Raw genomic sequence first — 56,822 nt, forward strand, 5'->3', positions numbered from 1 at the left:
TGCGGGTCAGCTCGCCGTGGAGGTTCGCCACGGTCTCGCGCAGTTCCGCGACGGTGTCGAGGACTTCACCGGTCAGCGACATCAGGAGCGTCCTTTCGCGACTTCGCGGCGGCGGGCGGCGAGGCGGTGCATGACATCGTTGGCGCCGCGCCCGAAGTAGTCGTGGAGCGTCGTGTATTCGGCATAAAGCGCGTCGTAGGCGGTGACGTTCGCGGGCTCCGGCCGGTAGACCCCCCGCCGGACCGAGCCCATCACCGCGGCGGCCGCGCGGACGTCCGGGTAGGCCCCGGCGGCGACCGCGGCGTGGATGGCCGAGCCGAGCGCGGGGCCCTGCTCGGAGCCGATGACCGACAGCGGCAGGTTCGTGACGTCGGCGTAGATCTGCATGAGCAGCGCGTTCTTCACCAGGCCGCCGGCGATGATCAGCTCGGTGACCGGCACCCCGGCCTCGCCGAAGGTCTCGACGATCTTGCGGGTGCCGAACGCGGTGGCTTCGAGCAGGGCGCGGTAGACGTGTTCGGGGCGGGTCGCGAGGGTCTGCCCGACGATGACGCCGGACAGCTCGTGGTCCACGAGGACCGACCGGTTGCCGCTGTGCCAGTCCAACGCGACGAGCCCGTGTTCGCCGATCCCCTGCTGCGCGGCCAAGCGGGTGAGCTCGTCGTGCCCGTCCCGGGCGAAGTGCTCGGTGAACCAGCCGAAGATGTCGCCGACGCCGCTCTGCCCGGCCTCGTAGCCCCACAGCCCGGTCACGATCCCGCCGTCGACGACCCCGCACATGCCGGGGACTTCGTGCAGCTCGGCGCCGTTCATCACATGGCACGTCGAAGTGCCCATGATCGCGACCATCTGGCCCGGCTCGACGGCGTTCGCGGCGGGCGCGGTGACGTGGGCGTCAACGTTGCCAACGGCGACCGCGATGCCCTCCGGCAGCCCGGTCCACCCGGCGGCTTCGGCGCTGAGACCGCCCGCGCGGGCACCCAGCTGCCCCAGGGGGTGTTCGAGCTTGTCGGCCACGAAGGACTCGAAGCCCGGCGCCAGCTCGCGCAGGAAGTCGCGGCTCGGGTACTGGCCGTCCTGCAGGATGCCCTTGTACCCGGCCGTGCACGCGTTGCGGACGTACGCCCCGGTCAGCTGCCAGACGATCCAGTCCGCCGCCTCGACCCAGTGCCGCATGGCGCCGTACACCTCGGGCGCTTCTTCGAAGAGCTCGAGGCCTTTGGCGAACTCCCACTCCGAGGAGATCAGCCCGCCGTAGCGCGGCAGCCACTTCTCGCCGCGCGTGCGGGCCAGGTCGTTGATGCGGTCGGCCTGCGGCTGGGCCGAGTGGTGCTTCCACAGCTTGACGTAGGCGTGCGGTTCGGCCTCGAACTCGGGCAGCTCGCACAGCGGCGTGCCGTCGGCGGTCGTCGGCACCATGGTGCACGCGGTGAAGTCGGTGCCGATGCCGATGACGTCGGCGGGGTCCGCCCCCGCCGCGGCGAGCGCGGCCGGGACGGCGTTGCGCAGCACCCCGACGTAGTCCGACGGCACCTGCAGCGCCCAGTCCGGCGGCAGTGCGCGGCCGGTGGCGGGCAGCGTGTCGTCGAGCACGCCGTGCGGGTACTCGAAGACCGCGCTGCCCAGCTCGGCACCGTCGGCCACGCGCACGACCACCGCACGTCCGGAGAGCGTGCCGAAGTCGACGCCCACGACGAGAGGGTCTGCTGACACTTCTGGTTCCTTTCTGGGTCGGCTCATCGGCCGGTGATGACGAGCGTCGTCACGGAGTTGGCGGGGAGGGTGAGCTTCGACGTCGCGGCCAGGCCGGTGAGCTCCCTGGTCTGCGGCACGATGGCGGCCGGCGCGGCGAGGCTGTTGCGTCCCGCCGGGTCGCCGGTGAGGGTGGTGAGCGTCCCGGTGCCGTCGACCGCGGTGACGCCGGTGAGCGAGAGCCGGGTCGTCTGGACCTGGCCGGTGGGGTTGACGAGCTTGACCGTGAAGGTCTTCCTGCCGCCCTTGGTGGTCACGTTGACCACCTGCCGCAGCGGGCTGCCCTGGTTGAGGCGGCTGGTCACGATCTGCTTGCCGAGCGTGCTGGAGAACATCTGCTGCACCCAGTACGACGGCGAGCCGTAGCTGCTCCCGGCGTCGAAGCCGATCAGGTTGACCGGCCAGTTGGACTGGTTCTCCTGCACCAGCACCGGCGCGTACATCGAGCCGATGACGACGTCGCTGTTGCGTTCGAGCCCGGTGAGGAACGCGGCCTCGCCGATGGCGGCCGCCAGGGTTCCGGTGGGCCGGCCGTCCTGGGCGCCGTACTCGCCGACGAGGATGTCCGGGCCGGACCGGTCCGCGGTGTCGTAGCGGGTGGAGTTGTCGGTGAACCACTGCGGCGACTGGTAGTAGTGGTCGTCCGCGGCGTCCGGGCGCACGCCGGTGGACGTGCTCGACGCGGCCCCGCCCTGCAGGCCGCCGGTCGTGGCGATGACCGTCAGCTGCGGGTACTTCGCCTTGATCGCGTTGAACATGTCGGTGAAGCGCCAGGCGTAGCTGCCGGAGCCGTCGAACCAGTCCTCGTTGCCGACCTCGACGTAGTGCAGGTCGAACGGCGCCGGGTGCCCGTCGGCGATCCGCTTCGCACCCCACGTCGTCGAGGCGTCGCCGATGGCGTACTCGATCTCGTCGAGCGCTTCCTGGACGTACTGCGGGTAGTCGGCCTGGCTGACGTGCTGGCCGTTGAGGGTGTAGCCGGCGAACAGCGCCAGCAGCGGCTGGGCGCCGATGTCCTCGGACAGCTTGAGGTAGTCGAGGATGCCGAAGCCGTCGGTGGACCAGTAGCCCCATGCGCTGTTCTGGTGGCCCGGGCGCTCCTCCGGCTTGCCGATGGTGTCCTTCCACGCGAACCGCGTGTCGAGGGTGTTGCCCTCCAGGAAGTTGCCGCCGGGGACGCGGAAGAGGCCGAGCTTCATCGCCGCGAGCTTCTGCCCGAGGTCCAGGCGGACGCCGTGGTTCTTGAAGGTGGGCGGGAACAGCGACACCTGCTGGAACCAGGCGTCCCCGGCGAGGGCCTGCTTGCCCTTGTTCACCAGGGAGACGACGATCCGGTTGTCGGTGGACGTCGTGATCGTCGACGGCGTGGTGAAGCTGAACGTCTGCTGCGCCCAGTCCGCGCCGACGGGCTGGACGTCCTTGCTCGCCAGGACCGTGCCGTCCGGCTTCTCCAGGCTGACGCGGACCGCGCCGGTCCACGTGCCCTTCGCGAAGAAGCTGCCGGTGTACTTCGTGGCCGGTTTCGCGGCGACGCCGTAGTAGCCGACGTTGGCCGCGGCCACGCGCCCGCCGGCCGGGACCACGTCGGCGTGGACCTTCAGCGACCGGTCGAGTGCGGTGTTGAGCGGGGTGGCGGTGTCGATCGCGTACGTGCCGGTTGCGCCCGCCGAGGCGAGCAGCGACCAGTACGGGACCGGTGTGTCGCCCGCGCCGCTGCCGCCCTGGTAGGCCTCCTTGAAGGTGCGGTTGCGGACCAGCTCGGCGTAGAGCCCGCCTTCGACGGAGTGGCTGATGTCTTCGAGGATCGAGCCGTAAGTGGTCGGGCGGGTGTTGGCGCGGACGACGTTGGCGTCCACGGCCAGCTGGTTGGCTCCGGCGAGGGTGCCGATCTGGGCCGCGGTGAGCGGGAAGCGGCGCAGTTCCAGTTCGTCGATCGTGCCGGTGAACCCGGCGCCGACCGTCAGTGGAGCGGCAGCGGTGCCGGACGCCGGGCACGCCGAGACGTCCAGGGTCGTGCCGGTCGGCGTGCCGCAGGTGCTGGTGACCGTCGCCGCGTCACCGTCCGCGTAGACGGTGAGCCGCTGCGACGCGCGGTCGAGCACGACGGCGGCGTGGTGCCAGTTCCCGTCGGCCAGGCCGCCACCGGTGGTGGTCACCTGGATGGTGCCGACGCGGGCGGTGAGCTTGCCTGCTGCTATGCCCAGCGCGTAGCCGTCGCCGTGGTCGACGAGGGTGCCGTCCGCGGTGGTGCGGAACCAGGCGGCCAGCGACAGCGAGCCGGTGCCGGTGTCGAACGCGGGCGAGGCGCCCAGGTCCACAGTGGACTTGCCGTCGAGCTGGACGGCCTTGCCCGCCGCTCCCGCGGTCCAGGTCGCGCCCTTCAAAACCCCGTCGGCGCCGTTCGCGGACGCATCGCGCGTGACCGTGCCGGTGCCTTCGTCGAAGTGCCACGAGCCGCTCGCGGCCAGCGCGGCGACGGCGGACGCGGTCAGCGGCGTCGGGTACGCGCGGACGTCGTCCACTCCCCCGGCGAACCAGTCCACCGGCCCGCCCGCCCACTTGCCGCGCCCGATGACCAGGTGCCCGCCCGCGGTCCACGGCGTCGTGAACGGGACGCTCTGCTGCAGGGTTCCGTTGACGTACAGCGAAAGCGTCCCCGCGGCGCGGTTGTAGACGCCGACGACGTGCTGCCACTGGTCGGCCTGCGCGGGCAAGGTGGACACCGCCGAGGACGACGCCGAGTCGCCGTCGGCCGCCCGGCGCGTGAAGGCGAAGCGGCCGTCGGCGGCGCGCTGGAGGTAGAAGCCGCTGATGGTCGAGCCGTCGATGCTGACCGCGGTGCGGAAGCCGGTGGCCGCGGTGGGCTTGACCCACGCGGACACCGAGAAGCTCTGCGCGGTGTCGACGACCGGCGCGGGCGCCTCGATGGCGGCGTCGGTGCCGTTGAAGGCGGCGCCGTGAGGGCCGACGACGCCGTCGCCCCAGGTGGTGCCGCCGGTCAGGGTCGCGGTGCGGGCGTCGAGGGAGTCGTCGGCCGCGGTGGTGCCGGTGCCCTCGTCGAGGGTCCAGTGCCCTGCGATGGCCAGGCGTGCGGCATCGGCGCCGGTCAGGGCGCTGGAGTAGGCGCGGACGTCGTCGATCGTGCCGTCGACGTAGTCCACCGGGTTGCCGCCGTACTTACCGCGGCCGATCACCAGGTGGCCGGTGCCGGCCCAGCCCGCGGGCGCGGCCACCGTCGCCTGGTGGGTGCCGTCCACGTACAACGACAGCGTCGACGCGGCCGCGTCGAACACGCCGGTGAGCTGGTACCACTGGCCCACGACGGGGTCGAAGTTCGCCGAGGCGACAACACCGTCGGACGGCGCGTCCCCGGCGAGGCGGGTGAAGGCGAACCGGCGCGAGTCGTCGCGGAACTGGAGGAAGAAATTGCTGACCTGGTTTCCGTCGACGCTGACGAACGTCTGGAAGCCGGACGTCTTGTCGAGCTTGACCCAACTGCTGACGGAGAAGCTCTTGGTGGTGTCGAGCACGGGCGCGCCGGCGTCGGCGAAGCCACTGGCTCCGTCCGTCGTCAGGGCGCCACCCCGGATGCCGGGACCCCAGCCCGCGCCCGAGTTGAGGGTCGCGGGGTGATCCCCGGCGCTGTCGGCGGCGGTGGTGCCGCTGCCTTCGTCGAACGTCCAGTGCCCGGCCAGCGCCGAGGCCTGCTCCGCCACGCTGGCCGGAGCGGGCAGGGCGGAGAACAAGGTCACGGCCGCGAGCACGGCCAGGATGCGGGTCTTCATCGACCACTCCCCCGGGTCACAAGACGTTGCAGGACGATGAAGACGAACAGCAGGGCGCCGGTGATGATCGACGTCCACCAGGAGTTGAGGGTGCCGTCGAAGGTGATCAGCGTCTGGATGATGCCCAGCACCATGATCCCGAGCACGGTGCCCAGCACGTAGCCGGAGCCGCCGGTGAGGATGGTGCCGCCGATGACCACCGCGGCGATCGCGGTCAGCTCGAGGCCGACGCCGTTGAGCGGGTCGCCGGAAGACTTGTACAGCACGAGAAGCAGCCCGCCGAGGGCCGAGCAGAAGCCGCTGATCGTGTACACCGCGATCTTCGTGCGGCCGGTCTTGAGGCCCATCAGCATCGCGGACTGCGCGTTGCCGCCGATCGAGTAGACCGTGCGCCCGAACCGCGTGAAAGCCAGCACGTACACCGCGATCGCGACGACGACCAGTGCGGCGACCACGCTGATCGAGATGTGCAGTTCCCCGCCGAGCGGGATCTGCGTCTGGGCGAGCGTGGCGATCGTCGCGTTGTCGATCGAGTACGCCTCGGTGCTGATCGTGTAGCAGAGCCCGCGGGCGAAGAACATCCCGATCAGGGTCGCGATGAACGGCTGGATCTCGAAGAAGTGGATGAGCGCGCCCATCCCGGCGCCGAGCAGCGCCCCGACCACCAGCACCACGGCGATGGCCGCGTAGGCGGACCAGCCGTGCTTCTGCATCAGGTCGCCCGAGATCACTGTGGACAGTGCGACGACCGAGCCGACGGAGAGGTCGATGCCGCCGGTGAGTATCACGAACGTCATCCCGACCGCGACGACCAGGAGGAAGGCGTTGTTGATGAACAGGTCGAGGATGACCTGCCCGGAGCCGAACGCGTCGTAGCTGGCCGCGCCGAAGATGTACGCCCCGATGAGCAGTGCCATCGTGGCGAGGATCGGGAGGTGTCGTTGCCGGGGCCGGTAACCGCGAACGCGGTCCAGGGTGGTCATGCCGTGACCTCGACCTTCTCGGGAGCGGACGTGGGCGCCGGCTGCCCGGCCGCGGGTGTCCGGCGGCGGCGCAGCTTGCGGCGGAACGCGGGCGACTGCAGTAGGCACACCGCCAGCACGACCACGGCCTTGAACAGCATGATCGCCTCGGGCGGGATGCCGAGGGCGTAGACGGTGGTGGTCAGCGTCTGGATGAGCAACGCGCCGATCACGGCGCCGCCGATGGAGAACCGGCCGCCGGTGAGCTGGGTGCCGCCGACGACGACGGCGAGGATCGCGTCGAGTTCGATGAACAGCCCGGCGTGGTTGGCGTCGGCGCTGTGCACGTTCGCGCTGATCATCAGCCCGGCGATGCCGGCGCACAGCGCGCAGAAGACGTAGACGAGCCAGGTCAGCCGCGCCGAGCGGAGGCCGGCCAGCCGGCTGGCCTCGGGGTTGCCGCCGACGGCCTCGACGAGCAGGCCGAGGGCGGAGCGGCGGACCAGCAGCGACGCGAGCACGAACACCGCCAGCGCGATGAGGATCGCGCTGGGCAGGGTGAAGACGAACCCGCTGCCGATCCATTCGTAGGGTGCGGAGTTGATCGTGATGATCTGCCCGCCGGAGATGAGCTGCGCGATCCCGCGCCCGGCGACCATGAGGATGAGCGTGGCGATGATCGGCTGGATGCCCAGTGCGGCCACGAGCCAGCCGTTCCACACGCCGAGCACCAGCGACAACCCGAGCGCCAGCCCGACCGCGACGAGCGTCGCGCCGACGCCGTCCGGGTGGTCGGCGATCCACAGGCACGCGAGCGAGCCGCTGATCGCGACGACCGCGCCCACCGAGAGGTCGATGCCGCGGGTGGCGATGACGAGCGTCATGCCGATCGCGATGAGGATCAGCGGGGCGCCGTTCTTGAGGATGTCGACGAGGTTCCCGTAGAGGTGACCGTCGCGCAGTTCGATCTTGAAGAACGCCGGGCTCGCGATGAGGTCGCCCACCAGCAGCGCGAGCAGCGCCACCACGGGCCAGAACAACCGGTGCTTGGTCATGAGACGGCTCCCTCGGCCATCGTGGCCATGATCTCGTCGGCGGTGAGCGCCTGGTTCTCCCGCTGCGCCACCACCTTCCGGTCGCGCAGCACGACGACGCGGTGGCTCAGCCGCAGCACCTCGTCGAGCTCGGCGGAGATGAACAGCACGGCCATGCCCTCGGCGGACAGCTGCGTGACGAGCCGCTGGATCTCGGTCTTGGCACCGATGTCGATGCCACGGGTCGGCTCGTCGAGGATCAGCAGCCGGGGTTCGGTGATGAGCCAGCGGGCCAGCAGCACCTTCTGCTGGTTGCCGCCGGAGAGGTTGCCGACCAGCGCCTCGGGGTCGGCGGGGCGGATGTCGAGTGCCTTGATGTACTTCTCGGCGAGTTCGTCCTGGCGGCGGCGCGAGAGCGGCCGCGCCCAGCCACGGGAGGCCTGCAGCGCCAGGACGATGTTCTCCCGGACGGTCAGTTCTTCGACCAGGCCTTCGGTCTTGCGGTTCTCCGAGCAGAACGCGATCCGGTGGTCGAGGCCCGCTCGCGGGGTGCGCAGGTTCGTGGCGTCGCCGTCGATCCTGACCGACCCGCTGTCGGCGTGGTCGGCGCCGAAGAGCAGCCGGGCCAGCTCCGTGCGCCCCGAACCCAGCAGCCCGGCCAGGCCGACGACCTCGCCGGCGTGGATGTCGAGGCTGAACGGCTCGACGCCGCCCTTGCGGCCGAGGCCTTCGGCGGCCAGCAGCACCGGCGCGTCCGCGACCTCGGCCCGCGTCGGGCCGGACTCCTCGAGGGTTTCGAGGACCTGCAGTTCCTTGCCGATCATCTTGGTGACCAGGTCGACCGGCGTGATCTCCGCGGTGCGGTACTCGCCGATCAGCTTTCCGTTGCGCAGCACGGTCATCCGGTCGGCGACGGCGAAGACCTGGTCGATGAAGTGGGAGACGAACAGGATCGCCAGCCCCTGCTCGCGCAGGGACCGCACGACCTTCAGCAGCTGCTCGACCTCGCCGGTGTCCAAACTGGACGTCGGCTCGTCGAGCACCAGCACCCGCGCGTCGACGTCGAGCGCGCGGGCGATCGCGACCAGCTGCTGCACCGCGATCGAGCAGGTGCCCAGCTCGGCCGAGACGTCCACGTGGACGTCCAGCCGGGCCAGCAGTTCCTCCGCCCGCCGCCGCATCGGGCCCCACTGGATGCGGCCGAAGCGGCGGGGTTCCCGGCCGAGGCAGACGTTCTCCGCCACGGACAGGTTCGGGCAGAGGTTGACCTCCTGGTAGACCGTGCTGATGCCGGCCTGCTGGGCCTCGCCGGGGCCGCCGAACGCGACGGCGGTCCCGGCGAGCGTGATCGTGCCCGCGTCCACCCCGTAGACCCCGGTCAGCACCTTGATCAGGGTGGACTTGCCGGCGCCGTTCTCCCCCATCAGCGCGTGGACCTCGCCCGGGAACAGGCGGAAGTCGACGCCGTCGAGGGCGAGGACGCCGGGGAACTCCTTGCGGATCCCGGTCATGGTCAGGATTTCGGCGGGCATGGGTAACCCCTCAGTACTGCCGCTGCGGCAGGGCGGCCTTGGCCGATGCCTGGTCGAACTCGGTTTCCTGGGTCTCGATGCGGGCGGGCACCTGCTCGCCGGCGGAGACCTTCTTCACCAGGTCCATCAGCTGCGGGCCGAGCAGCGGGTTGCACTCGACGACGTGGTTGATCTTGCCGTCGGCCAGTGCCTGCAGCGCGTCCTTGACGCCGTCGACCGAGACGATCTTGATGTCCTTGCCCGGGACCTTGCCCGCGGCTTCGATCGCCTCGATGGCGCCGAGCGCCATGTCGTCGTTGTGCGCGTAGAGGACGTCGATCTTGGGCTGGGACTTCAGGAAGGCCTCCATGACCTCCTTGCCCTTGGCGCGGGTGAATTCACCGGTCTGCGACGCGACGATCTTGTACTTCGGGTCCGCCGCGATGACGTCCGCGAAGCCCTTCTTGCGGTCGTTGGCCGGGGCGGACCCCGTGGTGCCCTGCAGTTCGACGATGTTGACCTGGCCGGTGGCGCTGCCGAACTCCTTGGTCAGCCACTGCCCGGCCTTCTTGCCCTCGGCGATGAAGTCGGAGCCGAGGAAGGTCTTGTAGAGCGACTTGTCCGGCGAGTCGATCGCGCGGTCGGTCAGGATGACCGGGATGTTGGCGTTCTTCGCTTCCTTGAGCACGGTGTCCCAGCCGGACTCGACGACCGGCGAGAAGGCGATGACCTTGACCTTCTGCTGGATGTAGGAGCGGATCGCGGAGATCTGGTTCTCCTGCTTCTGCTGGGCGTCGGAGAACTTCAGCTCGATGCCCGCGGTCTTGGCCGACTCCTGGATCGACTTCGTGTTCGCCGTCCGCCAGCCGCTCTCGGCGCCCACCTGGGCGAAGCCGAGCGTGATCGCCCCGCCGGAGCCACCGGAAGAGCCACCACTCCCGCAGGCGGTGAGCAGCACGAGTCCGGCCGCCGCGGCCGCCGCGGCGGCCCATCGCTTCTTCAGCACGTTCACTCCTCGATCGACGGTGATCAAATCTGTTAGCGTTAACATTCGGAGCTGGTCTTCAGGTGCCGGGCGCGTTCGCCGTGCTAACGCGGCCCGGTGCTCTCGCGGACGATCAGCTCGGGCACGACGAGGGCGCGCGCGTGCCGGTCGCCCCCGTCCATCCGCTGGGTGAGCAGGCCGAACGTGCGCCGGCCGACTTCGATGAAGTCCTGGCGCACCGTGGTGAGCGGCGGCGTGAAGTACGCCGCCTCGGGCACGTCGTCGAAGCCCGCGACGCGCACGTCGCGCGGCACCGAGATGCCCGCCTCGGCGAACGCGCGCAGCAGGCCGAGTGCCATCTGGTCGTTGCCCGCGAAGACGGCGTCCAGCTTCGGTTCCGCGGCGAGGGATCGCCCCGCCTCGTAGCCCGACCGCGAACTCCAGTCGCCGCGGATCACCCGCGGGGCCGCGACCCCGTGGCGTTCCAGGGTTTCGCGCCAGCCGAGCTCGCGGTCGCGGGCCTCCAGCCAGTCCTCGGGCCCGGCGACGTGCCAGACCGTGCGGTGGCCGAGGGCGAGCAGGTGCTCGGTGGCGCGGCGGGCGCCGTCGCGCTGGTCGACGGAGATGACCGGCACGGGCGCGGTCTCCCCGCCGCCGACGGCGACGACCGGGAAGTCCGCGGGCGCGGCTTCCAGTGCACGGCCCGCACTGACGTGCGGGGCGATGACGATGATGCCTTCGACCGCCTGGCGGCGGAGGTTTTCCACCGCGTCCGCGATCGACGACCGGCCCGGCCGGCTGACGCTGGAGATCGTGATCGCGTACCCGGCTTCGCGGGCGGCGTTCTCGATGCCGTACAGCGTGCTGGCCGGACCGTACAGATTGGACTCGAGCGCGACGACGCCGAGCGTGCCGGTCCGCCCGGTGACCAGCGCGCGGGCCGCGGAGTTGGGCCGGTAGCCCAGTTCCTCGATCGCCGCGAGCACCCGGGCCCGCGTCTCGGGGCGCACCGGGCCGGTCCCGTTGATCACCCGCGACACGGTCATGTGCGAGACCCCGGCGACGCCCGCGACGTCGGTCAGGCTCGGCTGCCGCGTCCCGGCCGCGGTCACCCGCACGGCTCCGCCGGAGCGGGGTCGTTCGGCCACCGGCGTCCCCTTCCCGTCCGCGCCGACTGGATCTGCGTCACCCGTTCCGGTGACGGCGAGGAGTAGTGTTAGCGATAACACCCTCGCGGTCAACCCTGGGTCGCGTAACGGTGTGGTCACGTGCGCCGGACTGGGCGCCGCCGCCGCTTCCGGGCTCCAGCCTGCGAAAAGCTCCGTTCGTGATTCACCAGCAGTGCGGTGACCACGGTGTTCAGGCGCATGTTCGCGCTACCGTCAGAGCGCGATCGTGGCCGCCACGGGCAGGTGGTCGCTCCCGGTCGCGGGCAGCGTCCAGGCCGCGACCGGCCGCACCCCGCCGACGAAGATCTGGTCGATCCGCGCCAGCGGCAGCGACGCGGGCCAGCTGAACCCGAACCCGTCCCCGGCTTCGTCCTGCGCGGTTTCGAGGCGAGCGGTGATCGGGGCCAGCGCACGGTCGTCGGCGGTCCCGTTGAAGTCGCCGACGAGCACGGTCCGGTCCGCGGATTCCGCGGCGACGGCGGCGGCGAGCCGTTCGATCGCGACGTCGCGGCCGCCGGCGGTGAACCCCGCGTCGAGCCGCACCCGCACCGACGGCAGGTGCGCGACGAAGACCGCGACCGGCCCCTTGGGAGTGTCCACAGTGGTCCGGAGAGCGCGGGTCCACGGCATGATCTCGACCGGCTGGGTGTCCCGGAGCGGGAAGCTGCTCCAGACGCCGACGGTGCCCTGCACGCTGTGGTGCGGGTAGCGGGCGGCGAGGGCGGCTTCGTACTTGGGGATTTCGGACCGTTTCAGCTCCTCGAGCGCGATCACCTGAGCTCCTGAGGCGGCAAGTGCTCGAGCGGTGCCGGCGGGATCGGGGTTTTCGTCGTTGACGTTGTGCGAGACGACGGTGAGGTCGCCGCCGGTGCCGCGGTGGTCGAAGAGCTTGCCGCCGAAGGAGGTGCCCCAGACGAGGGCGGGGAGGAGGAGCGCGACGAGGGCGGTGGCCGAGCGCCGGAGGACGGCGGCGGCGAGCAGGAGGAGGACGAGGGCGCCGGTCCACGGGAGGAAGGTTTCCAGGAGGCTGCCGGCGTTGCCCAGCCAGTTGGGGACCAGGCGGTGCGCGAGGAGGAGCAGGGCGGTGAGTACGGCCAAGGCGGCGATGATGCGGCCGCGGCGCCAGCTCCCGGCCCAGCGACGCGGAGTGGGTGCGGAGCCCGGGCGCCCGCCACTCGCCCCTCGCGGCTGGGTGAGTTCGACCCCGGCATGCCCGCCGCCCTGCCCGATCGGCTGCGTGAATGCCCCCGGCTGCCCGCCGCCCCACCCCAACGGCTGCGTCGCCGCGCTTTGGTTGCCCGGCGGGACCGTTGCCGTCATCGGGTGGCCGCCGTCGGGAGTTCGTGCTGGATGGCCGCGATCAGGCGGCGGCTGTTCTCCAGGGCCGCGTTCAGGCCCGCCGCCGGGCTTCCGCCCGGGTTCTGGTGGAGGACCACGCCCAGGATCAGCGCGCCGCCCGGGGTCTGGGCCGCCCACATCAGGGCGCCGCCCGCCGCCGTGGACGAGCCCGTCTTCAGGCCGATCACGCCGTCGTGGCCGAGGAGGGTGTTCGTGTTGACCACCGGGCCCGGGACGCCGTCGACGCGCAGGCTCGGCGTGGCCACGATCGCGCGCAGCACCGGGATCTTCATCGCTTCGCGCGCCAGGCGCAGCTGGTCGGCGGCGGTGCTCGTCGTCGAATCCTCGACGCCGCTCGCACCCGTGTACGTCGTGCTCGTCATGCCGAGCGCCGCGGCCTCGCGGTTCATCTTCGCGACGAACGCCTCCTGGCTCCCCGCGTCCCACCGGGCGAGCAGCCGGGCGACGTTGTTCCCGGACGGCACCAGCATCAGCGCCAGCAGGTCCCGCTCGCTGATCCGCCGCCCGGCGCGGACCGGGGCGGTCGACTCCTCGGCGGACGTCGATTCGGCCTCCGCCTGCTCGTCGACGGTGATCTGCGGGCCCGGCTCGCCCGCGTCGAGCGGGTGGTCCTTCAGCACCACGTAGGCGGTCATCACCTTCGTGACGCTCGCGATCGGCACCGGCGCCCGCTCCCCGCGGCTGCCGAGCGAGCCCAGCCCGAGCACCTCGGCACTCGACTGCCCTTCCGACGGCCACGGCAGCGTCAGGTCGATCGAGGGCCGGGCGGCGCTCGCCCGGCCGGCGAGTTCCGGCGGGAAGAGCACCCAGCAGCTCACGGCGACGACGACGGCCACCGCCGCGGTGATCCCGCCGGCGACGGGTGGGATGCGGGTACGGGCCATGGTCTTCCTCCGGGTGCCGGGGTGCGCTTCCACGAGCGCACTCCGGTCACTCTGTCCGGGGAAGATCGCCGGTCCGTCGGGGTTGTTCGACAGGTCTGAACCAGAACTGTCACAAGCCGGTACCAAAAAGACGCGGGACCGGACCGCTCCCCGCCGCGCACGGGGAGCGAGCCGGTCCCGCCGATCGGGGGCCGCTCAGCTCACGTGGACGTAGTCGACCACCAGCTGCTGCGGGAACTGCGTGCTGCCGTCGGGGTCGCCCGGCCAGTAGCCGCCGACCGCGAGGTTGAGGATCACGAAGAACGGGTGGTTGAACGCCCACGCGTTGCCGCCGACGTCGGCCGGCGTGCGGGTCTGGTAGGCGTTGCCGTCGACCGACCACACGATCTTGTCGGTCGACCAGTCCACGGCGTAGGTGTGGAAGTCGTCGGAGAAGTTCGGCCCGTTGTAGGCCGCTCCGATGCCGCCCGAACCCGAGTAGCCGGGGCCGTGGATGGTGCCGTGCACGGTGTTCGGCTCGAACCCGACGTTCTCCATCACGTCGATCTCGCCGCAGTTGGGCCAGCCGGCGCTGCCGATGTCGGTGCCGAGCATCCAGAACGCGGGCCACATGCCCTGCCCGCGCGGCAGTTTCATCCGGGCTTCGACGTGCCCGGACGACGTGGAGAACTTGCCGGAGGTGTTCAGCCGCGCCGAGGTGTACTCGCACGCGCCGTACCAGCAGTTGTTGCCGCTGTTCTCCTTCTTGGCGGTGATCACGAGGTGGCCCTGGCCGTCGAGGGCCGCGTTCGAGGTCCCGTCGGTGTACCACTGCCGTTCGTGGTTGTTGACGTTGTCGCCGGTCTCGTGGGTCCACTTCGAGCCGTCGACCCCGCTGCCGGCGGGGCCGTCGAAGTCGTCGGTGAAGCTCGCGAGAACCGAAGCGGCCTGGCTCGGCGGGGCGGCCACCACGGCGCCGAGCGCGAGCAGGGCGGCGGGGACGGCCAGCAACCGGGCCGTCCGGCGCCACCGGGTGGGGATCCTGGTCGACGTCATTGTCGCCTCTTCTTCTTCCGCGGGCGACGGCTGGCGGCTCACCGTCACCCTATTTGTTGTGGATCACAACAAAGTATGAACGGCGAAGTGGCGAAGAACAAGGCTAACCGGTCGGACATTTTCCGACGAGTACCCGATGGTCCGGACCACCGGGTACTTTCGGGCAACAGTGCCGGCAGCAACACAGCGTCGACGTCAGCGCAGGATGCAGTCGAGCCCGAGACCGAGCCCGGTCAGGACGTACTGGCAGATGTGTGACGCGTGGGCCGCGTCGGTGTCGGTGCACGCCACCGGCACGCCGAGCAGGTCGACCGAGCAGTAGGCGTAGAACTGGTTGGCATTGCCGGGCACCGGGTCGGCCGACGCCGGGGCCGCCGCGGCGACCACCCCGGACACCGCGAGCGCACCGGCTGCCGCCAGGGAAGCGATTCGGGTCTTCATCGTGCTCTCCTTCCGCTTTTCCCCTGCACGTCAGGGGTTTGTGCTGATCAAGATTCCCCGCCGGGCTCCCGTTCAGCTCCCGGTCACCGGAAAGTGTCACGCGGGCGGACCGCGGATCGAACTTGTGATGAACACCAGATTGCGCGATTACGTCCGAACGTCGGTAGTTTCGAACACCTTCGATCACCTACGCTGGGCCCGCTGCCCGCCGAGGTCCCCTGGAGGCTCCCGTGATGGCCGACCCGCACAAGCTCACCCGACGCGGTTTCCTCGGTGGCGTCGCCGCCGCCGGCGCCCTCGGCGCCCTGCCGCCCGGTATGGCCGAGGCGCTCGCCGAGCCCCGCGCCACCGGCAGCCTCGCCGACGTCGAGCACGTCGTGGTCCTCATGCAGGAGAACCGTTCCTTCGACCACTACTACGGCACGATGCGCGGGGTCCGCGGCTACGGCGACCGCTCGGTGATCGTCCAGCCGAACGGCCAGGACGTCTTCCACCAGCCCGATTCCGGGCGCGGGGACGGGAAGTACCTGCTCCCGTTCCGGGTGGACACCACCAAAGTGGACGGTCAGGACCTCGGCGACCTCGGCCACGGCTGGTCCGACCAGCACCAGGCGATCGCCGGCGGCGCGAACAACGCGTGGGTCCCCGCCAAGGGCGAGATGACCATGGGCTACTTCGACCAGGGCGACATCCCGTTCCACCGCGCGCTCGCCGACGCGTTCACGGTGTGCGACCACTACTTCTGCTCGGTGCAGGGCCCGACCACGCCGAACCGGCTCTACCTGTTCACCGGCACGATCGACGCCGCCGGCCAGGCGGGCGGCCCGGCGAACTACAACCCGGCCGACTACAAGCCGGTCTTCCGCTGGACGACCTACCCGGAACGCCTGCAGCAGCAAGGGGTTTCGTGGAAGGTCTACGCCAACAAGGAGGTCGGCGACGCGGGCGGCTCGTTCGTCGGCGACTACGGTGACAACCCGCTGTGGCTCTTCCAGGCCTACCACCAGGACTACACGAGCGAACTGTCCCGGCGAGCCAGCGTCTTCAAGTCCTGGGGCCCGGATTCGGGCCAGGGCAAGAACGTCGACCACGTCCTCGCCGAGTTCAAAGCGGACTGCGCGAGCGGCTCGCTGCCGAAGGTGTCCTGGATCGTCGCGCCCTACGGCTACTGCGAGCACCCCGAAGCCCGGCCCGTCGACGGCGCCGCCTACACCCAGACCGTGCTCAACGCGTTGTGGGCCAACCCGAAGCTGTGGGAGTCCACAGTGGTCCTGATCAACTACGACGAGAACGACGGCTTCTTCGACCACGTCGCCCCGCCGATCGCGCCGTCCGGCACCACCGGCGAGTACATCGGCGGCCAGCCGATCGGCCTCGGCGCCCGCGTGCCGATGACGGTGATCTCGCCGTGGAGCCGCGGCGGGTGGGTCAGCTCCGAGGTCACCGACCACACGTCCGTGCTCCGGTTCCTGGAACGCTGGACCGGCGTGGCCGAGCCGAACATCAGCGCGTGGCGCCGCGCGATCTGCGGTGACCTCATGACCTGCTTCGACTTCGGCACGCCGGCCACGCAGATCCCGCTGCTGCCGGACACCGCCGCGCTGCGCAAGCAGGCCGACGACACGCAGAAGAAGCTGCCGAAGCCCGCCCCGCCCGCGGCCGGCAAGCAGCAGAACCCGGTGCAGGAAACGGGAACCCGGCCCGCCCGCGCGCTCCCCTACCGGCCGCTGGTCACGACGTCGCTGAGCGCCGACCGCAAGATCCTCACCACGACGTTCGCCAACCAGGGCACCGCGGCCGTGCAGCTGACGGCGTACCGCAACGACGGGCAGACCGACGGCCCGTGGCCCTACGACGTCGCACCCGGGGCGCAGGTCAGCGACACCTGGCGGGTCCAGCTCTACGGCGGCGGCAAGTACGGCGTGGCGGTGCACGGGCCCAACCGGTTCCGCTGGGTGCTGGCCGGGGACGCGAACAGCGCCGGCGCGGGCGTCGACGTCCTCGGGAGCTACACCGCCGAGAACAAGCTGCGGCTGACCATGCGCAACGGCGGCACGACGGCGGTCAAGCTCACGATCACCGCGAACCACTACCGCACCGACGGGCCGTGGACCTACGCCCTGGCCGCCGGGCAGACCGTGACCGACGACTGGAACCCGGTCGCCTACGGGTCCGGCTGGTACGACCTGTCGGCCACCCTCGACGCCGACCCGAAGTTCCTGCGCCGGTTCAGCGGGCACCTCGAGACCGGAGCACCGAGCATCACCGGCTAATCGTTCACATCCATGACTGCCGTTCAGTCCATTGACGGACGTCGCCGGGGTCGCCTATAAAGGGAACGTCCGGGTGTACGCCGCAACACCTCCGCTGTCCCCTTTTCCGGAGGCCATTGGTGTCCCCACGAAGTGCCGTTTTCCTCGGTACCGCCACCGTTTCCGCCGCCGCGGTCGCCCTCGCCCTCACCGGCGGGATGACCGCGGCGGCGGCGTCGGCGAACCTCTCCGCCACCTTCGCGCAGTCGTCGGTCTGGACCGGCGGCTACGGCGGCGGCTACACGATCGCCAACCGCGGCGACGCGCCCGCCACCGGCTGGACGGTCGAGTTCGACCTGCCCGCCGGCTCCGCGGTGACCAGCTCGTGGAGCTCGGTGAAGACGCAGGCCGGGCCGCACTACAAGTTCACCAACGCCGGGTTCAACGGCACGGTCGCCCCCGGCGCCACCGCGAGTTTCGGCTTCACCGTCTCGGGCGCCGGGCAGCCCGCCGGGTGCACGATCAACGGCGCCGCGTGCACCGGCGGCGGTCAGGTCACGACCACCCCGACGACGCCCACGACCACGCCACCGCCGACCACGACCACCACGCCCCCGCCGAGCGGTGACACCGTGAACGTCTCGACGGCCGCCCAGCTGCAGGCCGCGCTGGCGAACGCGGCGCCGGGCCAGGCGATCAAGCTGGCGGCCGGCACCTACCGCGGCTCGTTCGTCACGACGAAGCCCGGCACGGCGGCGAAACCGATCACCCTTTCGGGGCCGTCGACCGCCGTCCTGATCAACGACGGCCCGTCCGGGGACGCCCCCGACTGCCCGGCGCCCACCGCGGGCTGGGACTCGGGCTACGGCCTGTGGCTGTCCGGCGCGCCGTACTGGACCCTGACCGGCTTCACAGTCCAGGAGTCCAAGAAGGGCATCGTCGTCGACAACTCCCCGCACACCACCATCGACGGCGTGAACGTCAACCACGTCGACGAAGAGGCGATCCACTTCCGCCGGTCGTCGGCCGACAGCGTGCTCAAGAACTCCACGATCACCTACACCGGGCTCGTCCAGCCCGGCTACGGCGAGGGCGTCTACCTCGGCTCGGCCAACTCGAACTGGGGCTGCCACGGCAATTCCGGCGGCGTCGACCGCGGCGACCGGATCCAGGTGCTGGGCAACCACATCGGCCCGTTCATCGCGGCGGAGCCCATCGACGTCAAGGAAGGCACCTTCGACGGGCTGATCCGCGGCAACACCTTCGACGGGCGCGGGATCAGCGGCGAGAACTCGGCCGACTCCTGGATCGACGTCAAGGGCATCGGCTACACGATCGAGGACAACACCGGCACGTTCTCCTCGCCCGGCACGTTCGCCAACGGCTACGAGAACCACAACACCAGCACGAGCCCGTCCTTCGACAACGGCTGCGGGAACGTCTGGCGGAACAACAAGTCCGACCTCGGCGGAGTGGGCGCCTACGCGATCAAGATCAGCTCGGTGTCGAAGTGCGCGGCCAACCCGAACGTGGTGTACGCCTCGAACACCGTGACGAACGCCAAGTCGGGCCTGACGAACATCCCGGTCACGCCGTAGTCCTCCCCCGGCTACAGGTGCATGGCCAGCCAGAGGGCCACCCACGCGGCGGCGGCGGTCAGGGCGCCCGCCGCCGCCGCGAGGAGCACCCGCTGCAGGCCGCGGGCGGGTTTCGCCGGTGTCTCGATGTGGTCCATGAAGTCGATCATGAACCACGTACGCCGATCACGACAGCCGGCGCGCCCATCCGGGCGACCCCTGCGCGGGGTACCCCGGGCGACGCACGTCACCCCGCGAACTGGAACTCCCGCCCGGCCGGCTCGTTGTACTTGGTGGCGGCGCGGGTGAGACCCCCGCCCCGAAATCCCCCGTTCCCTCCCGGGGTTCCCCCGTGCTCCTGGGCGGGAACGGGCCTCACGGCACGATCGCGTCGACGTACCCGCCGTCGACGCGCACGGCGGCACCGGTCGTGGCCGAGGCGAACGGGGAACTCAAGTACACCACCAGGTGCGCGATCTCCTCGGGCTCGATCAGCCGCTGCAGCAACGACTGCGGCCGGTAGCGCTTCATGAATTCGCGCTGCGCCTCGTCCCACGGCAGGTCGTCGCCGACCAGCTCGTGCACGAAGTCTTCGACGCCGCCGGTGTGCGTCGGCCCGGCGATCACCGCGTTGACCGTCACGCCGGTGCCCGCCGCGTGCTTGGCGAACCCGCGGGAGACGCCGAGCAACGCCGTCTTCGACACTCCATAGTGGATCATCTCGGCCGGGATCACGATCGCGGAGTCGCTGGCGATGTACTGGATCCGGCCCCAGCCGCGGCCGGTCATCCCGGGCAGGTAGGCGCGGGTGAGCCGCACCGCGGCCAGGACGTTGACCTCGAAGTAGCGGCGCCAGTCGGCGTCGGTGATGTCGAGGGGTTCCTGGGCACCGAAGATGCCGAGGTTGTTGACCAGGATGTCGGCGTCCGGCACCTCCTCGACGACCTGCGCGGCGCCCGCCTCGTCCGAGACGTCGCCCGGCGCCGGGAGGAAGGCCGCGTCCGGCAGGTCCTCCCGCAGCCGCGCGATGGCCTTGTGGACGCCCGTCTCACTCCGGCCGTTGATCGCGACGCGGGCGCCCGCGGCCGCGAGCCCCGCCGCGATCGCCGAGCCGATGCCCTGCGTGGACCCGGTCACCAGTGCCGTTTTCCCGCTCAGGTCGACCCGCATCGTGAAAGCCCTTTCTCCACTCCGGCGTCCCGCTCCCGGCCGATTCAAGCACAGCCGCCCGGCGCGCACCGGCTGGAAAACCGGTTGCCCGGCCCGGCCCGCGGCTACACCATCGGCGCATGACTTCCTGCCGCCCGCCGCTCCTGCCGACCGCCGCGACCACCGCGACGGCGCGGCAGCAGCGCCGTCCCCGCACGTCGAGCTCACCCCGGCCGTGACCGCCGCGCTGCTGGCCGGCCTGGTCGCCGGCTACGGCATCGCGATCCCGGTCGGCGCCGTGGGCAGCTACCTGGTCGCCCTGACCGCTCGCACCTCGCTCAAGACGGGGTTCGCGGCCGCCCTCGGCGTCGCCACGGCCGACGGCGTGTACGCGTTGGTGGCCGTGCTCGGCGGCGCGGCGGTCGCGGCTCTCGTCACGCCGATCGCCGGGCCGCTGCGGCTGGTCTCGGCGGGGATCCTCGTCGTGCTGGCGGTCCGCGGGGCCGTGCTGGCCCTGCGGTCGCACCGCGCCGACGGCGAACGGCCCGTGACCCCGGTGGCACCCGGGCGCGCTTATGCCAGTTTCCTCGGCATCACGCTCGTCAACCCGGCGACGGTCGTCTACTTCGCCGCGCTGGTCGTCGGCGGTCACGCCGGCACCGCGGTGCCGGCCTTCGAGCAAGCGGCGTTCGTGCTGGCCGCGTTCGCCGCCTCGGCGAGCTGGCAAGCCCTCCTGGCGGGCGGCGGCGCGTTGCTCGGGCGAGTCCTCACCGGACCGCGCGGGCGGCTGGTGACGGCGCTGGCGTCGAGTGCGGTGATCACCGCGCTCGCCGTCCGACTTGTCCTGACTTGAGCGAAACCCGTTGCCCTGTAATGGTTTGTCCGCCTCTCCGGCGCACTTCGGGAGACGTTTCCCGCGCCGCGGCGGCGTTAGGCTCGGGCTCGACGACAGGAGGCGGTCATGGACATGCCGATGACGGCGACGTCGGGCTGGGACACCGCGGGAGCCGTCCTGATAGTGCTCTGGGCACTGGCCATGGGGGCCGCGGTCGGCGTGCTGGCGTACGCGAACCGCGGACCGGTGCGGCCGTGGGTGTACCGCGGCTCGGCGGCGGTGATCGGCATCGGCGTGCTCGGGCAGCTCGGCCACGTCCAGGAGCACATCGCCCAGGCCGGTTACTGGCTCGGGCACCCGAACGCGCCGGCGTGGATGACGCCGTGGGGCACCGGGCTCGCGAACGGCCTGCAGCTGGTGCTGCCGGACCGGCCGACCTTCGGGATGGAGCTGCTGCACCTGACCGGCAACTTCATCTTCCTGGCCGGCCTCGCGGGCGTCATGGTGATCACGCGGCGGGCGCTGAAGACCCGCGCCCGCCGGTGGGCGAAGATGGGCGTGTGGATGCAGGGTCTGCACGGGCTCGAGCACCTCGTCCTCACGCTGTCGGTGGCGTTCGGTTCGCGCGCCATCGGGCTGTCGACGTTCTTCGGGCTCGTCGGCCCCGGGCCGGGCCTGACGACCTACCGCGTCTGGTGGCACTTCGCCGCGAACGTCGCGGGCTCGATCATCTTCGGGCTGGCGCTGTACCACCTGTGGCGGGAACGCCGGGAAGTGCGGGCGACGTTCTTCGTGCGCCCGCTCCCCGAACTCACCCGGCAGGCGGCGTAGCGCACGTCAGCGTCGGCACCGCCCAGTCCGCGTGGTCGTTGCCGTTGCCGTCGCCGCCGTCGGTCACCAGCAGGTCGACGACCTGCGCGCCGGTGACGTCGACGTCGATCGGCACGGCCGCCTGGCCGCCGCGGAGCACCGGCGTCGTGACGCGGGTCGTGCCGTCCACGGAGACGCTGAAGGCGACGCTGCCGCCGGTGCCGGTTTCGCCGTCGACCCCGGCCGAAGCCGTCAGCCGGGTGCACGCGCCCGCCAGGTAGAGCTGGACGTCGCTCGCCGCGTGGACGCCGAGGCCCTTCGCGTAGGACACCCCGCCGATGGTCATCGGCTTGCCGTCCCCCGCGTTCGCCTCGCCGTTGCTGGTGTCGCGCTCGACCGGGCCCCAGCCGTTCGTCGCGGTCAGGAACGGCAGCGAGCTCACCGCGACCTGGCCCGCCGGTGGCGCGGGCGGCACCGCGCCGACGATCCGTTCCCCGGTCACCGAACCCGGGCGCCCGGCCTGCCGGTACGCCACCGCGACCTTCAGTGCCGCGGTGTCCACTGTGGATGGCGGGGTCACCGTCCAGGTGAACGTCGCCGAACCGCCGCCGTCCACGCGCGCGGCCGACGGCGGCGACGCGGGACCGGCCGTCCACCCGGCGGGCACGGTCAGCGCGGGCTTGACGTCGAACGCCGCCGGCGCGCCCGCCGGGACCCGGACGGTCGCCGTCGCGGTGAAGCTCTTGCCGCCGGACGCGGTGTCCGGCGCGGTCAGCGAAACACCCGCGGTGGGCGCCGGCGGCAGCGCGTACCGCGCGGGGTCGTAGCCGGGTGAGGCGTTCGGCCGGACGGTCAGCGGCGAGCGGTGGCTGCCGTAGTTCGTCCAGGCGATCTTGCCGAGCCCGCCGGTGCTGCCGTCGAGGTTCCACACCGCGACCGCGATCGTGTTGTGCCCGTTGGGGTTCAGGACCCCGTTCGGGATCGGGAAGCTGTGCTGCGGCCCGAGGTAGTTGACGTACTGGCCGAGCTGCCAGCCGTTGACGAAGAGCAGGGCGCGGTACTGCCGACCCGGGTCGTCGGTGATCGTCAGGCCGAGCGAAGTGTCCTGGCCGCGCGGCAGATCGAGGTCGGCGGTGGTCCGGTACCACGAAACGCCGGGGGTGGGATCCGTTGCCGGCAGGGAGGCCGGGGCCCACTGCCGGTCCGGGAAGCCGGGCAGCGACCAGCCGGCGCGCTCGCCGTAGAGGCCGCCGGTGTTGAGCGGACCGCGGACCGGGTCGAGGCCGGTCTCGCCGCCGCGGACGCCCTGCAGCCGCCAGGTGACCGACGTCAGCGGCGCTCCGGTGAGCCGGGCGGCGGTGAGCCCGCGGGCGGCCTTGTTCCCGTTGGCGGCGCCGTAGTCCTCCTCGTGGCCCATGTTCACGGTCAGCACGGAGACCTCGTTCTCGCCCGTGCGCAAGGTGCCCGCCGGGAAGGTGAACGTGTGCTGGGCGTCCGTGGAGCTGCCGAGGAAGACGCCGTTGAGCCACGCCGAGAACGCGCCGGCCGGGCCGCCGCTCTGGCTCGCCAGGGTGATCCCGGTCTGCGCGCCGGAGCCGGTGAACCGGCCGCGGTACCAGGTGTTGCCGGTGTGGAAGCCGTAGTCGTCGGCGAACAGCACCGGTTTCGTGCCGAGCGCGGTCGAGCTGTTGGTGGTCTCCTTGTCGGCCACCGGCCACGCCGAGTCGTCGAAGCCCGGCTGGCTTTCCGGCGACTCCTGCTGGTGCTTCCAGCCGGTCAAGGCGGGCAGCGTCACCGGCTGGGCGGTCGGCGCGGTGCCGGTCAGGCTGCCGCTCGGCGTCGGCTTCACCGGTACCGGGGAACCGTTCCACAGCACCGACTTCGCCGGGCCGAAGACCTCGAGCGCGCCGTCGGTCCCGGTGTCGCCGGTGAGCGCGAGGGTGCCGTTCCGCGACGTCGCCGTGCGGACCAGATCGGTGCCGCGGACCAGGACCGGCCCCGCCGCGGTGTCCTGGCGCCAGAACGTCGCCGCCGTCGCCTTGTCGGCGAGCAGCAGGAGCAGCGGCCGCGCGCCGGGTGCGGTGACGAGCACGCGGGCCAGGCCGTCGTGGGTGTAGTTCAGCCGCAGGTCGCCGCGGGCGGCGTCCCAGGTGGACGTCGCGGCGCCGCCGAGGACCCGCACCGACGGCTGCCGCGCGAACCGCAGCACGGTCTCCCCCGGCCCGCCGTGGTCGCCGTAGAGGACGGCGACGTCCCGGGCGCCGTCGGCCGCGCTCGTCATGACTTCGGACGTCGAGTACTGCAGCCGCGCGGCCCCGAGGTCGTAGCCGGCGACGAGGATCTTCGACTGGCGGCCGTTCAGCGTGATGCCGGTGCCCGGCTGCTGCGGCACGACCGGGTAGTAGTCGCCGCTGCCTTCGAGGAGGTCGACGGCGTCCACGACGACGAACGGCCCGGTGGCCTTGGCGTTCTTCTGCCCGGTGACGGCGATCTTCAGCGTGTGCGCCCCGGCGGGCAGGTTCCGGGCCTCGTAGCCGGTGACCTGGTTCTGCTTGCTCGCGGCGTAGAGGTCCACGGTGTCCACTTGGGATCCGTCGAGGAAGACGTCGGCGATGCCGTGACTCGGGTCCTTCGAGGTCACCCAGCGGATCCCGGTGCCGGTGAAGGGGATGCTGACGCTGTCGCCGGTCACCTCCGAAAAGGACTCGGTGTGCTGGTAGTCGCCGCCGGTGTAGTTCACCTCCGGCCCGACGTGGCTCCAGGTTCCGGTGTAGCCGACCTCGGTGGCGCGGTCGTCGTAGGTGTAGCCGGCGTGCGCGGCGAGGTCGAGCGCGATGCTCGTGGTGTTCGTGGCGGTCGACGTCGAATCGGTGTGCCGCAGGGTGTGGAACTGCGTTCGGGTGTCGGGGTTGATCCGCGCGGTGTCGGTGAGCGCGGGATCGGTGAGCGGGGCGGCGGCCAGCCCGTCGGTCTTGGTCAGCGGGGCGACGGACTGGGTGAAGTAGCCGATCAGCTTGTCTTCGTTGTACTTCGGGTCGAACTGGCGGCCTTCGGTGATCGCGGCGCCGTAGTCGTAGGAGGTGTAGTTCTGCGGGATCGCGCTCCAGCCCCACGAAGTTCCGCCGTGCAGCATGTAGAAGCTCTGGCCGGTCGCGCCGACGGCGATGTTCTGCTTGTAGAAGACGTTCGCGAACTGGTCGTTGATCAGCTGCGCGCACTTCTCGTAGCCGGGCCCGCCCCACGGGTCGAAGGCCCCGCCCTGGAACTCGGCGGTGATGAGCGGTTTGCCGGGCACGTGGTCGTAGCTGATGTCGGGCACGCCGTTCCACCGCGTCGGGTTCGAGCAGTCGAAGCCCTGCGGGTAGGAGTCGGCGGCGTCGACGTCGAGCGCGGCCTCCCCGGCGTTGAAGGTGCCGTTGTTGTTGCCGACCAGCGGGACGGTGATCCCGTCGGCGCGGGCCTTGTCCTCGAGGTGCTTCATGTACGCGCGGCCGTCGGCGTTGCCGTTGTAGTACTCGTTTTCGACCTGGTAGGCGAGCACGCTGCCGGTGCCGTCGGTCAGCTGGTGACGCGCGATGATCCGGTCGATCTGCGTCTGCCACTCGTCGGAGTACTTCAGGTAGACCGGATCGGCGCTGCGGGTGTGGCCGGGGGTGGTCGACAGCCAGGTCGGGAAGCCACCGCCGTCGACTTCGGCGTTGATGTACGGCCCGGGCCGGGCGATGACGTAGAGCCCGGCCTGCTGCGCCATGTCCAGGAGCTTGTCGAGGTCCCGGATGCCGCTGAAGTCGTACACGCCCTGGCGCGGCGAGTGGTAGCCCCAGTCGAAGTAGAGGGACGTGGAGTTGAAGCCGGCGGCCTTCATCTTCTGGAAGATGTCGAGCCAGAGGTCCGGGCTGGGGAGGCGGTAGGAGTGGAACTCGCCGGACCAGAGGTAGGTCCGCTGCCCGTCGACGAGGAAGGAGTAGCCGTCGTAGGTGACGGAGTGGCCTTGTTTCGGCGGCCCCGCCGTAGCCGTCTCCGCCGGGACGGTCACCCCGGCGAGCGCGAAGACGAACGCGAGCAGTGCGGCGAACAACGTCCGGACGCGGCGCATGCGGGACCTCCTGGTACGGCGGGGGACCAGAATCGAACACGATCCTTTGCCGATCACACAGAAGCGGTCAAGATACAACACCGGGATGGATCAGTGCCGAGGTAGTGTTAGCGCTAACAGTGCTCGGGGAATGTCTTGAATGAGTCATTCACGTCGTCGGAGGCGAGGGCTCCGGCGAAGTCGCCGGCCCCGACTCGCTTCACCGGTGGCAGGCGGGGTGGCCAGTTCGAGCGAGGTCGCGAATGAGTCATTCGCGACACCGCCTTCGGCGAGCCGCGGCTCGATGCGCGGGAGGTGGCGCCGGGGGGATCGGTGGCCCGAGCGTCGTGAATGAGTCATTCAGGTCGTCGGAGGTCCTGAATGACTCATTCAAGACGTTTCAGCGGGGGCCAGAGCTCCGGCAAGGTCGCCTGCCCGGCACGCTCCACCGCCGGCAGGCGGGGTGGGCAGCTCGAGCGAGGTCGCGAATGAGTCATTGGCGGCTTTGGAGGTCCCGAATGAGTCATTCGCGACACCGCCTCCGGCAAGCCGCCGCTCGGTGCGCGGGAGTTGGCGCCCGGGGATCGGTGGCCCGAGCGTCGTGAATGACTCATTCACGTCGTCCGACGACAGGAATGAGTCATTCAAGACGGTTCAGCGGGGGCCGGTGCTCTCGCGCACGATCAGCTCGGCGGGCACCAGGTGCCGGGCGCCCGCGTCGCCGCCGGCCATGCGCTCCTCCAAGAGCCCGAACGTGCGGCGGCCGACCTCGATGAAGTCCTGGCGGACCGTCGTCAGCGGCGGTGGGAAGTACGCGGCCTCGGGTACGTCGTCGAAGCCGGCGACGTGCACGTCCTCCGGCACCCGGATCCCGGCCTCGGTGAACGCGCGCAGCAGGCCCAGCGCCATCTGGTCGTTGGCCGAGAACACCGCCTTGATCCCGCGCTTGCCGGCCAGCGTCCGGCCGGCTTCGTACCCCGAACGCGGGCTCCAGTCGCCGCGCACCAGCGCCGGGACGCGCAGGCCGCGCGCCTCCAGCGTCTCGCGCCAGCCGCGCTCGCGGTCGCGGGCCTCGAGCCAGTCCTCCGGGCCGGCGAGGTGCCAGACCGTCCGGTGCCCCAGCGCGAGCAGGTGCTCGGTGGCGCGGCGGGCGCCGTCGTACTGGTCGACCGAGATCACCGGCACCGGCGCCGACTCGCCGCCGCCGACGGCCACCACCGGGATGTCCGACGGCACCGCCGCGAGGGCGCGGCCCGCCGTCACGTGCGGGGCGATCACCACGATGCCTTCGACCGCTTGCCGGCGCAGGCTTTCCACCGCGTCGCCGATGGACGTCCGGCCGGGGCGGGTGACGCTGCAGATCGCGACGCCGTAGCCGGACTCGCGCGCCGCGTTTTCGATGCCGTACAACGTGCTCGCCGGCCCGTAGAGGTTCGACTCCAGCGCGACGACGCCGAGCGTGCCGGACCGGCCGGTGACCAGCGTCCGCGCGGCGGTGTTGGGCCGGTAGCCGAGCTTCTGCACCGCGGCCAGCACCCGCTCGCGGGTCTCCGGGCGCACCGGCCCGCTCTCGTTGACCACGCGCGAAACGGTCATGTGCGAGACCCCGGCCATGCCGGCGACGTCGGCCAGGCTCGGCTGCCGCGGCCCGGGGGACGGCGCCCTCGTCTGCTCCCCCGCCTTCGCCCGGTCCGCCACCCTGGCCCCTTCCACCTCGCGCCGTGTCCCCACGTCCGAGACGGTACCGCCGAATCGGCGCGCGCCGGGCCTCCCGCGCCGGGTCAGGACCAGCCGAGCGGACCGGAGAGCCCCCGCACGACCGCCGTGACGCGCTGGGTCGCCGTCGCCCAGCTCGTGGCCGCGGGCTGGGCGGTGAGCACGACGACGACGTACCGCGCGCCGACCAGTCCGCTGGTGTGCAGGTTCCGGCCCGGGTCGCAGCACGACCACCCCTGCTTGACGGCCCGATCCGCCCGCACCACGGCGGGGAGGCCGAAGAACTGGTCGAAGCCGTCGGCACCGCGTTCGGTGGCGTGGCCGAGTGCGCCCAGGACGACCTCGCGGGTGCTCGCGGGGGCTTCGTCGAGGAGGTAGCGGTAGCACCGCGCCACGTCGGCGGCGGTGACGAGGGTGCTCCCCCAGTGCAGCGGATCGGCGGGCGGGCGGGTCGAGGCCATGCCGGTTCGCGCGGCCCAGCGCGTGACGATCGAGGGCCCGCCAAGCTTCGTCCAGAGCCGGCTCGCGACCTCGTCGTCGCTGCGGGAAAGCATTTCGACGACCTCGTCGGCGGGCTCGCCGCGCTGGAGTGCTTCCAGCGCGATCAGCAGCTTGACCAGCGACGCCGACGTGTAGGCGGCGTCCGGGCGGTGGGAGACGACGTCCTTGCCGGTCTCGCGGTCGTGGACGAGCACGCTCAGCTTGCCGGGCACCAAAGCCGCGAGCGCGGCCCCGTCGGGCACCGGCAGCGAGGGGGCCGAAGTGGCCGTCGTGGCGACGCTCGTCGAGAGCTGCGGAGGGGCGGGCAGCGGCTGAGCGCCGGGCCCCGGTGGGCGCACGGCGGCGGCCGCCACGAGCATCGCCACCACCGCGCCGGCGCACGTCCCGGCCAGCAGCATCGCGTTTCCCCTGTGCATACCGGTTGTTGTCCGGACCGGCCGCCGGCGTTCGTCCGATGTGTCGTGCGTCTCATCCGGACGAGCGACCGGGGACGCGCGCGGCGGTCCGCGACAACCAGTAGCGTGACCAGAATCGTGGAACGGCTCGACCGGCCCGACCTCGCCGCGCGAGATCCGAAAGAGGTCTTCTCGCGGCTCTTCGACGAGTACGCCCCACCCCTGCGCGGGTACCTCGCGGGCCGGGTCGGCGTGCACGCCGCGGACGACCTCGTGGCCGAGACGTTCGTCGTCGCGCTGCGGAGGAGGGCCAGCTACGACCCGGCGCAGGCGCCGATCCGCGGCTGGCTCTACGGCATCGCCACCAACCTGCTGCGCAACCACGTGCGCCAGGAGGTGCGCGGGTTCCAGCTGAGCGCCCGTGCCGGGGCCGCCGAGCGCCCGGCCGAGAACCACGACACCGCGGTGGCCGGCCGGGTCGACGCGGCGGCCCGCCTCCGCGTGCTGGCCGGCGCCCTCGCCGCACTGTCCGAAGAGGACCGCGACGTCCTGCTGCTCACGTCGTGGGCCGGCCTCGAACCGGCCGAAGTCGCCGAGGCGCTCGGCGTGCCCGCGAGCACGGTGCGCTCGCGGCTGCACCGCGTGCGCCACCGGCTCCAAGCCCTGCTCGTCCCCACCGAGGAGAACCAGTCATGAACGAGCTCGACGAGACCCTCGAGCTGCTCCACCGCGACGCCCGCACCGCGCCGGCCGACCTCACCGCCGCCCGCGCGAAGCTGCTGTCCGAACTGGACGCGGGCACCGTCGTCCCGTTGCGGCGCAAGCGGATCCGCCGGTTCGCCGTGCCGGTCGCGGCGGCCGTCGCGGCGCTGACCGCCGTCGTCGTGCTGCGCCCGGCCGAGCCGGCGCCACCGGAAGCGTCGCCGGTGCCGACGGCGAAGGTGCCCGACCTCAAGCTGATGTCGGCGGCGCAGGTGCTGAACCGGGCCGCGGACCTCAGCGTCGGCGCGGTCGACCAGCCGGTCGGGCCCGGGCAGTTCCGCCTCGTCGCCGAACACACGTGGGTGGGGCGCGGCGTCCAGACCTCCGACGGCGGCGGCTACACCTACCTCTGGGAGCAGGAGGTCGACCGGTGGATCCCGGCGGCCGAGCGGGACGTCTGGCAGGAGACCCGCAAGATCCTGAGCACCGGGAAGTTCCTCGGCGGCTCGGTGCCGCAGGCGCAGGCCCCCGAGCCGGAGCTCACCAGCACCGACCAGGGCCAGTGGCGGGGCGCGTGCGGCGACTTCTTCCCGAAGGCCAAGCCGGCCAAGAAGTGCGGCGACCCGGGTGACTGGGACAGCCCGGCGTTCTACGCCGCGCTCCCGCACGACCCGGCCGCGCTGTACGCGAAACTGCAGGACCTGACGAAGGGCCGCGGCTCGACGCCGTCGGTGATGTTCCACTTCGGCATCGAGATCCTGCGCGCCGGGCTGATGCCGGCCGAGCTGCGCGCGCAGTGGTACCGGGCGCTGGCGAAGATCCCGGGCATGACGGTGCTGGCGGCGTCGACGAACCTCGACGGCCGTTCCGGCGTCGCGCTCGGGCTCGACGACCGCCACGAGATCCGCCAGCTGATCATCGACCCGGTCACCGGCGGCTTCATCGGCGAGCGCACGGTCGCCGGCGCGGAGCCGAACGACCCGTGGATCAAGCCGGGCACGGAGCTCGGCGCGAGCGCGATCACCACGTCCGTCGTGGGCGGTCTCGGCGAGAAGTAGCCGGCGGCTACGGTCGGACAGCGTGATAGCCGTCCTGCTCGTCGCGATCCCGGTGGGGATCTGCATCGGCATCGTGGGCATCGGCGGGGTCCTGCTACCCCCGGCGCTCACCTGGCTGGCCGGCCTGGACGTCCACGCGGCGGCGGGCACGAGCAGCTGGTGCTTCCTGTTCACGGGCATCGCCGGCACGGTCGCGTATGCCCGTGACCAGGCGATGCCCTGGCGTTTCGGCGGCTGGCTCACACTGGGCGCAGCCCCGGCGGCGGCCGTGGGGGCGGTGGTGAACGGGGAGGTCCCGGCGACGGCGCTGTGGCTGGTGCTGGCGACGCTCACCACGGGGTCGGGGGCGTTCAACCTGTGGGTACGGCCGCGCGGGACCTCCGCGGCGCGGGTGGGCGAGGTGCCTGCGGCAGACTTCGGGCGGCCTGGCTCGGGGCTGGGCTCCCCGCCCTCGGCGCCGTCGGCCGAGTCCGGGCCGCCGAGCCGAGCATCGGCGGCAGAACCCGCGCCGCCAAGCCCGCAGCCAGGTCCGACGCCACCGGCGGATCCCGAGCCGCCGCAGGCATCGGAGGCAGGACCTGGTCTGCTAACCGCAGAGCCGGGCCTGCCGCCCTCGGCGCTGTCGGCTGAGCCCGAGCCATCGGCGGCCCCGTCGGCCGAGTCCGGGCCGCCGGGTCGAGCACCATCGGCCGAGCCCAGCCCGCCGCGCAGAGCATCGGTGGCGGAACCCGGCTCACCAAGCCCGGCGCCGCTACCCCCGGCACCGGTGGCCGAGCCCAGCCCGCCGCGCAGAGCATCGGCGGCAGAACCCGGCTCACCAAGCCCAGCTCCGTCGGCCGCACCCGAGCCATCGGCGGCCGAGTCCGCATGGCCCGGCCAAGCTCCACCCCCACCGTCACCTCACGACCCCGGCCGGCGCCAGGGCCTTCCCCCCGCGGCAGCCGTCGCCGTCGGGGTCTTCGTCGGGTTCGGGTCCGCACTCACCGGGACCGGCGGACCCGTGCTCCTCGTTCCCGTCCTGCTCGCCCTCGGCGTGCCCGCGCTGACCACCGTCGCGGCCGGGCAGCTTGTGCAGCTTCCGCTCGTCGGGTTCGCCACGCTCGGCTACGCCGCGCACGGATCCGTCCACTTCGGACTCGGCAGTCTGCTCGGCGTCCTCTCCGCGGCCGGCGTGCTGGCCGGCGCGCGCTGGGCCCGCAAGCTCCCTGGCCGGCACCTGCACCGGGTCGCCTCGGGCGCGCTCGTCGGGTTCGGCGGCGTTCTCTTCGCGCTGCCCTTCCTCTAACCAGGCCCGAGGCGCACGCAGCAGAGCCCCGGCCCCGGTTCCAGCCGGGCGCGCAGGCGGCCGTCACCCACCCCGGCGAGCATGCCCTCCACCAGGCCGAGGTTCATCTCGCAGACCAGCCGCTGGTGCGTCCGGGCCAGCTGGTGGAACGGGCAGTTGCCCAGCAGCACCTGGTCGCCGTCCGCGCGTGGCTCGAAGCCGTGTTCTTCCAGCGTGCCCAGGATGTCCGGGGCGCCGGCGACGAGTTCCGCACCCCGCTCCCGGGCGCGCCGGGCCAGGATTTCGCGAGGTGAGCCGCCGGTCTCGTCGGCTTCCTCGACCGCGGTGGCGAGCAGCTGACCGGCCAGTTCGTACTGCCGCTCCGGCAGGGAGACGCTCACTTGCCGGTCGGACCTGCGGTACAGCTTCGCCGGCCGCCCGGCGCCCGGGCCGGTGCGGCCGGTGCGGCGTTCGTGGCCGACCGCCAGCAGCCGCTCGTCCACCAGGCGGTCAAGGTGGAACGCCACGGTCGCGCGAGGCACGCTGAGGGCGGCGGCGACGTCGTCGCGGCTGACCGGAGCCGGCTGGCGGACGACGTAGGCGTACAACCGGCGCCGGGTCGGCTCGTCGAGCGCCGCGACCGCGGCCAGCGCACCGGCCTGGGGTTCGTGCATCACCGCATTCTAAAACACAAAACTGTTGACGAAAAGCCGGACGGGCTTCTAACGTCGGCTCGACTTGCTTTTAGAAGGAGGCACGCCCGTGAGCGTCGAACCCGTTCCGCTGCGGCACCTCGGTGTCGTCCACGACCGCGACGACGTCGATCTGCACGCGGCGGAGCGCGCGGTCGCCGACCTGCTGCGGGCGCTCGGCAAGGACCCGACGTCGGTGCACCTGGGCGACACGCCGCGCCGGGTCGCCCACGCCTACGCGGAAATGCTGCGGCCCCGCGACTTCCAGCTGACGACGTTCCCCAACGACGAGGGCTACGACGAGCTCGTGCTGGCCAAGAGCATCCCCGTGCAGTCGCTGTGCGAGCACCACATGCTGCCCTTCCGCGGCGTCGCGCACGTCGGCTACCTGCCCGGCGACCGGATCCTCGGCCTGTCGAAGCTCGCCCGCGTCGTCGAGCTGTTCGCGCGCGACCTGCAGGTGCAGGAGCGGCTGACCAAGCAGGTCGCCGACTGGCTGCAGGAGCACCTCGCGCCGAAGGGCGTCGGCGTGGTGATCGAGGCCGAGCACCTGTGCATGTCGCTGCGCGGGGTCCGGGCGACCGGCGCGCTGACCGTCACGTCGTCGCTGCACGGCCTCCTGCGCGAGGAACCCAAGACGCGCCAGGAGTTCTTCGCGCTGACCGGGGTGAGCGGCTGACCCGGGCTAGTCCGCGCGCCGGTGCCTGCCGCCACGGGAGACACCGGCGATCGTGCGCACCCGCCGGGCCAGGTCGCCGCGGCGGGCCTTGCGCGCGTACTCGAGCAGCGCCTCCACCTGCTCCTGCGGCAGCCACCCCTGGTCCGCGCCGGCCTCCAGGCGCAGGAGGTGGGTCACCAGCTCCCGCGAGTCCTCGTCGTTCTCGCCCGCCAGCTCCGCGAACCGGCAGGCGGCCTCAGCCTCGCCGTCGCACCAAGCCGTCATCGCCAGGAGCGTCGCCGTCGCCGTCATGATGTCGCCGCGGTGGACGCCACCCTCCGCCGCCAGGTGCTCGGCCAGCTGGAAGCTGCGCGTGCCGACGCCTCCCGCCCCTTCCCGGCGCACCGCTTGCGCGAGTGCCCGGATCTGCTGCGTTACGTAGTCCCCGCTCGACAACCCCGACATGCCGTCCCCTCCACCGCGCACGCCGATCCGTGCGTCCCCCGACAGGTGTACCGCATCAGCCGCTGGATACGTCGAACGCCCCACCGGTTTCGTCCGATCGGTCCCGGATTCAGCCCGGTCGTCCGGGATCGCCGCGGCGCTGGGACATGTACACCGCCGCCGACGTGCGCCGCTCGACGCCGAGTTTGTGCAGCACCGACGACACGTAGTTCTTCACCGTCTTCTCGGCCAGGAACAGCCGCTCGGCGATCTGGCGGTTGGTCAAGCCCTCCGCGACCAGGTCGAGCACCCGGCGCTCCTGCGGGCTCAGCTGCTCGTAGCGCGGGTCGGCGGTGGCGACGTTCTCCCCGCGCAGCTTGTTCATCACCGACGCGGTCAGCGTGGCGTCCAGCAGCGAGCCGCCGCCGGCGACCGTGCGGACGGCCTCGATCAGGGACCGGCCGGACACCTGCTTGAGCATGTAGCCCGCCGCGCCCGCCATGATCGCGCCGAAGAGCGCGTCGTCGTCCGAATAGGACGTCAGCATCAGGCACGCGGGCGGCGGCTCCACAGTGGACCGGATCTCGCGGCACACCTCGACGCCCTGCCCGTCCGGCAGCCGGACGTCGAGGATCGCCACGTCCGGGCGGGCCTGCGGGATCCGCACCAGCGCCTCGGCCGCGGTGGCCGCCTCGCCGACCACGTCGATGTCCGCTTCGGCCTCGAAGACGGTCTTCAGCCCGGTCCGGACCAGCTCGTGGTCGTCGAGCAGGAACACCGCGATCGTCATCGTCCACTCCCCTGCGCGCCGGCCCGTGCCGGCAGCTCGGCGGTCCATTCCAGCTGCGCGCCGCCGTCTCCGGCGGCCACCAGCACGCACGTGCCGCCCCACCGGGCCGCCCGCGCGGCCAGGTTGGCGAGCCCGCTGACCCGGTCGGACTCCGGCGGCGGGCCCGTGCCGTCGTCGCGCACGACCAGGCTCAGCCGCCGGCCCAGCCCGTCCACGGTGACGTCGACCGACGACGACGTCGCCCCGGCGTGCCTCGCGACGTTCGTCAGCGCTTCGCGCAGCGACGCGATCAGGTCCGAGCGGACGGCGTCCGGCACCGCGGCGTCCAGCGGCCCGTCGAACCCGACGCGCGGCTCGAAACCCAGCGTGTCCCGGGCGTCCACGGCGACCCGCAGCAGCTCCGCGCGGAGGCTGCCGTGCGCCTGCGCGGGCGCCTGCAGCGAAAAGATGCTGTTGCGGATCTCGCGGATGGTGCCGTCGAGGTCCTGGGCGAACCCGGCGACGCGCGCCGCGACCGCGGGGTCGGCGATCAGCCTGCTCACGCCCTCCAGGCCCAGCCCGGTCGCGAACAGCCGCTGGATCACCAGGTCGTGCAGGTCCCTGGCGATCCGGTCGCGGTCCTCGAACACCGCCAGCTGCTGACGCGCTTCCTGCGCGCGGGAGAACTCGACGGCGAGCGCGGCGTGCCCGGCGAAGGTCTCGGCCAGCTGGACGTCGGATTCGGTGAACGGCGACTTGTCGCGGAACTTCGCGACCACCAGCACCCCGAGCGTGTCCTCGCCGACGAGCAGCGGCACCGAGATGGCCGAGTCGAGGTCCTTGATCATGGCCGGCATCGGCCCGGCGCGGTCGCGCTGCTGTTCCTGGACGCGCTCGCCGTAGTCGCGCACGACCACCGGGCGGCGGGTGGCGAACGCGACGCCGGTGGCGGTGCCTTCGGTGGGGACGGTCAGCCCGATCAGCCGGTCGGCGTCGTCCCCCGGCGGCTCGACGACGTCGAACACCAGCTGCCCCGGCCCGGCCGGCCGCGCGATCGCGCCCGCGGTCCCGCCCGCGACGATGCGGGCGCGTTCGGCGATCAGCCTGAGCGTGGCGTGCAGGTCCTGCGCCGCGAGCAGGGCACCGGTGACGTCGTAAGAGGCCTCTAGCCAGCGTTCGCGGCGGCGCATCTGGTCGACGAGCAGCGCTTTTTCGACGGCCATTCCGGTCGCCGCGGCGAGCGCGCCCAGCACTTCCCGTTCGCGCCGGGTGAAGCCGCCGCCGTCCCCGGGTTCGAGCACGAGGGTCCCGAACACCTGTGTCCCCGCGCGGATCGGCACTTCGACCGCGTTCGCGCCGGGCTCGCCGCCGTACCGGGCGACGGCGTTCTCCGGCAGCTGCGAGAGGTCGAGGCGGCCGCGCGGGGCGCCCACCAGCTCGCACGTCGTCGCGACCGCCCGTTTCAGCAGCGACGGCAGCTCGAGCTCGCCGGCGATGCCGCCGACCGCCGCGAGGATCGCCGGCATGCTGATGTCGTCTGTCACTTCCCGTCGACCCCGCTGGCTCCGCCCGAATCCCCGGGCAACTCCCGGGCCGTCAAGGGTGCCACAAAGACTGCCCACGCCGGCCCAATCCGGTTCGTCCATCCGGTGGGTCGATCGGCGGAGCGGGTTCGTTACTGGGCGTGGCAGGCGAGCCGGTGGCCGCTGATCGACTCCGCCGGGATGCGCAGGAACCGGTGGCCGGCCGGGACCGGGCAGAGGCACGCGCAGGCGATGTCGACCGCGCCGGACTCGCCGGCCCGCCCGAGCAGGCTGACGTACCAGCCGGCGCCGAGGTCGTCGGCGTATTCGTCGGCTTCGAACGCGACGACGGCGTCGCGCGCGCCCGCGTAGAGGGGGCTGTCGGCCGGGACGGCGAACACCACGGCGTCGTCGACGACCGCGAAGCGGACCGGGCGGACCGCCGGCATCGCCCGGTGGGTGAAGATCACCCGGCCCAGGCTCGCCGTCCGCAGCAGCGCGAGGCATTGCTGCCGATCGAGCAGCAGCCCGAAGCCAACGTCGTCCACCATCGCGTCCCTGTGTTCCCTGTGGAATATCCCGGCCACCAGCGTGATCTCCAGCCCCGGCGCCCCGATAGGGCCGTTCGGCCCGGGCGGGCACGCGGCGCTCCGGCGGCACACCGCGGCGGTGCGCACCAGGGCCGGAAGACCCGGGCCGCAGCGGCCGCCCGGCCGGTGCGGCGGCCACGCGCAGTGACTTAGCGTCGTGATCATCCGTGACAGCGAGTGTGGGGAAAAGGGTGAGGCCGATGTCGCCGCAGTCGACCGAGGGCGCGTCCGCTCCTCCGGCGACGTTCACCCTCGACCCGGACCTCGTCCGGTCGGCGGTCCAGGGCAACCGCGCCGCGGTGGCCGGGCTGCTGCGCACCCTGCGGCCGCTGGTGTTCCGCTACTGCCTCGGCCGGCTCCGCACCTGGCAAGACGGTTCTTCCGACGCCGAGGACTGCGCGCAGGACGTGCTCCTCGCGATCGTCAACGCGCTGCCGGGCTACCGCTACGAGGCCGAGGGCTTCCTGGCGTTCGTCTTCGGCATCGCCTCGCACAAGGTGTCGGACTTCCACCGCCGCCGCGCGCGCGACCGCACGAGCCCGGTCGCCGAGCCGCCCGCCGAGCGCTGGACCGGCGGCGACCCGACGGGCGAAGAGGCCGAACGCTCGGCCGCGCTCGACTGGTCGACCGGCCTGCTCGACACGCTCCCGGCGCGCCAGCGCGAAATCCTGGTGCTGCGGATCATCCTCGGGCTGTCGGCGGAGGAAACGGCCGCCGCGGTCGGCCTCGCCAGCGCGGGCGCGGTCCGGGTGGCCCAGCACCGCGCCCTCACCACCTTGCGGCGCAACCTCCTCGGGCCGAAGCGCGCCGCCTCCTGACGCCGCTGTTCGTCATCGGCCCGGCTGCGCGGCGCCGCTGACGTTCTCCAGCCGGCGGCCGGTGGTGCGCGGGCCCAGGACGGCGATGTCCACCGCGACCACGACGAGCGCGCCGGCGACGATGAGGAAGAGCGTCGTCGGGCCCTGCGAGGTCAGCAGCGGGAGAAGCACGAACGGCATCGCGCCGCTGGCCAGCCGGGAGAGCGAATAGGTGCCGCTGGACGCCGTCGAGCGCAACGCCGTCGGGAAGATCTCGGCCTGGTAGATGTGGAAGGCGTTCGAGAAGAGGTTGCTGGTCGCGGTGTAGAGGAAGCCGAACACGAGGATCAGCGCCATCGAGCCCGCGTAGCCGAACGCGATGCCGAACACCGCCATCGCCAGCACCGAACCGACGACGAGGTACTTGCGCTCGACGCGTTCCACGATCGGCAGCGACAGCGCGGAGCCGACCGGGTAGCCGAGGTAGGTCAGCGCGGCGAACAGCAGTGACTGCGAAACGGCGTACCCCTTGGCGGCGAGGACGAGCGGGACCAGCGTGCCGAAGCCGTAGTAGCCGAGGGTCTGCAGGATGTGGAAGACGACCATCATCCAGGTCCGCCGCCGCAGGGCGGGGGCGAAGAGCTCCCGCACCGGGGCGGCGGCCCGCTTGCGGGTGACGCCCCGCTTCGGCGCCGGCGTGCCGAGGGTGGTGCCACGGGCTTCGGCTTCCAGCCCGGCGACCAGGTGCTCGGCCTCTTCGGTGCGGCCGACGGAGTCCAGCCAGCGCGGCGATTCGGGCAATCCGCGGCGCAGCAGGAAGACGGCGCCCGCGCCGAGCGCGCCGATCACGAACAGCCACCGCCAGCCGGCGACGCCGAAGACTTCGTGCTCGGTCAGGCCGCGGGCGAGGAAGCCGACGACCGGGAAGCCGCAGAAGGCGAGCGTGTAGGCCCAGGCGATGAAGCGGCCGCGCTTGCGGGCGGGCAGCAGGTCGGTGAGGTAGGTGTCGGCCAGCGGTGGCTCCGCGCCGAGGCCGATGCCCGCGAAGAACCGCGTCACCAGCAGCATCAGCGCACTGCCGCTGAACGCGCCGAGCAACGAGAAGAGCGAGTAGAGCCCGAGGTTCAGCAGGAACGCCCCGCGCCGCCCGAACCGGTCGGCGAGCCGGCCGAGGAGCAGGGCGCCGAAGAACATGCCGACGAAGGTCGAGGCGAGAAGCGGTGGCAGCGCGGCTTTGGTCAGCTCGAACTCTTCGACGAGCACGGAGCTGAGCACGCCGGTGAGGAAGACCTCGTAGAAGTCGAAGAACAGCCCGAGCCCCACGGCGACGGTGGCCCGCCGATGGGTCCGGGTGATGGGCAGCCGGTCGAGCCGGCCCGCGATCGTGCCGGTGTCCGGCGCCGTGTCGGGGAGGTGGGCCATCCGTCGTCTCCTTTGACTTCGCCACTATGTGGTTGGCTGACTCATAATGTGACGGGTGGTGGGGCGGAGTCAAGGACTGACGGGATGGGGACAGGATGTGTCAGCGCGCGTCGGATCGCAGGTCGGAGCGCGGATCCGGACATGGGGGACGGCGAGGAGTTATCGGCGGCGCGGCCGGCCCGAGGCAGGGCGGGCCCGGCGGCGCGACTGGCCGAGGCGGGGAGGGCCGGGCGGCGCGGCGGGCCGGGTGGCAGGCGCCGGACGGTGCGACCAGCCCGAGGCGGGGGCGGGTTCCGGGGCCGGGCGGGGCGGGGCGGCCAGCCCGAGGCGGGGCGGGCCGACGCGACGAGGCGGGGCCGAACGGCAGAGGCAGGCAGCCGGGCGGGTTGCGGGGCCAGGCGGCGCAGCCAGAGCGGAGGCACCTGCGCGCCGGACGGCGGCGGGGCGGGGGCGGGGGCGGGGGCGGCGAGCCAACCAGCCGCAGTGGCGGGCAGGCGGGCAGCCGGTCAGCTCAGCTGGGCCACGCGCCAAGGCCGGGCAGCTCGGTCCGGCAAGGCACCCAGCCACCCCGGTCAGAGGGCGGCGACCTGCTCCACGCCCGGCCGGTACCCCAGCCGCTCCGAAGCCTTGCGGGCCGCCGCCGCCACCAGCGGGGCCAGCGTCGGCACGTCGGCCGCCGTCATGCGCTGGGTTGGGGCGCCGATGCCGATGGCCGCGGTGAGCTCTCCGTTCAAGCCGAACACCGGGGCGCTCAACGAGGCCGCGCCCAGGTCCCGCTCCTCGAAGCTCACCGCGTACCCCGCCGAACGGATCTGGTCGAGCTGCTCCGTCAACAGGTCGATGTCCACCACCGTGCGCGGGGTGAAGCGCGCCAGGCCGTGGCCGATCGCGTCCTTGATCGCGAGTTTGTCCCAGGCCAGGAAGACCTTGCCCGCCGAACCCGCGTGCAGGGGCATCACCATGCCGACCACGAACAGCCGGACCACCGGATGGCGGGACTCCGCCAGGGAAATCACCGTGCGGTACGCGCCGTCCCGGACGTACAGGCACGCCGTTTCGCCCGTTTCGTCGCGTAGTTGCTGCAGCACCGGGCGGGTCAGGCGGACCAGGTCGAGGCCGAACGTGCCCGGGGCCGCCCAGCGGACCAGGCCGAGCCCCACCCGGTACGTGTCGTCGTAGCGGTCCAGGAAACCCTCGCGCACCAGGTTGTGCACCAGCCGCTGGCACGTGCTCGCCGGCAGCCCGGTGGACCGGGTGATCTGCTGCAGCGTGAGCTCCGGGTCGTCGATCGTGAACGACTCGAGGATCTGCTTGAACTTCCGCAGCACCAGCACCGGCGTCGTCCCGCCGCCGCCGCGTTCTTCCTCTGCCATCGCCCCGCCCCGTGCCCGTGGTGTGCCGCACAGTCTAGCGACGCTCGGCCCCGTTGACTCCGCGACACACGCCCGTATTCTGAGTTTACAACTCACGAAGTGGTTTGGAGTCGGGCATGAGTGAACAATCCGGGCCCCTCGCGGGCCTCCGGGTGGTCGAACTGGGCAACTTCATCGCCGCGCCCACCGCCGGGCGGCTGCTGGCCGACTTCGGGGCCGACGTCGTCAAGGTCGAGCGCCCCGGCACCGGCGACGAGCTCCGGCGCTGGCGGCTGCACGGCGGCGACACCTCCCTGCTCTTCCGCACCCTCGGCCGCAACAAGCGGTCGGTGACCGTGGACCTGCGCCGCCCCGAGGGCCAGGACATCGTCCGCGCACTCGCCGCCCGCGGTGACGTCCTGCTCGAGAACTTCCGGCCCGGCACCCTCGAACGCTGGGGGCTCGGGCCCGGCGAGCTCCGCGCGCTCAACCCCCGCCTGGTCGTCGTCCGCGTCTCCGGCTACGGCCAGACCGGCCCGTACCGCGACCGGCCCGGCTTCGGCGGCGTCGCCGAGGCGATCGGCGGCCTGCGCGCGCTCACCGGCTACCCCGGTCAGGCCCCCACGCGCGTCGGCGTCAGCCTCGCCGACTCCGTCGCGGGCCTCTACGCGGTGATCGGCGCGCTCATGGGCCTGCTCCGCCGTGAACGCGAGCCGGGCGCCCGCCCCGGCGAGGTCGTGGACGTCGCGCTCTACGAAGCCGTCTACTCCCTGATGGAGTCGCTGCTCCCCGACTTCGACGCGCACGGCGTCGAGCGCGGCCCGGCGGGCTCCGCGCTGCCCGGCGTGGCGCCGTCCAACACCTACCGCTGCGCCGACGGCAAGTACATCGTGATCAGCGGCAACGGCGACGCGATCTTCCGCCGGCTCATGCACGCGATCGGCCGCGCGGACCTCGCCGCCGACCCGCGGCTGGCCGACAACGCCGGGCGCGTCCGCCACACCGGGCTGCTCGACGACGCGATCGGCGCGTGGGCGGCCACGCTCACCCAGGAAGCCGCCGAAGCCGCGCTGCTGGCCGCGGCCGTGCCGGGCGGCCCGATCCTCACCGCCGCCGACATCGCGAAGGACCCGCACTTCGAAGCCCGCGGCATGCACGAGCGGCACCGCGTGCCGGTCGGCGAAGGCCGCGAAGCCGAGGTCACCTTCCCCGGCATCGTGCCCGCCCTGACCGAACGGCCGGGGCGCACCCGCGCGCTCGGCCCGGATCTCGGCGCGCACACCGAAGCCGTGCTCGCCGAGCTCGGCATCACCGGCGACGCCGTCGCCGATCTTCGCGAAAAGGGCGTGATCTGACGTGACCGAAGTCCTCATCACAGAGGTCGTGCTGCGCGACGGGCTGCAGGACGAGCCCGTCACCGTGCCGTCGCACGAAAAGATCCGGCTCGCCCGCGCCCTGGTCGACGCCGGCGTCCGCGCACTCGAAGTCGGCTCGTTCGTCTCCCCGCGCCGGGTGCCGCAGATGGCGGACACCGGCGACGTGCTGCGGGAACTGCTGCCGGACACCCCCGCTTGCCTGCACACCCTCGTGTTCACCGAACGCGGGGCGCGGCAGGCGATCGACGCCGGCGCGAAGTCGGTGCGACTGGTCGTGTCCGCCAGCGACGGGCACAGCACCGCCAACGCCGGGGTCCCCACGGCCGCGGCGCTCGACCGGCTCGCCGGGTGCGCCGAACTGCTCACCGCGGCGGGCGTCGCGATCGAAGCGTCGGTGGCGACCGCCTTCGTCTGCCCGTTCGACGGCGACACCGACCCGGATCGGACCGCCGATGTGGCCGCGCGGCTCGGCCGGCTCGGCGCCCGTGCCGTCCACCTCGCGGACACGATCGGGGCCGCGCGGCCGGGCCGGCTGCGCGCGGTCGTCTCGGCGGTGCGAGACGAACTGCCCGACGTCCCGCTCGGGCTGCACCTGCACAACACCTACGGCCGCGCGGCGGCCAACGCGTGGGAAGGGCTCTCGCTCGGGATCCGCCGGTTCGACGCGGCGCTGGGCGGGATCGGCGGGTGCCCGTTCGCCCCGGGCGCGTCCGGCAACGTCGCGACGGACGATCTCGTCGACTTCTTCCACGGCGAAGGAATCGCGACCGGGATCGACGTCGGGAAACTGGCCGCGGTGCGCGATCAGATCGCACTCGCGGTCGGCCACCGGCTCGGCTCGGCATTGGCCGCCATTCCGGCGGTGCCCGCGCCGCTGCGCTGATCCTCCGGTCGCACAACGCTTTCCGGCCGAGCGCATGCGCCGGGCCTCACCTGGGGATACGGACGGCGGTTCAGTTCGGTTCAAACTTTTTTCCGTGCTTGCCCGGTGTCAAAGGCCCGTGTAACTTCCATAACGGAACGATAACCAGCCGGTTGACGGCGCGGCCACGGGCAGGTGAGCGCGCACCCACTGATGTCGGGTCAGTGGACCAGCCGGAGAAATCGTTCCTTGCCGACACATTCTTGATGAACACGAGCTTGATGGACACGAGCCTGGGCTCGTACCCGTTCAGTGTCGCGCGTTCCCGCCAGCCCGACGCCCGGAGGATTCCCCCATGTCCCGCACCCAAGGACGGCATCGCATTTCCCGCCGGACCAAGATCGCGACCGGCGGCCTCGCCCTCGCGATCGCGGTCGGCGGCATCGTCGTCGCGACGACCACCGGCAACACCGGAGAAGCCAGCGCCGACGAGGCCGATCCCGCCTTCTACATCGACATCCTGAAGGTGCAGCCGAACCAGTTCGACCCGAGACCCGTCTACGGCGCCGCGACCGGCACGTTCACCGTCGACTGCGGCCGCAACGAAAACCAGCACTTCAACCCCGACAACTTCATCGCGCAGCCCGGCGTCCGCAACGGCGCGCAGCACCTGCACGACTACGTCGGCAACCTCTCCACCAACGCCGACTCCACGAACAAGAGCCTCGCGAAGGCCGGCACCACCTGCCGCAACGGCGACAAGTCCGCCTACTTCTGGCCCGTCGTCCGGATCGACACCGGCGAAGAGGAGAAGAACGAGCCCGCCAAGGCGCCGGACGGCGACCGGGCTCAGGCCGCTCAGGAGGCGAAGACCGTCCAGGTGGCCTGCCCGGACGTCGCGAGCAAGCTGCCGGACATCCCCGACCAGGCGATGGCCGAAGTGGACAGCAACCTCGACCAGCTCGACACCCAGACCGACGAGGCGAACCAGCGCGTCGCCGCGGCGCAGGGCCAGGGCGGCCAGAACCTGGTCCAGAACAGCATCGTCGGCCCGCTCAACGACCGGCGGCGGGCGATCATCGAGCGGATCCTCACCGCGATCGGCCGGTTCGCGCCGAAGCCGGGCGGCATCGGCGCCCAGCCGTGCACCACGAAGCCCGGCAAGGACACCGGATCGCCGACGCCGCCGCCGAGCAGCACCGCGGGCGGCGCGCTGCCGGGCCAGGACGGCAACAACGAGCTGCCCGGCAACGACGGCAAGATCCTGCGGCCGCAGAAGGTCCAGCTGACGTTCCGCGGCAGCCCGGTGGGCAAGGTCGTGGCGATGCCGAAGTTCCTGCGCGTGCTCTACGGCGACGCGAAGGTCTCGACCAACGGCCCGGCCAACGCGCGCGCCAGCTGGACGTGCACCGGGTTCGAGAACCGCGTCACCGAGAAGTACCCGATCTGCCCGCAGAACAGCAAGGTCAAGCGCGTGCACACGTTCCCGAGCTGCTGGGACGGGCAGAACACCGACAGCGCCAACCACCGCACGCACATCGTCTTCCCGGACCAGAACGGCCGGTGCGCCAAGGGGTTCAAGGCGGTCCCGCAGCTGCAGATCTCCCTGACCTACGACATCCCGCACGACATCCAGGTCAAGAAGCAGTACAAAGTGGACGCATTCCCCCAGGAGAAGCACAACCCGTTCTCCGACCACGACGACTTCGCGAACGTGATGTCGCAGCGGATCATGAACGGGCTGGTCAACTGCGTGAACCGCGGGCGGACCTGCCGGGCGTGACGTAGCGAGACCCGCGAAGGCCCCCACCGGCGACCGAGCCGGTGGGGGCCTTCGTCGTGCGCCGGTCACCCCGGGACCGTGACGAACGCATGCCCGGGTCCGTGCGGATCGCAGTCCAGAAGACGTCAGAACGCACGGCGCCGCCCGAAACTGGTTCCCGTCACCCCGCCCCGGTGGCCCCACCGGGGGACAGCCACACAGGAGGAACCATGATCTCGACCTTCGAGCGCCCCTCGGCCGTCGTCGTCCACAACCGCGCGGTCGTGCACAACCGGGCCGTCGTCCACAACCGCGCCGTGGTCCACAACCGCGCCGTCGTGCACAACCGCGCGTCCGCCAAGTAGTCCCGGCCCAGCCGTAGACGTGCCGCGGCCCCGCTCCGGGCCGCGGCACGGCCCCGCCGACGAGGGGAACGCCATGCCTTCCGACGACATCCGCCTGCAGCTGACCGGGGTCGAGCTCCACGACCTCGAACCGGAGCTGTGCCTGCTCATCACCCCGAACGGCGGCCAGTACTCGATCACCGCGCCGGTGGGCGGGTTCCGCGCCTGGCTCGGCCGCTGCGACGGCACCCGGACCCGGGCCGAACTGCTCGACGGGATGAGCCCGGACCACGCGGAAGTGCTCGACGTCCTCGAAGCGGACGGCTGCCTGCACCCGGCCACCGGCGACGACGGCGCCGAGCGCCTCGCCGCGACCACGGTGCTGGTCACCGGCGCGCCCGAGCTGACCGGTCCGCTGACGGCGGCCCTCGGCGCGAGCGGCTACGGCGCCGTCCACGCGCTCGCCGGCACCGACATCCCCGTGACACCGGCGGACACCGTCCTCGTCGCGGCCTACACCCACCCCGCCCACCGGGAGCTCTCCGCGCTGGACGCGTTGTGCACCGGACACGGCGTGCGCTTCTTCCCGTTCCGCGTCGAACGCGGCCAGGGCATCGCCGGGCCCGCGATCGAGCCGGACATCGGCCCCGACTTCGCGGACGTGCTGGCGCGGCGCCGCTCGGCCGCCCTCGACCCCCGCGTCCCCGACGCCTTCGCCGCCGCCGTCGCCCCGCCCGGCCCGCGGTTCCGGCCGGGCGCCGCCCGCTGGCTGGCCGCCGCCGTCGCCGTCCAGGTCGAACGCTGGATCGCCGGCGAGCCCGCCGAGACGGCGACCGGCGAGCTGGAGCTCGATCCCGTCCGGCTGACCGCGCTCCCCCGGCCCGTGCTGCCCGTGCCCGACCGGCCCCGGCCGGTGCGCGAGCGGGGCTTGCGGCCGGACCTGCTCGTCGACGACCGGACCGGCATCGTGACCGCGGTCCACGAACTGCCCGCCGCGCCGGGGATGCCCGCCCGGCTGAAGGTGTGCGCGGTGGACGTCGCGGACATGCGGCGGGTCGTCGACTGGCCGAACGACCGCCAGGCGTTCGGCACGTCGTGGCACGACTTCGAGCTCGCCCGCGAGTCCGCGATCGGCGAGGCGGTCGAACGCTACTGCGGCAGCTGGCTGCCCCCGGACCGCGAAGTCCGCCACGGCAGCTACGAACGGCTGCGCCGCGACGGCGTCCCGGCCCTCGACCCGCGGCGGCTCAACCTCTATTCGGCCCGGCAGTACGCGACCCCGGGGTTCCCCTTCGCGCCGCTGACCACCGACGTGGAATGCGCGTGGGTGGAAGCCTTTTCGCACACGACGAAGGAGCCGGTCTGGGTGCCGGCGAGCCTCGTCTCCCAGGCACCCGAACCCACCGGGGCGCGGTTCACCGACCCGCTGATCGCCGGGCTGGCCGGCGGCACCAGCGCGGAGCACGCCGTCACCTCCGGTCTCGAAGAGGTGCTGGAGCGCGACACCACCATGGTGTGGTGGGCCAACACGCCACGGTTGCGCGCCCTGCCGGTGCCGCCCGAGGTCCGCGCGCTCATCGCCGACACCACCGAAACCTACGACGTGACGCTGATCCCGCTGGACAACGAGTTCGCCGTCCCGGTCGTCGCGGCCGCGGTGTTCGACCGCGCGCGGCGCTGGCTGTCGATCGGCTTCGCCACCCGGCCCGACGCGCTGGAAGCGGCGAAGAAGGCGCTCGCCGAAGGGTTCACGCTGCAGCACACCTGCCTGGCCCTCGACGACGAGCGCGAGCTGGCGGCGATGCGCGACGACCTGCCGCACCTGGGCAACCTCAAGCCGTACCGGGCCGACCGGCGCTACCTCGACTCCTACCGCGCGGACTTCGGCGACGTCGTGGACCTGCTGTGCCAGCAGCAGGTCTACCTCGACCCGCGCGCGGCGGCGCACGTCGCCCCGTGGGTGCGCGACCTCCCGGAGCGGAGCTGGGAAGGACTGCCCGCGCTCGGCGAGCGGACGCTCAAGAGCTACCAGGAGCGCGTCGAAGCCCGCGGGTTCGAGGTGCTCAGCGTCGACCTCACCACCCGTGACGTCGCCGCCGCCGGGTTCCACGCCGCGCACACGCTGGTGCCGGGGCTGGTGGCCAACTTCCCGGCCGGGCTGCCGTACTGGGGCGACGGCCGCGTGCGCCGCGCGGCGGTCGACCTCGGCTGGCGCGCGCACCCACTGCCCGAGGAGCGGCTGAACACCTTCCCGCTCCCCCACGCCTGAGGACGCACCGATGGCCGTCACCGCACTGCTCGGTCTGCCCCGCACCCGGGGCCGCCTCCCGCTGGTCGCCGCCCAGGGCGTGGACGCGCTGGGCACCGGGCTGTTCCTGCCCTTCGCCGTCGTCTACTTCCACGCCGCCAAGGGCCTGCCGCTGACCGCGGTCGGCGCGGCGCTTTCGCTGGCGGCGCTGCTCGCCCTGCCCGCCGGGCTCTGCGCGGGCCCGCTGGTGGACCGCTTCGGGCCGCGGCGAGTGGTCGTCGCGGCCAACCTGCTGCGGGTGCTCACGTTCACCGGGTACGTCTTCGCCGGCTCGCCGGCGGTGCTGGTCGTGCTGGCGGCGCTGACGTTCTGGGGTGAAGGCCTGTTCTGGCCCGCCTCGGGTGCGCTGGTGGCGCAGGTGGCCGACGACGGGCAGCGCGCCCGCTGGTACGCGATGGAGCGCACCCTGCGCAACGTCGGCATCGGCCTCGGCGGGCTCGCCGGCGGGGTGCTGGTCGTGGCCGGCGGCTACACCGCGATCGTCGTGCTCAACGCCGTGAGCTTCTTCGCCGCGGCGGCACTCGTCGCGCTGTGGCGGGGCCAGGCGGCCGAAGCACCTCCTCGCGCCGCCACGGCTCGCGGGAGTTACCGGCCCGTGCTCGCCGACCGCGCGTTCCGCCGGGTGCTGGTGACCGTCTTCGTCTTCGCGTTGTGCGACCTGGCGCTGACGGTGCTGCTCAGCGCGTACGTGCTCGACGCGCTGCGGTTGCCGGCGTGGCAGCCCGGCGTGCTCTTCGCCCTCAACACGGTGCTGGTGGTGCTCGCGCAGACGGTCGTCGCCGCGCGCGTCGACCGGTTCCGCCGGGCGCGGACGCTGCAGGGCGCGGCCGTGGTGTGGGCCGCGGCGTTCCTGCTCTACGCGGCCGTGCCGCTGGCCACCGCGCTGCCCGCGTTCGCCGTGCTGGCCGTGGCGACCGCGGTCTTCACCGCGGCGGAACTGCTGCAGGCGCCGACCAGCAGCGCGCTGACCGTCGCGCTGGCCCCCGCCCACCTGCGCGGCCGCTACCTCGGGCTGGAGGAACTGCTCTGGGGCGCGGCGCGGGTGCTGGCCCCGGTGACCTTCACCGCGTTGCTGGCGGGCGGCCCGCAGCTGCCGTGGCTGGTGCTCGCCGGGTGCTGCATGCTGGCGGTGGTCGTCCTCGCCGGACTGAAAGCGGAACCGGCCCCAGCGCGGGAGAACGTGCATGCCTGATTTGGCCCAGCTCGCCGAGCTCTACCACGAGGTGTACCGCGAGCCGCCCTACCGGGAAACCGAAGCGGACGCGGCCCGGTTCCGCGAAACGCTGATGGCGCACGCGAAACAGCCCGGTTTCGCGCTGGAGACCGTCCACAGTGGAGGCGAGCTCGCCGGGTTCGCCTACGGCGTCGGCCGCGAGGCGGGCTGGTGGCCGGCCCCGGCGGCGGCCGGGCCGCCGTCGTGGCTCGCCGGCCGCCCGCTGTTCTACGTCTACGAGCTCGCCGTACGGCCGGACCACCGCGGGCGCGGGCACGGCCGGGACCTGCTCGAGCGCCTGCTGGGCGAGCGGACCGAGCCGGCCGCGGTGCTCGCCGCCTCGACCGACGCCCCGGCGCACGCGCTCTACCACCGCTGGGGCTGGACGACGGTGGCGCCGGTCAGGTCGAGTGCCGTGGAACTGCTGGCTCGGCGGCTCTGAGCGCGTCCTCGGTCACCACGAACAGCCCGCCCACCACCGAGAACGCCAGCACGGCCATCACGACGAACACCGCGTGCAGCCCGAACGCCTGCGCGAGCGCGCCGCCGGCCAGCGCGCCGAGCGACTTCGTGCCCCAGGCCACCAGCCGGTGGCTGCTGGTCAGACGGCCGAGCAGGCGGTCCGGCGTGATCCGCTGGCGCAGCGACACCATCACGACGTTCGACACCAGGATGCCGGCGCCCCCGGCGAAGAACGCGGCTCCCACCGCGTACGGGTTCGCGGTGACCGCGAGGACGCTGACGGTCAGCCCGCCGGCGAGCCACGACACCCAGAGCGCGCGGACGCGGCCGAGCCGGCGTTCCACCGTTTCGGCCAGCAGCGAGCCGACGAGACCGCCGGCCGCGGTCGTCGCCGTCAGAAGCCCGAAAGCCGGGCCGGACAGCCCCATCGCCGAGCCGGGGCCGACCGCGTACAAGACCAGCACCGCGAACGTGGCTCCGGTGGCGAAGTTGAACGTGCCGACCATCAGGGAGAAGGTCCGCAGGATCTTGTGGTGCGCGAGGAACCGCAGTCCTTCGGCGATGTCCGCGCGGAGGGTGGCGGGGGCGTCCCCGCGCGGGATCCGGTACGCGCCGCGCACCAGCAGCAGCGCCGCGACGGCCACCGCCCACAGCGCCACCGGCGTGGCGAGCGCGGCCAGCACCCCGGCGGCGACCAGGACTCCGGCCAGCGGCGGCCCGGCGAACTCGTTGGCGGTCTGCTCGACCGCGTACACCCGGCCGTTGGCGCGGGCGAGCTCGTCCCGGCCGACGACCTGCGGGACGATCGACTGCGCGGCCGTGTCGTAGAGCGTCTCGGCGGTCCCGACGCCGAGCGCGACGACGTACAGCGCCCAGATCGATCCCCCGCCGGCCGCGGTCAGCAGCGCGACGACGGCGACCAGCCCGCCACGCAGGACGTTCGCGGCGAGCATCGTCCGGCGGCGGTCGAGCCGGTCGACGAGCGCGCCGGCGGGCAGCGCGAACAGCAGCCACGGGACGCTGAAGGCGAACGCGAGCCCCGCGACCAGCGCCGGCGACCGGGTGTAGCCGACCGCGAGCAGCGGCAGGGCGACCTTGAGGACGCCGTCGGCGAGGCTCGACAGCCCCGCCGCGGTCCACAGCCGCCAGAAGGTCCGGTCCATGAATGGAGGATCGCACATCGATGGGGTTTTCTCCATCGATGTGACGGATCCCCATCGATGGCTTACGCTGCGTCCATGAACGAGCCCCGCCGCCGCCGGCCGGCGACCCCGGCGGAAGCGAAGGCCCTCGGCCACCCGCTGCGGCTGCGCATCATGCGGCTGTGCCTGGTCGACGAGCTGACCAACAAGCAGCTGGCCGACCGCCTCGACCGCGATCCCGGCACGGTCCTGCACCACGTCCGGCAGCTGGTGGCCGCCGGGCTCCTGGAGCCGGCCCCGGTCCGCACCGGCCCGAGCGGCGCGCTGGAGAAGCCCTACCGCGCCGACAACGAGACGTGGTGGCTCGACGGTCCCCTGGCGAGCGCCGACGCCGAGACGCGGTTCGCGCCCATCGAGATCTTCCAGGAGGAGCTCGCGGCGGCGGGCCCGGATTCGGTCGCCGTGTACGAGAAGTTCCTGCTGCACCTGTCCCCCGACGAGGTCGAGGAGCTCGACCGCCGGATCCTGGCGGTGCTCGACGAGTACGTGGCGACCGACCACGAGCGGCGCGACCGGCCCGCGGTCGGCGGGATCTTCGTGCTGCACCACCTCGAGCCCTGATTCTTCCCCTCGTCAATGAATCTTCGGGAAGCACCCTTTTCCGCATTGTCTTGACGACGGCGGAATTGTTACGGAAACCGGCCGCATTCCGATGAACGAGCGAGGACGATCCGCTCGGAGGTGGCTCCCGATGGACCCGATCAGCCTGATCGTGGGCGTGCTGGTGCAAGGCCTGCTGGAAGGCGTCAAGGATTCGGCGCGCGAAGCGGTGACCGACGGCTGCCGGGCCCTGCGGGAATCGATCGCCCGCCGCTACGGCGGCCAGGTCGCACGCAGCGTCGAACTGCTGGAGCGGCACCCGGAGTCGGCGCAGTGCCGCGAGGCCGTCGCGCGGGAGTTGCGGAACGCGGGCGCGGACCGGGATCCCCAGCTCGTCGCGCTGGCCGAGCAGCTGCGGGTGCTCGTCGAGGACCCCCGCGGCGCGGAGGACCCGGTCGAGAAGGTGCAGCGCTCGAGCGCGTTGGGCACGATCCGGCAGCTGCTCGACGGGCACATCGCCCAGGTGCTCGCGGTGCGGTCCCGGCACAGCGTCGAGGTGACCGATCTGCTGAGCGCCAACATCGGCCGCGTGCCGTCGATCGACCAGCAGGTCCGCGCCGGCGTCGCCGGGCTGCACGGCCGGATCCGGGCGGTCATCGAGCAGGTCGCCGCCCACATCGAAAACCAGCGGTACCAGGACGTCGAAACCGCGGTCCGCGAACTGCCCGCCGGGTTCGCCGAGCGCGAGTGGGCGTACCGGCTGGTGCAGACGGAGAAGCGGATGCACGTCTCGTACGAGTCGCTGCGGCTGACCGTGGAGTTCCTCAGCGCGCTCAACCAGAGCATCCTCGGCCGGATCGAGCGCGAGTCCTCGGCGCAACGGCTGTCGGACATGATGTTCGGCAACGCGATCGTCATCTACGAGCTGACCGACTTCGTGATCGGCTACATCCGCGGCTTCGCCATCAGCGGCGACCTCGACCAGTTGCACCGCGAGGCGAAGGACCGGGTCGACCAGACCCGCGAAGAGCAACGGGCCCTCGAGGAACGGGTGCGCGGGGAGAGCGTCCCGGCCGCGATGCGCGACCAGGTGCTCGAGGACATCCGCGCCCGCGAATCCGCGTTCCGCGAAATCGACCGCGAATGGGAAAAGTACCTCGGCGAAGTGCGGGAAATGCGCGAAAAAGCCGAAGGAACGCGCGCGATCCTGCCCGCGCTGGAGATCTTCCGCGACAACGCCCGCATCCAGATCATGACACTGCAGCTGGTCGCGATGCTGCGGGTGCTGAAACAGAATTCGGCGTCGATCCGCAGCACGGTCGACACGCTGCAGGGCTTCCGCCTGGCCCCGCTGTCGCCGACCCGCGTGCACCGGCTGCTGGGGATGGAGACGGACCTGCCGTGACCGAGGACTTCGCCGGCACCCCGCTGCCGGACCTGGAAGCGCAGCTGCGCGCCGGCGGCCTGGAGCCGGCCCGGCGGGCGGCGATCGAGGCCGAGCTGAACCGCCGGTACGCGCAGAAGTGGCAGGCCTCGGAGCCGGAGCCCGGATCGCCACCTGCTGCCGCGACCCCACCGCACTTCCCCGGTCAGGTACCCGGCGCCGCACCGCCGCACCCGCATGGACCACCGCCCGGGCCGTGGGTCCTGCGCGAGCCGCCGCGGCACCCCCACCCGGGGCCGCCGGCCTGGGGACCGCCGATTCCCGCCACCCCCGCCAAACCCGCCGGCCTGGCCAAACCGCTCGGCTGCCTGGCCGCCTTCCTCGTCACCGTCGTGGCCGTCGTCGTCTTCGTCGTGCTCAGTGAAAGCGAGTCCGCGCCACCGCCGCGGATCGGCACCGTCTGCGTCACCCCGCGGGGGTCCTGCCCGATGCAGGAGGCCCTCCCGGTCGGCACTTCCTGCGTGTGCCGGTCCGGTTTCGACGAAGCCACCGGCGTCGTCGCCTGAACGCGGTGAAGGCCCCTGCCCGGGGGAGGTGGGCAGGGGCCTTCGCCGCTCAGTGCGTCAGTGGTTCACCTTGAACCACGGCTGCGCCCAGCCGAGGTAGGTCTGGCCCCACTTGCTCTTGATCTGCGCGATCGTGGTCTCGGTGTAGGTGCCCGCGCCGTTGATGTCGTTCGACAGGAACTTGCCGCCGCCGATGGAGATCATCGTGTGGCCCGCGCCGCTGCTGGAGAAGAACGCCAGGCCGCCGGCCGGGACGTCCGTGCTGTTCGCGTGCTTGTACTGGCTCGGGATCTGCGTCCAGTGGATGTACGCGGTGTTCGAGCCGCTCGCGGTGAAGCCGTAGTTCTCCGCGTTGATGCGGTCGCACCAGCCGTCGTAGGAGGCGATGTAGTTCGTGTGAATCCGCGACTTCGCCTTCGTGACCGCCTGGGCGCAGGTGTTCGGGTCGTTCAGGCCCGACGTCGAGCACGCGGTCGTCGGCGGCGTCGGCACGTCGGTGCAGTCCGGCGCGATCCGCCCGTCCGAGCCCGTGTAGACGTAGGTGTCGGTGATGTACCCCGAACCCTCCACGTGGTCCCAGATGTTGCTCGTGCCGTACTTGCCGGTGACCGTCTCGCCCGTCGTCTGGCAGTCGATCGTCACGGCGGTGCCGTCCGCGATCGTGCCGGCCGAGCCCGCGGCGGTGCTCGGGGCCGAGCGCACGGTCAGCGGCGCGCCGGAGTCGGTGTGCACCGTGCCCGTCGCCGCCAGCGCCGGCGTGGCGCCCCCCAGCACGATCGCGGCGGCGGCGCCGACCACGGCGACCGTCCGCTTCCCGATCCGAATTCTCATGTGTCCGTCCTCCAGTTTCCGGTGTGCCCCCACCATGGCGCCCGCCGGTACAAGGGCCGTACAAACGCGCACACCGGATCCTGGAGATGCGGCAAACAGGACGAACTCAGGCCAGGTACTCGGCCGCCGCCCGCAGGCTCACGTAGGAGCCGCTGAACGTGTCGATCCGCGGGCCGCCCTCGTCCGCCGGTCCCGGCACCCCGGTCTCGACGCGGATGTAGTCCACAGTGGACAAGGCGGCCAGCAGTTCGCGCACCCGCGGGTGCCGGTGCGCCTCCCGCGTCACCACGACGACGCTGCGGAAGTCCCGCGCCGCCGCCAGCACCGCGCCGGCGTCGTCCGGCGTCGCGGTCATCGCCCGCGTCCCCGGCACCAGCTCGGCCAGGTGCGCGCCGAGGCCCCACGGCATCGGGCCGGCCGCGATGGTCGGCTCGGTCTGGACGTCGACCACCAGCGGCGGCCCGGCCAGCCGCACGTCGCCCCGCACGCGCAACGCCTTGCGCGCCGCTTCGAGACCCAGCCGCCGGTCGACCGGGCCGACCGTCGCCGGGGCCGGGTCGGTGCCCAGCGCCGCCGTCCGCGAAGCCGCCTCTTCGAGCCGGTCCAGGGGCAGCTCCCCCGCCGCGACCGCCGCCACGATCGCCGCGACGCAGGCGTCCAGGTGCTCGGCTTCGAACGCCGCGCCGCCGAGGCAGAGCGCGTCCGCGCCCGCGGCCAGTGCCCGCACGGCCGAGCGGCCGAGACCGTCGTGCTTGCCGTACGCGCCCGAGACCGCGCCCATCTCCAGCGCGTCGGTGATCACCGCGCCGTCGAAGCCCAGCTCGCCGCGCAGGACGTCGGTGAGCGCGACGCGGTTGAGCGTCGCGGGCTCCTCACCCCAGGCCTTGACGACCAGGTGGCCCGTCATCACCGAGCGGACGCCGGCCCGGATCGCCGCGGCGAACGGGACCAGCTCGATAGCGCGCAGCTCTTCGACCGTGCGCGGCAGCACCGGCAGCGCCACGTGCGAGTCCTCGGTCGCCGCGCCGTGGCCCGGGAAGTGCTTCGCGCACGCCGCGACGCCGTACTTCTGCAGGCCCGTCACGTACGCCGCGACGTGCGGCGACGCCTTCGCCGGGTCGGACCCGAACGCCCGGACGCCGATGATCGGGTCCTCGGCCGCCAGGGTCAGGTCCGCGCACGGCGCCAGGTTGAGCGTCACCCCGCAGGCCGCGAGGCGTTCGCCGAGCGCGGCGGCGACCGCCGTGGTCAGCTCCGGGTCGTCGGCCGCGCCCAGCGCGAGCGGGCCCGGCACGAACGACCCGGTGTTCACGTCGAGGCGGGTGACGTCGCCACCCTCCTCGTCGATCCCGACCACCACGCCGTCCCGCTCACCCCGAAGCTGGGCGGTGAGCGCGGCGACCTGCTCGTCGTCGACGACGTTGCGGCCGAACAGCACCACCCCGCCCAGCCCGTCGGCGACGCGTCTGCGCAGCCAGTCCGGCGCGGTGGTCCCGGCGAACCCGGGCAGGAGGACGGCCTCGGCGAGCTTTGCCGGATTCGAAGTCAACGAGCTACCCCTTCACGGCACCGGCGGTCGCGCCGGACACCAGCTTGCGCTGCACGAGCAGGAAGAAGATCAGCGCCGGGACCGCGTAGATGACCGACGCCGCCATGACACCACCCCAGTCGGTGGCGAACGCCGTGCGGAACGACGCCAGCCACACCGGCAGCGTCTCCTTCGGCTTGTCCTGGATGAAGACCAGCGCGAACAGGTACTCGTTCCACGCGGTGATGAAGCTGAACACCGACGTGGTGACCAGTCCCGGCCCGAGCAGCGGCAGCGTGACCCGGCGGAAGGCGCCGGTCTGGCTGCAGCCGTCGATCATCGCGGCTTCTTCCAGCTCGTACGGGATCCCGTTGACGAAGCCGTAGAGCATCCACACCGTGAACGGCAGCGTGGTGGCGAAGTAGATCAGCAGCAGCGACGGCAGCGTGTTGAGCAGCCCGGCGTCCCGCATCAGCAGGAACAGCGGGATGAACAACGCCGACACCGGCGCCAGCTGCGCCACCATCACCAGCACCAGGAAGCCCTTGCGGCCGGTGAAGCGCAGCCGCGACAGCGGGATCGCCGCGAGCGTCCCGGCGACCAGCGCGCACAGCACCGACCCGACGGTGACGATCAGGCTGTTCATCAGGTACGTCGGGAAGTTGTCCTTGCCCAGCGCGGTGGCGAAGTTGCCGAAGGAGAACGACGTCGGGATGAGGTCGTACTTCGGCGAAAGGATCTCGCCGGGCGTCCGCAGCGACGTGACGAACATCCAGTACGTCGGGAAGACGATCGCCAGCGCGACGAGCACGCCGACCACCGAAAGCACGATCCGCTGCGACAGCGATTTCTTCACGACAGATCACCTTCCCGGGTCCGGGTGAGCAGCTGGATGTACCGGCCCGTGATGAGCGCGAGCACGATCAGCATCAGGGTCGCGATCGCGCCCGCCGCGCCGAAGTGGTTGCCCGCGATGCCCTTGAGGTACAGCACGACGGCGAGCGTGGTGCTCCCGCCGTCGGGGCCGCCCTCGCGGATCGCCCAGATCTGGGCGAAGGCGTTGAAGTCCCACAGCACCGACAGGAACGTCACCATGGTGGTGATCGGCCGGATGGCGGGCCAGGTGACCGCGCGGAACGTCTGCCACGCGCTGGCGCCGTCGATGCCGGCGGCCTCGTACTGCTCCCGCGAGACGCCGATGATGCCCGCGTACAGCGAGAACGTCACGAACGGCACGGCCTGCCACACGATCAGCAGCCCGATCACGGCCAGCGTGCTGGGGCCGCTGGAGAACCACGAGAAGCCGATGAAGCCGTGGAAACCCAGCCGGTCCAGCGTCTTGTTGAGGATGCCGTACTGCTCGTCGAAGATCCACTGGAACACCGTGGTCGTGGCGATCACCGGGGTGGCCCAGGCCAGCACCAGCGTCACCTGGACCATGATCCGCACGACCGGGCCGAGGTGGCGCATGAGCACCGCCAGCAGCAGGCCGCCGAGGATGGTCGCGGCCACGATGGCGGCGGTGAAGACCAGGGTCCGGAAGGTGACCGTCCAGAACTCCGGGTCGGACAGCGTGTTCGTGTAGTTGTCGAAGCCGATCCAGACCGTCTTGCCGGAGACGAGCTGGCCGATGTCGAGCTTGCGGAAGCTGATCGCCAGCACCTGGACCAGCGGCCAGGCGAGCAGCACGAGGATCGCCGCCAACGCGGGGAGGAGCAGCAGGTACGGGAGGACCCGGTCGCCGAACCGGCCCCGCTTGCGCCGCTTGACCCCCGCGTCGCGCGGCGATGCCGGCGGGGTCGCCCCCGCCGGCATCGTCACGTTCGCGGTCGCTGTCATCCGCCGATGAGCTTGTTCAGCGCTGCGTTGGCGTCGGCGGTCGCCTGGTCGAGCGTCTTCTTGCCGGTCAGGTACGCGGTCAGCATGTCCTTGACCGGGTTCTGGCCGGACTCCACGTCACCCCACTTCGGGCTGGCCGGCACGGCCTTGCCGTTGGTGGAGGCCTTCGCCATCACGCTGCCCAGCGGGTCCTTGTCCAGGCCGCTGAGGTCGGTCGACGTGCCCGGCACGACGCCGGCCGCGGCGAGCTGGCCCTGGTACTTCGCGCTGGAGAGCAGCTTGATGTACTCCTTGGCCGCGGCCGCGTTCTTGCTGTTGGCCGGGATGGCCAGGTTCGAGCCGCCCAGGAAGACCGGGGCGCTCTGGCCGGCGGTCTTGCTCGGGATCGCGAAGGCGCCGGTCTTGGCGGTCAGGCTCGCGTCGGTCTTCGCCGCCGTGGCCAGCTCCCACGGGAGGCCGATCATCATGGCGACCTTGCCGGCGCCGTAGACGGTCGCCTGCTGCGGCTTGGCCTCGTCCGCGTCCTTCGGCGCCTTGGTGCCGGAGGTGTCGACGAGCTTCTTGTAGAACTCGAGGCCCGCCTTGGCGCCCGCGCTGTCCAGCGTCGCCTTGTAGTTCTTGCCGTCGGCCTGCGCGATGTCACCGCCGTTGTCCCAGATGAAGGACAGCAGCGAGTACCAGTTCTGGCCCGGCATGTAGAGGGCCTGGAAGTCGGGGTCGGAGCCGAACTTCGTCTTCAGCTTCGTGATCGCGTCGATCCACTCGTCGTTCGAGGTCGGGGCCTTGGTGATGCCGGCCTGCTCGAACAGGTCCTTGCGGTAGATGACCTCACGGTTGGCCGCGTAGAACGGGACGCCGTAGACCTTGCCGTCGTAGGTGCCCGAGTCGGCGAGGCCCTTCAGCCACTGCGCGCCGTTGAAGCTGTCCTTGTCGGCGGTCAGGTCGGTGAGGACGCCTTCCTGCGAGGCGAACGCCGCGGTCTGGGTGTTGCCGATCTCGATCACGTCCGGCGGCGTGCCGCCGGCCAGCGCGGTGGTCAGCTTCTGCTGGATGCCGTCCCACTGCTGGATCTCGTACTTGACCTTGACGCCCGGGTGCGCGGCCTCG

48 protein-coding genes and 2 pseudogenes (2 of these 50 running past the window's edge) are annotated in these 56,822 nt (G+C 72.1%); 20 read left to right on the forward strand and 30 right to left on the reverse strand.

The features are described 5' to 3' along the window. From SD460_RS26835 to SD460_RS26890, 12 genes and pseudogenes are all read right to left on the reverse strand, one after another. Window positions 1-82 carry the beginning of an L-ribulose-5-phosphate 4-epimerase gene (locus SD460_RS26835; protein ID WP_290056439.1) on the reverse strand. 596 nt of this gene lie to the left of the window's left edge, so 82 of the gene's 678 nt are visible here — the first part of the coding sequence; the start codon lies at window positions 80-82; its stop codon lies beyond the left edge, outside the window. After that, window positions 82-1,740 carry a ribulokinase gene (gene araB, locus SD460_RS26840; RefSeq protein ID WP_290056438.1) on the reverse strand — a complete coding sequence of 553 codons (1,659 nt, stop codon included), beginning with the start codon at window positions 1,738-1,740 and terminating at the stop codon, window positions 82-84. The genes SD460_RS26835 and araB overlap by 1 nt, the downstream gene beginning before the upstream one ends. Beyond that, window positions 1,737-5,537, reverse strand: a complete 3,801-nt coding sequence (locus SD460_RS26845; RefSeq protein ID WP_318306896.1) for an alpha-L-arabinofuranosidase family protein — start codon at window positions 5,535-5,537, stop codon at window positions 1,737-1,739. The genes araB and SD460_RS26845 overlap by 4 nt, the downstream gene beginning before the upstream one ends. Continuing rightward, a complete protein-coding gene (gene yjfF / locus SD460_RS26850) occupies window positions 5,534-6,520 on the reverse strand; it encodes a galactofuranose ABC transporter, permease protein YjfF (protein ID WP_290056436.1) in 987 nt (328 codons plus the stop codon). Before yjfF ends, SD460_RS26845 begins: the two co-directional genes overlap by 4 nt. Beyond that, on the reverse strand, window positions 6,517-7,554 hold the full coding sequence (locus SD460_RS26855) for an ABC transporter permease (RefSeq protein ID WP_290056435.1): 1,038 nt from the start codon (window positions 7,552-7,554) through the stop codon (window positions 6,517-6,519). The genes yjfF and SD460_RS26855 overlap by 4 nt, the downstream gene beginning before the upstream one ends. After that, a complete protein-coding gene (locus SD460_RS26860; RefSeq protein ID WP_290056434.1) occupies window positions 7,551-9,065 on the reverse strand; it encodes a sugar ABC transporter ATP-binding protein in 1,515 nt (504 codons plus the stop codon). Before SD460_RS26860 ends, SD460_RS26855 begins: the two co-directional genes overlap by 4 nt. A gap of 10 nt (window positions 9,066-9,075) precedes the next feature. Then, window positions 9,076-10,095, reverse strand: a complete 1,020-nt coding sequence (locus SD460_RS26865; protein WP_438860613.1) for an ABC transporter substrate-binding protein — start codon at window positions 10,093-10,095, stop codon at window positions 9,076-9,078. A 38-nt stretch (window positions 10,096-10,133) separates the two neighbouring features. Then, the gene (locus SD460_RS26870) at window positions 10,134-11,177 is read right to left on the reverse strand and encodes a LacI family DNA-binding transcriptional regulator (RefSeq protein WP_290056432.1); all 1,044 of its coding nucleotides are present in this window, start codon (window positions 11,175-11,177) and stop codon (window positions 10,134-10,136) included. A gap of 234 nt (window positions 11,178-11,411) precedes the next feature. Beyond that, complete coding sequence (locus SD460_RS26875; protein WP_438860614.1) at window positions 11,412-12,305, reverse strand: endonuclease/exonuclease/phosphatase family protein; 894 nt, start codon at window positions 12,303-12,305, stop codon at window positions 11,412-11,414. A gap of 209 nt (window positions 12,306-12,514) precedes the next feature. Beyond that, window positions 12,515-13,441 (reverse strand): D-alanyl-D-alanine carboxypeptidase family protein, encoded by a 927-nt coding sequence (locus SD460_RS26880; protein ID WP_318306897.1) that lies wholly within the window; start codon window positions 13,439-13,441, stop codon window positions 12,515-12,517. Between the two features lie 198 nt (window positions 13,442-13,639). Beyond that, window positions 13,640-14,476, reverse strand: a pseudogene (locus SD460_RS26885) (glycoside hydrolase family 16 protein); the annotation flags it as partial. A gap of 195 nt (window positions 14,477-14,671) precedes the next feature. Beyond that, window positions 14,672-14,917 (reverse strand): hypothetical protein, encoded by a 246-nt coding sequence (locus SD460_RS26890; RefSeq protein ID WP_290056429.1) that lies wholly within the window; start codon window positions 14,915-14,917, stop codon window positions 14,672-14,674. Window positions 14,918-15,150: 233 nt separating this feature from the next. Here SD460_RS26890 and SD460_RS26895 point away from each other — a divergent pair, with 233 nt between their 5' ends. Together SD460_RS26895 and SD460_RS26900 are read left to right on the forward strand one after the other, a co-directional pair. Further along, window positions 15,151-17,190, forward strand: a complete 2,040-nt coding sequence (locus SD460_RS26895) for a phosphocholine-specific phospholipase C (protein WP_290056428.1) — start codon at window positions 15,151-15,153, stop codon at window positions 17,188-17,190. 197 nt (window positions 17,191-17,387) lie between these two features. After that, the gene (locus SD460_RS26900) at window positions 17,388-18,767 is read left to right on the forward strand and encodes a cellulose binding domain-containing protein (protein WP_318307214.1); all 1,380 of its coding nucleotides are present in this window, start codon (window positions 17,388-17,390) and stop codon (window positions 18,765-18,767) included. 11 nt (window positions 18,768-18,778) lie between these two features. Here SD460_RS26900 and SD460_RS26905 read toward each other — a convergent pair whose 3' ends face one another. Together SD460_RS26905 and SD460_RS26910 are read right to left on the reverse strand one after the other, a co-directional pair. Further along, on the reverse strand, window positions 18,779-18,904 hold the full coding sequence (locus SD460_RS26905) for a hypothetical protein (protein ID WP_318306898.1): 126 nt from the start codon (window positions 18,902-18,904) through the stop codon (window positions 18,779-18,781). 217 nt (window positions 18,905-19,121) lie between these two features. Continuing rightward, window positions 19,122-19,916: an SDR family NAD(P)-dependent oxidoreductase gene (locus SD460_RS26910; protein WP_290056426.1), complete on the reverse strand. Its 795-nt coding sequence runs from the start codon at window positions 19,914-19,916 to the stop codon at window positions 19,122-19,124. A 214-nt stretch (window positions 19,917-20,130) separates the two neighbouring features. Here SD460_RS26910 and SD460_RS26915 point away from each other — a divergent pair, with 214 nt between their 5' ends. Both SD460_RS26915 and SD460_RS26920 read left to right on the forward strand, forming a co-directional pair. Then, on the forward strand, window positions 20,131-20,748 hold the full coding sequence (locus SD460_RS26915) for a LysE family transporter (RefSeq protein WP_290056425.1): 618 nt from the start codon (window positions 20,131-20,133) through the stop codon (window positions 20,746-20,748). A gap of 108 nt (window positions 20,749-20,856) precedes the next feature. Continuing rightward, window positions 20,857-21,561: a DUF6008 family protein gene (locus SD460_RS26920; RefSeq protein WP_290056424.1), complete on the forward strand. Its 705-nt coding sequence runs from the start codon at window positions 20,857-20,859 to the stop codon at window positions 21,559-21,561. Here SD460_RS26920 and SD460_RS26925 read toward each other — a convergent pair. From SD460_RS26925 to SD460_RS26935, 3 genes are all read right to left on the reverse strand, one after another. After that, a complete protein-coding gene (locus SD460_RS26925) occupies window positions 21,542-25,636 on the reverse strand; it encodes a beta-galactosidase (RefSeq protein WP_290056423.1) in 4,095 nt (1,364 codons plus the stop codon). The genes SD460_RS26920 and SD460_RS26925 overlap by 20 nt on opposite strands. A gap of 633 nt (window positions 25,637-26,269) precedes the next feature. Further along, window positions 26,270-27,313: a LacI family DNA-binding transcriptional regulator gene (locus SD460_RS26930; protein ID WP_290061360.1), complete on the reverse strand. Its 1,044-nt coding sequence runs from the start codon at window positions 27,311-27,313 to the stop codon at window positions 26,270-26,272. An 83-nt stretch (window positions 27,314-27,396) separates the two neighbouring features. Continuing rightward, window positions 27,397-28,248, reverse strand: coding sequence for a serine hydrolase (locus tag SD460_RS26935; RefSeq protein ID WP_290061352.1), 852 nt, complete (start codon window positions 28,246-28,248; stop codon window positions 27,397-27,399). 105 nt (window positions 28,249-28,353) lie between these two features. On the opposite strand from SD460_RS26935, the gene SD460_RS26940 reads away from it, so the two are divergent. From SD460_RS26940 to SD460_RS46910, 4 genes and pseudogenes are all read left to right on the forward strand, one after another. After that, window positions 28,354-28,923, forward strand: a complete 570-nt coding sequence (locus tag SD460_RS26940) for an RNA polymerase sigma factor (protein WP_290061350.1) — start codon at window positions 28,354-28,356, stop codon at window positions 28,921-28,923. After that, window positions 28,920-29,987, forward strand: coding sequence for a CU044_5270 family protein (locus tag SD460_RS26945; protein WP_290061349.1), 1,068 nt, complete (start codon window positions 28,920-28,922; stop codon window positions 29,985-29,987). The genes SD460_RS26940 and SD460_RS26945 overlap by 4 nt, the downstream gene beginning before the upstream one ends. A 10-nt stretch (window positions 29,988-29,997) precedes the next feature. After that, window positions 29,998-30,324: pseudogene (locus SD460_RS46905) on the forward strand (TSUP family transporter); the annotation flags it as partial. A 429-nt stretch (window positions 30,325-30,753) separates the two neighbouring features. Next, window positions 30,754-31,272, forward strand: a complete 519-nt coding sequence (locus SD460_RS46910; RefSeq protein WP_369077415.1) for a TSUP family transporter — start codon at window positions 30,754-30,756, stop codon at window positions 31,270-31,272. On the opposite strand, the gene SD460_RS26955 is transcribed toward SD460_RS46910, so the two are convergent. After that, complete coding sequence (locus SD460_RS26955) at window positions 31,269-31,925, reverse strand: helix-turn-helix transcriptional regulator (RefSeq protein ID WP_318306899.1); 657 nt, start codon at window positions 31,923-31,925, stop codon at window positions 31,269-31,271. The genes SD460_RS46910 and SD460_RS26955 overlap by 4 nt on opposite strands. Window positions 31,926-32,013: 88 nt before the next feature. Between SD460_RS26955 and folE the strand changes: the two genes are divergently transcribed. After that, entirely contained in the window at window positions 32,014-32,622 is a 609-nt protein-coding gene (gene folE, locus SD460_RS26960; RefSeq protein WP_290061347.1) for a GTP cyclohydrolase I FolE, read from the forward strand. Window positions 32,623-32,628: 6 nt separating this feature from the next. On the opposite strand, the gene SD460_RS26965 is transcribed toward folE, so the two are convergent. The 4 genes from SD460_RS26965 to SD460_RS26980 form a co-directional block, all read right to left on the reverse strand. Beyond that, window positions 32,629-33,066 carry a hypothetical protein gene (locus tag SD460_RS26965; RefSeq protein WP_290061345.1) on the reverse strand — a complete coding sequence of 146 codons (438 nt, stop codon included), beginning with the start codon at window positions 33,064-33,066 and terminating at the stop codon, window positions 32,629-32,631. A gap of 109 nt (window positions 33,067-33,175) precedes the next feature. Beyond that, window positions 33,176-33,835 carry a response regulator gene (locus SD460_RS26970; RefSeq protein WP_290061340.1) on the reverse strand — a complete coding sequence of 220 codons (660 nt, stop codon included), beginning with the start codon at window positions 33,833-33,835 and terminating at the stop codon, window positions 33,176-33,178. After that, complete coding sequence (locus SD460_RS26975; protein WP_290061355.1) at window positions 33,832-35,340, reverse strand: sensor histidine kinase; 1,509 nt, start codon at window positions 35,338-35,340, stop codon at window positions 33,832-33,834. The genes SD460_RS26970 and SD460_RS26975 overlap by 4 nt, the downstream gene beginning before the upstream one ends. A gap of 149 nt (window positions 35,341-35,489) precedes the next feature. Further along, on the reverse strand, window positions 35,490-35,888 hold the full coding sequence (locus SD460_RS26980; protein ID WP_290061338.1) for a pyridoxamine 5'-phosphate oxidase family protein: 399 nt from the start codon (window positions 35,886-35,888) through the stop codon (window positions 35,490-35,492). A gap of 239 nt (window positions 35,889-36,127) precedes the next feature. Between SD460_RS26980 and SD460_RS26985 the strand changes: the two genes are divergently transcribed. Beyond that, the gene (locus tag SD460_RS26985) at window positions 36,128-36,745 is read left to right on the forward strand and encodes a sigma-70 family RNA polymerase sigma factor (RefSeq protein ID WP_318306900.1); all 618 of its coding nucleotides are present in this window, start codon (window positions 36,128-36,130) and stop codon (window positions 36,743-36,745) included. A gap of 12 nt (window positions 36,746-36,757) precedes the next feature. Here the strand turns inward: SD460_RS26985 and SD460_RS26990 are convergent, their stop codons facing one another. Continuing rightward, entirely contained in the window at window positions 36,758-38,146 is a 1,389-nt protein-coding gene (locus SD460_RS26990; protein WP_290061333.1) for an MFS transporter, read from the reverse strand. Between the two features lie 572 nt (window positions 38,147-38,718). Beyond that, on the reverse strand, window positions 38,719-39,519 hold the full coding sequence (locus SD460_RS26995; RefSeq protein WP_290060627.1) for an IclR family transcriptional regulator: 801 nt from the start codon (window positions 39,517-39,519) through the stop codon (window positions 38,719-38,721). A 116-nt stretch (window positions 39,520-39,635) separates the two neighbouring features. On the opposite strand from SD460_RS26995, the gene SD460_RS27000 reads away from it, so the two are divergent. The 7 genes from SD460_RS27000 to SD460_RS27030 all read left to right on the forward strand — a co-directional run bounded on the left by SD460_RS27000 (window position 39,636) and on the right by SD460_RS27030 (window position 47,805). Next, window positions 39,636-40,853: a CaiB/BaiF CoA transferase family protein gene (locus SD460_RS27000; RefSeq protein ID WP_290060625.1), complete on the forward strand. Its 1,218-nt coding sequence runs from the start codon at window positions 39,636-39,638 to the stop codon at window positions 40,851-40,853. 1 nt (window position 40,854) lies between these two features. Further along, complete coding sequence (locus SD460_RS27005; protein WP_290060624.1) at window positions 40,855-41,757, forward strand: hydroxymethylglutaryl-CoA lyase; 903 nt, start codon at window positions 40,855-40,857, stop codon at window positions 41,755-41,757. A gap of 334 nt (window positions 41,758-42,091) precedes the next feature. Further along, the gene (locus tag SD460_RS27010) at window positions 42,092-43,519 is read left to right on the forward strand and encodes a DUF1996 domain-containing protein (protein ID WP_290060619.1); all 1,428 of its coding nucleotides are present in this window, start codon (window positions 42,092-42,094) and stop codon (window positions 43,517-43,519) included. 209 nt (window positions 43,520-43,728) lie between these two features. Beyond that, the gene (locus SD460_RS27015) at window positions 43,729-43,863 is read left to right on the forward strand and encodes a hypothetical protein (protein ID WP_268747407.1); all 135 of its coding nucleotides are present in this window, start codon (window positions 43,729-43,731) and stop codon (window positions 43,861-43,863) included. 73 nt (window positions 43,864-43,936) lie between these two features. Beyond that, window positions 43,937-46,111 carry a YcaO-like family protein gene (locus SD460_RS27020; RefSeq protein WP_318306901.1) on the forward strand — a complete coding sequence of 725 codons (2,175 nt, stop codon included), beginning with the start codon at window positions 43,937-43,939 and terminating at the stop codon, window positions 46,109-46,111. A gap of 10 nt (window positions 46,112-46,121) precedes the next feature. Continuing rightward, window positions 46,122-47,342: an MFS transporter gene (locus SD460_RS27025; protein WP_290060614.1), complete on the forward strand. Its 1,221-nt coding sequence runs from the start codon at window positions 46,122-46,124 to the stop codon at window positions 47,340-47,342. After that, on the forward strand, window positions 47,335-47,805 hold the full coding sequence (locus SD460_RS27030) for a GNAT family N-acetyltransferase (protein ID WP_290060613.1): 471 nt from the start codon (window positions 47,335-47,337) through the stop codon (window positions 47,803-47,805). The genes SD460_RS27025 and SD460_RS27030 overlap by 8 nt, the downstream gene beginning before the upstream one ends. Here the strand turns inward: SD460_RS27030 and SD460_RS27035 are convergent. Beyond that, window positions 47,765-48,988 (reverse strand): MFS transporter, encoded by a 1,224-nt coding sequence (locus SD460_RS27035; protein WP_290060612.1) that lies wholly within the window; start codon window positions 48,986-48,988, stop codon window positions 47,765-47,767. The genes SD460_RS27030 and SD460_RS27035 overlap by 41 nt on opposite strands. A 75-nt stretch (window positions 48,989-49,063) precedes the next feature. On the opposite strand from SD460_RS27035, the gene SD460_RS27040 reads away from it, so the two are divergent. The 3 genes from SD460_RS27040 (at window position 49,064) to SD460_RS27050 (ending at window position 51,517) form a co-directional block, all read left to right on the forward strand. Further along, window positions 49,064-49,588 carry an ArsR/SmtB family transcription factor gene (locus SD460_RS27040; protein ID WP_290060611.1) on the forward strand — a complete coding sequence of 175 codons (525 nt, stop codon included), beginning with the start codon at window positions 49,064-49,066 and terminating at the stop codon, window positions 49,586-49,588. A gap of 130 nt (window positions 49,589-49,718) precedes the next feature. Beyond that, window positions 49,719-50,972, forward strand: coding sequence for a Het-E N-terminal domain-containing protein (locus SD460_RS27045; protein WP_290060608.1), 1,254 nt, complete (start codon window positions 49,719-49,721; stop codon window positions 50,970-50,972). Continuing rightward, window positions 50,969-51,517: a hypothetical protein gene (locus SD460_RS27050; protein ID WP_290060606.1), complete on the forward strand. Its 549-nt coding sequence runs from the start codon at window positions 50,969-50,971 to the stop codon at window positions 51,515-51,517. Before SD460_RS27045 ends, SD460_RS27050 begins: the two co-directional genes overlap by 4 nt. A gap of 57 nt (window positions 51,518-51,574) precedes the next feature. Here SD460_RS27050 and SD460_RS27055 read toward each other — a convergent pair whose 3' ends face one another. The 5 genes from SD460_RS27055 to SD460_RS27075 form a co-directional block, all read right to left on the reverse strand. Beyond that, window positions 51,575-52,348 carry an SH3 domain-containing protein gene (locus tag SD460_RS27055; RefSeq protein ID WP_318306902.1) on the reverse strand — a complete coding sequence of 258 codons (774 nt, stop codon included), beginning with the start codon at window positions 52,346-52,348 and terminating at the stop codon, window positions 51,575-51,577. Between the two features lie 106 nt (window positions 52,349-52,454). Beyond that, the gene (locus tag SD460_RS27060; protein ID WP_318306903.1) at window positions 52,455-53,897 is read right to left on the reverse strand and encodes a glycoside hydrolase family 3 protein; all 1,443 of its coding nucleotides are present in this window, start codon (window positions 53,895-53,897) and stop codon (window positions 52,455-52,457) included. A 4-nt stretch (window positions 53,898-53,901) separates the two neighbouring features. Beyond that, entirely contained in the window at window positions 53,902-54,732 is an 831-nt protein-coding gene (locus SD460_RS27065) for a carbohydrate ABC transporter permease (RefSeq protein ID WP_290062704.1), read from the reverse strand. Continuing rightward, window positions 54,729-55,715 (reverse strand): carbohydrate ABC transporter permease, encoded by a 987-nt coding sequence (locus tag SD460_RS27070; RefSeq protein ID WP_318306904.1) that lies wholly within the window; start codon window positions 55,713-55,715, stop codon window positions 54,729-54,731. The genes SD460_RS27065 and SD460_RS27070 overlap by 4 nt, the downstream gene beginning before the upstream one ends. After that, a protein-coding gene (locus SD460_RS27075; protein ID WP_290062702.1) for an extracellular solute-binding protein crosses the window boundary here: on the reverse strand, window positions 55,712-56,822 show its 3' portion. Its footprint extends 194 nt past the window's final position; 1,111 of the gene's 1,305 nt are visible here — the last part of the coding sequence; its start codon lies off the right edge, out of view; it ends in the stop codon at window positions 55,712-55,714. Before SD460_RS27075 ends, SD460_RS27070 begins: the two co-directional genes overlap by 4 nt.

This window comes from Amycolatopsis solani (assembly GCF_033441515.1).
Lineage (GTDB): Bacteria > Actinomycetota > Actinomycetes > Mycobacteriales > Pseudonocardiaceae > Amycolatopsis > Amycolatopsis solani.

What these genes read in the sequence shown, in the direction of transcription:
- araB (WP_290056438.1), bottom strand. Translation starts at nt 1,740, where the DNA reads ATGAGCCGACCCAGAAAGGAACCAGAAGTGTCAGCAGACCCTCTCGTC.
- SD460_RS26845 (WP_318306896.1), bottom strand. Translation starts at nt 5,537, where the DNA reads ATGAAGACCCGCATCCTGGCCGTGCTCGCGGCCGTGACCTTGTTCTCC.
- yjfF (WP_290056436.1), bottom strand. Translation starts at nt 6,520, where the DNA reads ATGACCACCCTGGACCGCGTTCGCGGTTACCGGCCCCGGCAACGACAC.
- SD460_RS26855 (WP_290056435.1), bottom strand. Translation starts at nt 7,554, where the DNA reads ATGACCAAGCACCGGTTGTTCTGGCCCGTGGTGGCGCTGCTCGCGCTG.
- SD460_RS26860 (WP_290056434.1), bottom strand. Translation starts at nt 9,065, where the DNA reads ATGCCCGCCGAAATCCTGACCATGACCGGGATCCGCAAGGAGTTCCCC.
- SD460_RS26865 (WP_438860613.1), bottom strand. Translation starts at nt 10,095, where the DNA reads ATGTTAACGCTAACAGATTTGATCACCGTCGATCGAGGAGTGAACGTG.
- SD460_RS26880 (WP_318306897.1), bottom strand. Translation starts at nt 13,441, where the DNA reads ATGGCCCGTACCCGCATCCCACCCGTCGCCGGCGGGATCACCGCGGCG.
- SD460_RS26890 (WP_290056429.1), bottom strand. Translation starts at nt 14,917, where the DNA reads ATGAAGACCCGAATCGCTTCCCTGGCGGCAGCCGGTGCGCTCGCGGTG.
- SD460_RS26895 (WP_290056428.1), top strand. Translation starts at nt 15,151, where the DNA reads ATGGCCGACCCGCACAAGCTCACCCGACGCGGTTTCCTCGGTGGCGTC.
- SD460_RS26900 (WP_318307214.1), top strand. Translation starts at nt 17,388, where the DNA reads ATGACCGCGGCGGCGGCGTCGGCGAACCTCTCCGCCACCTTCGCGCAG.
- SD460_RS26905 (WP_318306898.1), bottom strand. Translation starts at nt 18,904, where the DNA reads ATGGACCACATCGAGACACCGGCGAAACCCGCCCGCGGCCTGCAGCGG.
- SD460_RS26910 (WP_290056426.1), bottom strand. Translation starts at nt 19,916, where the DNA reads ATGCGGGTCGACCTGAGCGGGAAAACGGCACTGGTGACCGGGTCCACG.
- SD460_RS26920 (WP_290056424.1), top strand. Translation starts at nt 20,857, where the DNA reads ATGGACATGCCGATGACGGCGACGTCGGGCTGGGACACCGCGGGAGCC.
- SD460_RS26925 (WP_290056423.1), bottom strand. Translation starts at nt 25,636, where the DNA reads ATGCGCCGCGTCCGGACGTTGTTCGCCGCACTGCTCGCGTTCGTCTTC.
- SD460_RS26935 (WP_290061352.1), bottom strand. Translation starts at nt 28,248, where the DNA reads ATGCACAGGGGAAACGCGATGCTGCTGGCCGGGACGTGCGCCGGCGCG.
- SD460_RS26945 (WP_290061349.1), top strand. Translation starts at nt 28,920, where the DNA reads ATGAACGAGCTCGACGAGACCCTCGAGCTGCTCCACCGCGACGCCCGC.
- SD460_RS26955 (WP_318306899.1), bottom strand. Translation starts at nt 31,925, where the DNA reads ATGCACGAACCCCAGGCCGGTGCGCTGGCCGCGGTCGCGGCGCTCGAC.
- SD460_RS26965 (WP_290061345.1), bottom strand. Translation starts at nt 33,066, where the DNA reads ATGTCGGGGTTGTCGAGCGGGGACTACGTAACGCAGCAGATCCGGGCA.
- SD460_RS26970 (WP_290061340.1), bottom strand. Translation starts at nt 33,835, where the DNA reads ATGACGATCGCGGTGTTCCTGCTCGACGACCACGAGCTGGTCCGGACC.
- SD460_RS26975 (WP_290061355.1), bottom strand. Translation starts at nt 35,340, where the DNA reads ATGCCGGCGATCCTCGCGGCGGTCGGCGGCATCGCCGGCGAGCTCGAG.
- SD460_RS26980 (WP_290061338.1), bottom strand. Translation starts at nt 35,888, where the DNA reads ATGGTGGACGACGTTGGCTTCGGGCTGCTGCTCGATCGGCAGCAATGC.
- SD460_RS26985 (WP_318306900.1), top strand. Translation starts at nt 36,128, where the DNA reads ATGTCGCCGCAGTCGACCGAGGGCGCGTCCGCTCCTCCGGCGACGTTC.
- SD460_RS26990 (WP_290061333.1), bottom strand. Translation starts at nt 38,146, where the DNA reads ATGGCCCACCTCCCCGACACGGCGCCGGACACCGGCACGATCGCGGGC.
- SD460_RS26995 (WP_290060627.1), bottom strand. Translation starts at nt 39,519, where the DNA reads ATGGCAGAGGAAGAACGCGGCGGCGGCGGGACGACGCCGGTGCTGGTG.
- SD460_RS27000 (WP_290060625.1), top strand. Translation starts at nt 39,636, where the DNA reads ATGAGTGAACAATCCGGGCCCCTCGCGGGCCTCCGGGTGGTCGAACTG.
- SD460_RS27010 (WP_290060619.1), top strand. Translation starts at nt 42,092, where the DNA reads ATGTCCCGCACCCAAGGACGGCATCGCATTTCCCGCCGGACCAAGATC.
- SD460_RS27015 (WP_268747407.1), top strand. Translation starts at nt 43,729, where the DNA reads ATGATCTCGACCTTCGAGCGCCCCTCGGCCGTCGTCGTCCACAACCGC.
- SD460_RS27020 (WP_318306901.1), top strand. Translation starts at nt 43,937, where the DNA reads ATGCCTTCCGACGACATCCGCCTGCAGCTGACCGGGGTCGAGCTCCAC.
- SD460_RS27025 (WP_290060614.1), top strand. Translation starts at nt 46,122, where the DNA reads ATGGCCGTCACCGCACTGCTCGGTCTGCCCCGCACCCGGGGCCGCCTC.
- SD460_RS27030 (WP_290060613.1), top strand. Translation starts at nt 47,335, where the DNA reads ATGCCTGATTTGGCCCAGCTCGCCGAGCTCTACCACGAGGTGTACCGC.
- SD460_RS27035 (WP_290060612.1), bottom strand. Translation starts at nt 48,988, where the DNA reads ATGGACCGGACCTTCTGGCGGCTGTGGACCGCGGCGGGGCTGTCGAGC.
- SD460_RS27040 (WP_290060611.1), top strand. Translation starts at nt 49,064, where the DNA reads ATGAACGAGCCCCGCCGCCGCCGGCCGGCGACCCCGGCGGAAGCGAAG.
- SD460_RS27045 (WP_290060608.1), top strand. Translation starts at nt 49,719, where the DNA reads ATGGACCCGATCAGCCTGATCGTGGGCGTGCTGGTGCAAGGCCTGCTG.
- SD460_RS27055 (WP_318306902.1), bottom strand. Translation starts at nt 52,348, where the DNA reads ATGAGAATTCGGATCGGGAAGCGGACGGTCGCCGTGGTCGGCGCCGCC.
- SD460_RS27070 (WP_318306904.1), bottom strand. Translation starts at nt 55,715, where the DNA reads ATGACAGCGACCGCGAACGTGACGATGCCGGCGGGGGCGACCCCGCCG.